We start from the raw sequence: 57,671 nt of genomic DNA, 5'->3' as shown, positions 1-57,671 counted from the left end.
ATTACGGGATATTTCCATTTCGATGATGTCACATTACACAAAGACAGATTGGGAAGTTGTAGAGAAGTTATTTGCAAGTGAGACAGGCTATCAAACACCTAAAGTTGATATAAGAGCAGTCGTTTTTCAAAATGAAAAACTATTATTTGTGAAAGAAAAAAGTGATAGGAAATGGGCATTGCCAGGTGGATGGGCTGACATTGGTTATACGCCAACAGAAGTCGCGGCGAAAGAAGTATTAGAAGAGACAGGTTATAAAGTAGATTATTTTAGGCTATTAGCAATATTCGATAAAGAAAAACATCAACCATCCCCATCAGCAACCCATACATATAAGATTTTTATAGGTTGCGAGATTGTTGGCGGAGAAAAGAAGCTAAGTATTGAAACAGAAGATATAGATTTTTTTAGTGAACATGAAATACCTGATTTATCAATCGCTAGAAATACCGAGTGGCAGATTAAAGAAATGTTTGGGTTTATGAAAGATCGAAATAAGGAGAGGATACTTGATTAATTAAATGAATCAAATATCCTTTTAGGGTATATTGATGAAAGGTTGTACATATTCTTTTCACAAAAAAGAACATTGTGTAGTTATCCTTAATGTCTATAAGTTAGGTGAAGAAGTTCACATGATTATATTGGCAGATGCCAATTTTTATGTGATAATGGGATGGTATGTGAAGAAAAAAGGAGATAGAAAAGAAAATGTTAGCAAACATAATAGATCAGTTATTGCAATTCTTTGCAAGTCTAGGATACTTTGGAGTAGCGCTAGGTTTAATGATTGAAATTATCCCAAGTGAAATTGTTCTTTCATATGCAGGATTTTTAGTTGCAGAAGGAAAAATTAGTTTTGTCGGAGCTGTTATCGCTGGAACAATTGGTGGTACTTTAGCGCAAATCTTTTTATACTGGCTTGGATACTACGGAGGGCGTCCGGTTGTTGAAAAATACGGGAAATATTTACTTATTAATAAGCATCATCTAGATATTGCAGAAAATTGGTTTAAACGATACGGGGCAGGTGTAATATTCTCTGCACGCTTTATTCCAGTTGTACGCCATGCTATCTCTATTCCAGCAGGATTAGCTAAGATGCCGTTAAAGCTCTTTACACTGTATACAGTAGTAGCGATTATTCCATGGTCAATTCTTTTTATATACTTAGGAGAAAAGCTTGGTGGAAATTGGAGACATATTAAAGAATATGCATCTGATTACACACATTACATAATTATAGGTGCGGTTTTCTTTATTGCTCTTTACTTCGGTTTAAAGCTTTTGAAAAAGAGAAAAACAACTCATTAAAGTCAATGATTTTTCATTGGCTTTTTTTATTGTTTCAGTTCTAAAAAAAAGGAGTTGTCCATAATGTGTAATAATAAAGCGTAGCGGGGGAATGTGATGAAAGGATCACCGTTTTTACGTGGAACGATATTTTTAACGATGGCAACGATGATATCTAAAATGTTAGGGTTCATATATGTTATACCATTTACAGCAATGGTAGGTACGAGTGGGTACGTATTATATACGTATGCATACCGTCCTTATACAATTATGCTTAGTATTGCAACGATGGGATTGCCACTTGCCGTTTCAAAAATGGTATCAAAATATGATCAATTGAATGATTATCATACGGTTAAAAGAGTATTAAAGAGTGGTATTGTCTTTATGTTTATAATGGGAGTTATTTCATGTTTTACACTATATATATTAGCTCCACATTTAGCTAAACTTGTAATCGATGGAAATGATCAAAGTGGGAATAGTATAACGGCGGTCACTAATAACATTCAAATTGTAAGTTTTGCGCTAATACTTGTACCAGTAATGAGTTTATTAAGGGGCTTCTTTCAAGGGTTTCAATCGATGGGACCTTCTGCACTAAGTGTAGTTGTTGAGCAATTTTTTCGGGTCTTAACCATTTTAATAGGAAGTTTTGTCGTTTTATATGTTTTAAAAGAGTCTATTTCGCTAGCGGTCGGTATTTCAACGTTTGGTGCATTCATGGGAGCTATAGGTGGATTAACGGTTTTAAGTGCCTATTATGTAAAAAGGAGAAGGCACTTAAAGAAAAAAGAGATGGCAAGTATACAACAAACAACGAAATCTTTTTTCGCGTTATATAGGGAGCTCTTTACATATTCAATACCGTTTGTTGTGGTTGGTTTAGCAATTCCGTTGTATCAGACAATTGATACATTTACAATTAATAAACTACTGATACAAATAGGATATATGCAAGGAGAAGCTGAAAAGATTAATGCAATAATTGGTCTTGTTCAGATGGTTGTACTCATTCCAGTTTCTGTTGCGACCGCTTTTAGTATGTCTCTTGTACCGGAGATGACGAAAGCTTATACAGCAGGAAATACAAAATTGCTGTACAAACATTTCACGAGGACGAATGTATTAGTAGTAGGGATTACGGTACCAGCGGCAATTGGGATGATGGTATTAGCTAAGCCAGTATATACTCTTTTATTTGGTGCCGGAAATGATCCGGAGATGGGGAGAATCATTTTACAGTACTATGCTCCTGCTTGTATACTATTTTCACTCTTCACAGTAACGGCTGCAATGCTACAAGGAATCAATCAACAGCAGAAAACAGTGCTAGGATTAGTAATCGGAATAATTGTAAAGATAGTTTTAAATATTGTATTGCTACCGTACTTTGATTATGTGAGTTTTATCATTTCAACATACGCTGGCTATACGATTTCAGTCGGCTTTAACTTGTGGATGCTTTCTAAATATGTTATAAAGGCAACATAAGCTTTTTTAAAGGCAGAGAACACTCTGTCTTTTTCTATGTTTACAAGATTTTTCTTAAAAAAACGTTTTCAAAATAATTTTTCTATTGAAATTTAATCGTTTGTTCCATATGCTGAAAATAGCGGTTCAAAAACTGTTGTTTAAGTGAGGTAGATTCCTACATGTAAAAAGAATCGGGGTGATAGTATGTTAAATATTTATTTAACAGACCGAAACGGAAAACTACAAGAGATTGAGGAAATGCAAAAGGGTTGCTGGATTAATGTACTTCATCCAACAGAAGAAGAAATTCAGTATCTAGTACAAACTTTAAATGTAGACTTAGATTTCATTAAAGACCCTTTGGATGATGAAGAACGCTCTCGTATTGAAAAGGAAGACAATAATACTTTAATTATCGTGGATATTCCGACAGTCAGACATGATGAAGAAGGAAATTCAATTTATGACACGATTCCAATAGGTATGATTGTAATGCCGGATTGTTTTGTTACTATTTGCTTAGAAGAAAATCCAATTTTTGAACGATTTATTAATCAACGTATTAAAGAATTTTATACGTTTAAAAAGACACGCTTTGCACTGCAGCTCTTATATACAATTTCTACTTATTATTTAAGATACTTAAAGCAAATAAATCGAAAAACAATCGATTTAGAGCACCAATTAAATAAATCAATGAAAAACAAAGAAATTTTCACATTGCTCGGTCTTGAAAAAAGTTTAGTCTACTTTACAACATCATTAAAGGCTAATAAAATTGTAATTCAAAAATTAATGCGAAACAGTACATTTTTAAAAATGTATGAAGACGATCAAGATTTATTAGAAGATGTATTAATTGAAAATAAACAGGCAATTGAAATGGCGGAAATATATAGTCACATTTTAAGTGGAATGATGAATACATTTAGTTCCGTTATATCAAATAATTTAAATAGTGTTATGAAACTGTTAACGTCTATTACAATTATTTTATCTTTACCAACAATGGTTTCTAGTTTCTTTGGAATGAACGTAAAGGTTCCATTTGAAGGTGAAGCCCATGGTTTTGTAATTGTACTCATAATATGTGTAACACTATCTTTCACATTAGCTTTTGTTTTCTGGAAGAAACGTTACTTTTAACGATAAGAAAGCTGCTTTAGCATAGTTATAAAACTGTGCTAGAGCAGCTTTTTTGCTATGAAATCTCAATTTTGGAATAGAATATAAGTTATAAAATGTAATGTGTATAAGGGGTATGAATTCTTTATAAGTCTTGTCCAAATAATAAAATGGAGTTAAAATTACATATTGTTAATGAAAAGTTGGAGGAAATACATCATGGAATTGTTTCAATTACCGAAAGCATTCCTGCAAATGAATACAATCTTTATCTCAATATTGATCGAGGCACTTCCGTTTGTGCTAATTGGTGTATTTATTTCAGGATTCATTCAAATGTTTGTGACAGAAGATATGGTGGCAAAATGGATGCCAAAGAACCGATTTCTGTCTGTTTTATTAGCTACTTTTTTAGGTATGATGTTTCCAGGATGTGAATGTGGAATTGTTCCGATTGTAAGACGATTAATCGGAAAAGGTGTTCCACCATACGCAGGGATTGCATTTATGTTAACTGGACCGATTATTAATCCAGTTGTACTATTTGCTACATATGTTGCTTTTGGAAGTAGTATGCACATGGTATGGTATCGTTCTATTGTAGCGATTGTCGTAGCAATTATTGTTGGAATTATATTATCATTTATGTTTAAAGAGCATCAATTAAGAGATGATCACTTCCCAGAAGTGAATCATAAGCGTCCATTACGTACAAAAATGTGGGATGTATGTACACATGCTGTTGAGGAATTTTTCTCAATGGGAAAATACTTAGTGTTAGGAGCATTAATTGCTGCTGCAGTTCAAACGTTTGTACAAACTTCAACATTGCTTGCTATTGGACAAGGTCCGTTTTCTTCATCAGCTGTAATGATGGGACTTGCTTTTATTTTATCACTTTGTTCAGAGGCAGATGCATTTATTGCTTCTTCGTTCCAAAGTACATTTTCAACAGCGTCACTTGTCGCGTTCCTTGTGTATGGACCGATGGTGGATATTAAAAATATGTTTATGATGCTTGCAACATTTAAAACAAAATTTGTAATTGTCGTGACGGTTACAGTTACACTTGTTGTATATGCAAGCTCACTACTCATTTATGCGATGGGGTGGTAGGTTATGTTTCGAGCATATATATTATTAGGTTTTACAATATTAATTGGACAGCTCCATATTTCCGGTAACATTACGAAGTATATAAATATGAAGTACGCCTATTTATCAAAAACTGCAGCTATTATTTTAGGTTTCTTAACGATTGTACAAATTATTATCGTTTTCCAGAAAGAGCATCAAAAGGAAAAAGAGAAACAAGATTGTAGTTGTGATCATAGCCATTGTGGGCATGATCATTCAAAAGATGAAAATAAATGGTGGAAAAAAGCATTTTCGTACACATTGTTCTGTTTCCCAATTATTTCAGGATTATTTTTCCCAATTGCAACTTTAGATTCGGACATTGTTAAAGCGAAGGGATTCCATTTTCCTGTTGCACAAGCGGAAAGTAAAGATCCGTTTATGACAAGACAATTCTTAAGACCAGATACGAGTATTTATTACGGAAAAGAAGGGTATCGTGGTGTAATGGAAAAAGGGAAGAAAGAGTTTGTTACGAAAGACAATATTGCATTAAAAGATGAAGATTTCCTAAAGGGTATGGAGACAATTTACAATTATCCTGGTGAATTTACTGGTAAAACTTTATCATTTAAAGGCTTTGTTTTCCGCGATGATTCTTCTAAAAAGGAACAATATTTCTTATTCCGTTTCGGCATTATACATTGCGTAGCGGATTCGGGTGTATATGGTATGTTAGTCAAAAAACCAGAAGGTGTAGAGTGGAAAAATGATGATTGGATTCAGGTGGAAGGAGAAATTTCAACTGAATTTTATCAGCCGTTTCATGCGAATATTCCAGTGTTAGAAGTAACGAAATGGAATAAAGTTGAACAGCCGAAAGAACAATATGTATTTAGAGGAGCCGATTGATAAAATCGGTTCTTTTTTGTGGACTAAAAGTTCTAAAAATTGTTAATATTAAACGTGTAGTTCATGAAATGGAGTGTATATCGGAATATTAGGGGTATATAATTAAAGGGGTGATAACAATGACTGAAGTAAAGGGTAAAACAGCTAATGAATCAAGAGTGTTTAAAACGAGTCGAGTATTTCCAACAGATTTAAATGATCATAACACGCTATTTGGTGGAAAAATATTGGCGGAGATGGATATGGTTGCTTCAATTTCAGCAACGAGACACTCGAGAATGGAATGTGTCACAGCGTCTATGGATTGGGTAGATTTCTTACATCCAGTTCGTTCTTCAGATTGTGTTAGCTATGAATCTTTCGTAATTTGGACGGGAAGAACTTCTATGGAGATATTTGTGAAAGTAGTAGCGGAAGATTTAATTTCAGGGGAAAAACGTGTAGCGGCAACCTCATTCGTTACTTTTGTTGCGCTTAGTAAGGAGAATAATCCAGTTCCTGTACCGCGTGTTATCCCTGAGACAGAAGAGGAGAAAGAATTACATCGAATTGCTGTGTTACGTGCAGAACAACGCCATATTCGTAAGGCAGAGAGTAAGAAAGTAGCTAAACTGCTAACTTTTTGATGATAAATACTTTTTCTTTTCGTTTAATATTTCAGCAATAGGCGAAAAAAGTTTTAAAATGAAAAAGCGGACACCTAAAAATAGGTGTCCGCTTTTATAGTTTTTTCATCCCCATATCGTATTACAATAACTGCTTAGCAGAAGCAAGCAGCACCGACGATAATTAAGAGGATAAATAATACAACTAGTAGCGCAAATCCATTACCATGTGCGAAGCCCATTGTTATTTCCTCCTTTTATTTTAAGATACAACATACAATATGCAAATGAGCTCTTGTTTGATATGGACGTATATCATGTAGTGACATATTTTTTGTATGATAATGTTTTAAAAAAGGAAAGATATAGGAATAACAGTACGTGGAGAAAGGAACTTATCCATGAAGCACTTTTTTATTATAATACTTTGCTTGATAGGTGTATTCATATGGATGAACATCGATGTGGAAATGGGGAAAAAAATGGTTAGCGGTTATGAATTAGAAAAAATTCGATTAGGGGATGTTCAACTATATACGAACGGTGATGAGTTATATAGGAATTTATTTGATGATATAAATCGCGCGGAAAAGTACATATATATTCATTTTTATATTGTAGGTAAAGATGAAGTAAGTCGAGAGTTCTTACGGTTATTAGAGAAAAAAGCATCTAGTGGTGTAGATGTGAAATTGTCAGTAGACCGGATAGGTGGATATAAGCTTAAGAAAAAGGTAATTAGTCAACTAAAAGAAAAAGGCGTGAATTTTACATTCAGTAAAAAACCTAAATTTAAAAATTTATTTTTTTCTTTGCATCAACGTAATCACAGACGCATTGTTACTATAGATGGGAAAGTATCGTACATCGGTGGTTTTAATATCGGCAAGGAGTATCTTGGACAGGATCCTAAATTTGGTCCGTGGCGTGATTATCATGTACGCATCGAAGGGGATGGAGCTGCTGATATGGAACGGAAATTTGCGGAAGATTGGCAGGAAGATACGGGAGAAAAGTTCCCTATACATCATGGTTTACCTGTACAAGGAAATGTAAAATATCAATACATATTTTCGAATGGAAAAGGTTTATGGCAGGAATATGGGGGACTATTAAAGAAGGCAAAACATTCCTTAGTAATCGCTACACCATATTTTGTACCGAGTAAAGAAATGATGCAGGGGTTAAAAGATGTATTAAATCGAGGTGTTCGTGTGAAAATTCTCGTCCCGTTTAAGAGTGACGCTGTAATGCTGAAACAAGCAGCTTATCCACATTTAAAAGAAATGCTTATGGCAGGGGCAGAAATCTATCAATATCGAAATGGATTTTTTCACGGGAAAGTAACAATTATAGATGATGAAATTGTTGACGTCGGTACAGCAAACTTTGATAATAGAAGTTTTTATTTAAACACTGAATCTAACTGCTTTATTTATGATAAGAAAGTAGTAGCAGAAGTATGGAGCCGACTAGAGGAGGACTTTCATAAATCTAAACGGTTTTCTGAAGCTGACTTTGAAAAAATTAGTAGCTGGGATTGGTTTCTAGCAAGAATAGCGAATGTCATAGCATCATATTTATAGTATAGAGATGAAAATAGGAAGGGAGGCTTTTTAATGGATTGTATGAAAGAATTGATGACATATAGTTACACGCTTATATATAAAGTTGGAGAGTATACGGGCATGGTTCGAGATGAAGAATTAAAGGATATATTACAGCATCATTTGCCGTATATGTTACAAGCATATAATGAACAAGTGAATTTTCAAGAAGGAGAAAATGTACAACATATAACTTGTAAACAGATGTGGCCGGAATTTACTGAAATGGATAGGGAAACAGATAATGAATATACAGGGGATATTGGGATTGCTATTTGTTATATTACACATTTGAAACGATTAGCATTGAAATTTGCTCAAGTGGCAGTAGAAGTTGCGAACCCGGAGTTTCGTTCTTTTCTGGAAAATTGTTTTGTGAAAATGAACCGTTATGCATATAATGTTTGGCAATATGTTGCGAAGAAGGAATATAAGATTAAACATGTATATGAAAATGAAAAATTCGCGTGAAAAGCTAAGGCGGTATGAAAGGCGCCTTAGTTTTTTTTGTCCAATTAGAGGGTGAAGATTAAAGAGTGGGTTTGTTATCAGTAAATTTACATAAATTTACTGTATCTTTACTATTTTTAAATCTTTCCTTTAAAAATAAAGAGTAATATAGGGTTGTACATATTCTATCAAAGGGAGGAAACGCAAATGAACAAATGGGTTAAGTCATTAACTGCTATGGCACTTGCAAGTTCTTTATTAATGGTAGGTTGTAGTAAAGGTGAGGATAAAAAGAAAGAGGATGACACAACTTCGCAGCAAGATGAAAAAAAAGATAAAGAAACAAGTAAAACAGAAAAGTCTTCTGATTCAAAAGAAAAGAAATAAAGTGAAACTTTAATCAGTGAGGGGTTGTCCATCCCCCACTGATTATTAGCCCACACCAATAGAGCTTTTACGGGCAGTTGATCTCCCCCCACCTAACTCTCTCGCATTCGCCGAGTTTTGAGGTGGGAGTCTTACTGCCCGCAAATAGCGGGATAAATGGATAATAGAGCTTCCTCACATATATGTGGAAGCTTTTTTGTTGTATATTTGTAAGTTTTGCGGAAAAATAGAGAGAAAGAATGGAAGAGGGGGATAGTGTATGAAAGTATGTATATTAGGAGCGACAGGTAGAGTAGGTTCACATATTTTGAAGTTAGCATTACATGATTCATATGAAGTGACAGTATTAGTTCGTGATTTGAGTAAAGTGGAAATAGAGCATGGAAGGTTACATATTATAGAGGGAAATGTATTGAATGAAAATGATATAAAGGAAGCGGTGAAAGGGTGCGATATTGTAATTAGTACTCTTGGAACAGATGGGAATGGAACGTTAGCAAAGAGTTTCCCAATTATTATAAAATGTATGGAAAAAGAGGGCATAAAGAAGATAGTTACAATAGGAACTGCTGGCATTTTACAAGCACGAACAAATCCAAGTATATATCGTTTCCGATCAAATGAATCGAAAAGAAAACAACAACAGCAGCGGAAGATCATTTAGCTGCCTATGTAGCGCTGGAAAATAGTAAACTTTTCTGGACTGTTGTTTGTCCAACGCATTTAATAAATGGCGATGAAACTGGTTTATATCGAACGGAAAAAGATATGTTGCCAGCAGATGGATCCAAAATCACTGTTGGTGACACAGCTCATTTTGCATGGAGATTACGTCATAAAAGCAAATATGAGAAAAGTCGAGTAGGTATTTCATATTAAAAAACCACCCCAAAATAGGGATGGCTAAAAAATGATATAGCATACAAAGAAAATAATCATAATGATTTGAAGAATTGCTTTTGCAACTGTACTACTTAAAAAGCCAACTACAGTTGCAATTCCGACTAAAAAGGCGTCTTTTGGCGCTTTTTTATGCATTAATTCTGTTATAAATACCGATAAAAACGGTATGATAATAAGACCAAATGGCGGGAAGAAGAACGAGCCGACAATGATAGAAATCATGCCGACACGTTCACCCCACTTAGAACTCCCGTATTTTTTTAAGAAATATCCATTTGCAATAAAATCAGCACCGAAAATGAAAAGTGTAAAAATGACTTGAATAATCCAAAAAGATGTCGTTAATTCTCCGCCATTTATACCAAAATGATAAATGAAATAGCCAGCCCATACTGCAAGAATGCCAGGAATAATGGGGTATATAAAGGCAAGAAATGAAACAATGAAAAAAGCAATGATACTAATTGTTAATAATACAGTCACTTTATACCTCCTTTATAGAATCTAATTTATGTACAGCAATCTTTTTAATTTGATGTCCGTCTAGTTCCAATGCCTTAAATTGAAAACCATCATATTCAACTGAATAGCCAGCATCAATATTTAAGTCAATAGCTTGGGAGAGAAGCCAGCCCCCAATTGTATCTAAATCACTATCATCAATATGTAAACCAAACATATCATTTACTTCAGAAATAAGTACTTTTCCATCTAATACAGTAAGTTTAGGTGTGCGTTTTTCAATCATTGGTGATTCATCTGCATCAAATTCGTCTTGAATTTCACCAATAATTTCTTCAAGAATATCCTCCATCGTTAAAAGTCCAGCGGTGCCACCATATTCGTCCATTATAATCGCCATTTGAACACGGTTTTTTTGAAGATGTATTAACGTTTTACGAATAGGAACTGTTTCAAAAACAGTTAAAACTGGGTGTATGTACGATTCAAGTGGTTTATAAATTCTTTTTGTTTGATCGTGAAATATTTCTTTCGTATTTATCATCCCAATTATGTCGTCTTTATCTTTTTCAATAATAGGATAACGTGTATACTTTTCAGTTGCGACGATATCCATATTTTCTTCTAACGTATTTTCAGTAGATAAGCAAATCATCTCGGTACGAGGAACCATGATTTCTTTCGCAACACGATCATCAAATTCAAAAATGTTATTTACATATTTATATTCGGTTTGATTAATTTCGCCGCTTTTATAACTTTCACCTAAAATGAGCCGTAGTTCTTCTTCAGAATGGGCAAGTTCGTTTTCTTTTGCAGGTTCTAAACCGAATAATTTTGTGAAAAACACAGCTGAACTATTAAGCACCCAAATGAATGGATACATAATTTTATCAAACAAAATCAGCGGTTTTGCAAATTTTAATGTGATTGCTTCTGCTTTTTGAATTGCGAAAGACTTCGGAACTAATTCTCCTAATACAACATGGAAAAAAGTAATAACACTAAATGCAATAATAAAGGATAACGTGTTAGCTATTGCTCCAGTAATGTTGATCTTTTCAAATAGTGGTCGTAGTAAATGTTCTACAGTTGGTTCACCAAGCCAACCAAGTCCTAGAGAAGTGATAGTAATCCCAAGCTGACAAGCGGATAAATAAACATCTAAGTTAGATACAACGCTTCTTGCAGCTAACGCCTGCTTATTACCTTCATTGGCAAGTTGATCAATTCGACTTTTTCGTACTTTTACAACAGCGAATTCTGATGCAACGAAAAAGCCAGAAATAAGGATAAGTATAAAGATGAGAAAAATATTTAATATGTCCAAGTGTGTTCTCTATTCCAAAGTTTGGAATAAAGATGTCACCTCCTGCAATTATGTTATACTTTTATAATAAATCCAAATGAAAAGATTAGTCAAAGAAAATGGGTAAATAATGGTAGGGTTTAATAGTATTTTTTAAATTTGCTGTTATTTTGTCCTCTATATAATAGGAATAACCGTCTACATTTAATTTAAGTAGACGGTTATTCTATGTTATGGTTTCGAAATACTTCTAGTTAAAGTATACGTTTTCTGTTTAGAGTAGTTTGTTGTCCATAAAGTTTGGAGAAAAGACAAGACGCTATACGGAATATAAAGTAGTAATAAACCAATTGTAACAACTATAGGTGCATTTCCCCCAAATTGAACGATAAATTGTAATAGTCCATTTGCATGAAAAACACATTCCATAAAAACGAATGAAAGAATAATGGAACTTAAAATAGATTTATGATTGGAAGTAAGCGCCATAAATAACGTATCAACAAGGAAAGCTGAATTTTTTATTTCATATTCATTTGTGTTATTTAAGAAAGGAAGCCATTTTTTAATTGCTTGCATAACAATAATCATAGAAGTGCTACACACGATGATAAAAGATGAGTAGAAAGGAAACTTTATGAATTTCCCGGTGTAGAGAAGTAGTAATAAGACTGAACATTGTAATATTACAGTGCTAATAGAATACGGTATCCAGCGCAATAAAGAAGTACACTTTCTTACTGGATTGGGTGCTTTTAAAAATAGATGTCCGATTCCTAAACTTAAAAAGAAACCGATTGCAAGAGTGAATGTGAAACGAACAATCGATAAAAAATATATTTCCCATATGTAGGGGAATAGTGGTGAAGAATGGCTTGAAGTATGTATCATATTTTGTGCATGAATAATCTGATTTGCCGAGAAAAGGATAGGTTCATGCATCCAATCAATTCTTGGAATTGAAATGGAAGAAAGTTGTGCGAAGTTATGAAAAATGCTTATAAAACTAGTTAAGTAAGAGTTACTATGTGTAAGAAATAATGCTGGAATAGGACTTATAACAAGAATAATAAGAACACCAATGATAAATTTACATATATGTGAGCGCAATAAGGACATACAATCACCTGCTCTTAGAATATTCAGAAAATTCTTATTCTTATTTTATCTTTTTTCGGAGTAAGTTACAATATATTTTTCTTGCAGTAATTCAGAGAGAATGTTTGATACTGAAGATCATACAAGTGAATGATTCATGAATAAATTATGACAAGAAAATGAATAATTTTCAGAAAAATAAAATAAATCATTTATTTTTTTCTGAAAATATAATATAGTTATGGCACAGAAAGTATTTTAACATAAGGAGGCTATTTATGAGGATTAAAGGGAATTATGTGCCGAAAAGGGAAGTTTTATTTTGCTCTGGCTCAATTACAGTAGGGGAAGCGCTAGAGCACTTAAATAAAACAGGGTATCGTTGTGTACCAGTTTTAGATGAAAAAAAAGAGAAATTTTTAGGGAATGTATACAAAGTAGATATTTTAGAATATAAAGGTTCACTTGAAGATAATGTATTACAATTATTGAACGATAAAGATGGGTACGTGAGAGAAGACTCTTCCTTCTTTAAAGTATTTTTTACAATTAAAAAGCTACCTTATTTATCAGTAGTTAATGAAAAAGGGATCTTCCTTGGTATTTTAACTCATAAAAAAGTTTTTGAACTATTGGAAGATGCATGGGGAGTCCATTCTAGTAAATATTCTGTCATGATTGGAACACAAGATTATAATGGGGCCATTCAAAAATTATCGACAGTGCTAAAGAAATACACTGGTATTCAAAGTTTAATGACTTTTGATAATGATGCTTTATTAGTACGCAGAATTATGTTTACATTAGGAGAAGAGTTTGAAGATAGTGAATTAGAAACATTGCTAAAGGATTTAGAAGATCATGGATTTAGAGTTGTGTATGTTGAAGAGATGAATAATCCACGTGAAGTTGAAACGATAGACTAACAAGTAAAGCCATCTTATTTTTGATGGCTTTTACTTTCTTTCATGCAAAGATATCTAAATATAATAAAATATATGAATATTAAATTTAAAAAAATATTTGTGTAATAGAATAAATAAAGGGAGTATATGTGGATAATTTTGATTTTCTAAAAATTCTATTTAAAAATATGTTTTTATTTTTCAACTAAATATGTTACTATATGTGTGATAAAAGCAAAGAGGTCTGACAACTAAACTCCGCGTTATAACACTCTAATGACTTAAATATTCAAAAAAATCAAAATTTATTATTTAGAGTAATTAAAAGGGGAATGGAGAAATTATGGAGAAAGACATTGCTTTGTAAGGGGCATCTTTTATGATCATGAACAGAGAGGAGGATGCATAGCATATTGTGAGAATAGAGAAAAACAATGAAAAAGTGCTATGCAATTTAAAGAAATGAAGGGACGATTAAGGCCAGGTGATACGCTAGCAATTGGTTTAATGTTATTTGCATTATTTTTAGGAGCAGGAAATTTAATTTTCCCACCAGTTTTAGGTCAACAAGCAGGAGAAAATGTTTGGATTGCTACAATTGGATTCCTTGTAACGGGAGTCGGTTTACCCCTATTAGCTGTCACAGCTGTCGCGTTTGTAGAGGGGGACTTGAAAGCGTTATCTTCTAGAGTTCACCCTATATTTGCGTTTGTTTTCCCATTAATTAGTTATTTAGCGATTGGACCATTTTTCGCGATTCCGCGTACGGGAGCCGTTTCATTTGAAATGGGTATGAAGCCATTTTTATCAGAAGCAATGGTTTCAGAATGGTACATGCTATTTCTTTTTACTATAGTTTTCTTCGGAATAACGTGGTATTTATCATTAAATCCATCTAAATTAGTGGATTGGTTCGGGAAATTTCTTACACCATTGTTAGTATTGATTGTTGCTGTTATTGTCGGAAAGGCAATTATTGATCCGATTGGAGAACCAGCTGCGCCGCTAGCGGCATACAAAGAAAATGCTTTCTTTGGTGGATTTATTCAAGGATATTTAACGATGGATGCAATTAGTGCGCTTGTATTTGGAATTGTCGTTGTGCAAGTTATCCGCTCTAAGGGAATCAAAGAGAGTAGTCAAATTGCAAAAACAACAGTTGTATCAGGTATTATTGCTGTACTTGGTTTAACGTTAATCTATTTATCACTTGCTTATCTTGGTTCAACAAGTACATCACTTGGTGTGTCAGAAAACGGTGGTCTTATTTTAACGAATGTTGTAAATGAGTTATATGGAACAAGTGGTAAAATTTTATTAGGTCTTGTTATTATACTCGCTTGTTTAACAACTTCTGTTGGATTAACATCTGCCTGTGCGGGCTTCTTTACAAACTTATTCCCAAAACTTTCGCATAGAACGATTGTAACGATGGTATGTGTGTTTAGTTTAATTGTATCTAACCTAGGATTAACACAATTAATCGCAGTAACTTTACCAGTGTTAATGATCATTTATCCAGTTGCAATTGTATTAATTGTACTTTCGTATTTCCATAAATGGATTGGAAAGCGTAATACAATTTATATTGGAGCAATATTAGGTGCCTTGTCAATTAGCTTATTTAATGGTTTAGAAAGTGCGAATATCAAAATTGACGCAATTTCAAATGTACTACAAATGCTACCATTATATAAAGAAGGAATAGGATGGTTAATCCCAGCATGTATTGGCGGGGTTCTCGGTTTCTTCTTCTATAAATCAAATGAATCAAGTGAGTTACAAAAGAAAGGTGCCTAGGCACCTTTCTTTTTTGAAGGGGATTTTTATATTTTGTCTAAGTAGTAATTGGGAGGTTTGATAAAATGGCTAGTTTTGAAGATTTTTTAAATTTGGATTTGCGTATTGGGACTGTAAGGAAGGCGGAGGAATTTAAAGAAGCAAGGGTTCCTGCAATTAAGTTAGAAATTGATTTTGGAGAGCTAGGGGTTAAGCAGTCCAGTGCTCAAATTACGAAAAGATATAGCCCAGAAGATTTAATCGGTCAACAAGTGGTTGCTGTTGTGAATTTCCCACCAAAGCGTGTGGCAGGATTTAAATCAGAAGTGCTTGTATTGGGGGGGGTTCCTGAAGCTGGCGATGTTATTTTACTTCAGCCTAATATGGAACTACCGAATGGAACGAAAATTAGTTAGTGTGAAAGTGGGTGTTAATTTGGATATCGGACAAGAATATTTAAAATGTGCAATTTCGAATTTTAAAGCAACACAAAATCAAGGAGAACGAGTACTTTCTCAATTAACTTATGAACAGATAATGTGGTCTCTTCATGAGGAGACAAATAGTATTGCAATTATTATTAAGCATTTACATGGTAATATGCGTTCAAGATAGACGGAATTTTTAATGTCTGATGGCGAAAAAACAGACCGTAATCGAGATGGTGAATTTGAAGGTGGCTACAATTCAAAACAAGAAGCTCTTGCTGCGTGGCAAGAAGGGTGGGAATATGTTTTTGAAGCTTTGGATAATTTAACGCCAGAGCAGATTTTGCAGAAAGTATACATTCGCGGAGAAGAGCACACTGTCATGCAAGCGATCGAAAGGCAAATTTCTCATTATGCTTTACATATTGGACAAATCATTTACATTGGTAAAATGTTAAAAGAAAATGATTGGGAATGTTTAAGTATTCCTAGAGGTCAGTCTACCCGTTATTTAGAGAAAAAACGTTCAACATAATAATATGAAAAAAAACGATATAAAATAGGAAGCAAAAAAATAAGCCAAATGATAGAGGGATCTGTGAACATTAGAATGCTGCCAGCGATAAGCCCGTATGTAATAAGAAAAAAACCAAAGAGTGTATTTATAGGAATAAAACGTGAGACAAATAATTGCTGATTTTTGAAACAAGTGTTGTGAAATAAATAAAAGTGGAAATACCGTATAGAGGTAATAAGATCTTTCTTTCTCGTTATTCTTTTTTTACATTTATGACAGATGAATGGTGGATGCATTTAGTTACACTCCATTTTGGGAATTCATTAGTTTCATAATAATTTGAGACAAAATTAAGTACAACGTGTATATACCTATATATGCTCCTGAGAGTAGAAAAAATGGATTTAGTAAAATTCCATGAATGCTTGTCATGAAAACTAGATTTTGTATTAAAACATCATATATAGTAATAGAAATTATAGTCCCAAGTACATACAATGCTAGGTACGCAGAAATATGGAGCACAATACGAATTTTAGGATGTAAAGCAAGTAAATAAAAAGTAATTGATAGAGCGATTGGTAATGCACCTATTAATAGCTTCAATTCATTTCACCTCATTAACAATATAGCCGAAATTTAAACGGTCTATTCTCTAGAGCTTGTACATAACTTGAAATAGAGAGGGTGATAGTATGAATCGAGGCTTTTTTTACGTGAAATTAACAAGTGTACGCAAATTAATTTTATTTGTTATTACTACGGTATTAGCGACTTTTTTTCTTATTAGTGTAATGGTAACTTCCATGAAAGAGACGAAGTCAACGTATTTATATAATTGGTTGAATGAGTTATCAATGAATGGTTACATGTACGTTATTGGGAAAGAGAATCATTATTTTACACAGGAGTACCGGAATTTGAATCAAGACTTTTCTATTTCTTCATTCCTCTTTTCGATGGCTACGAATATTCGTTTTGATGATGTACGTAGTTTTGTCGGGAAAGAACTTCCGGGATTTGGGAAATATGATACGGAAATCGTTATAGCAGGTGAAGGAACAAATTATTCCAACTTACCGATAGAATCGAGTGTTCCTCTTGAAGAAGTAGTGAAGGAACGGACTGGAGAAGCTGGACAAGTTCCTAAGCCTGATCCGAATAAAGAAAAGAAACAGCCAGCTCAAACAACGGGGAAAAGACAAGTTGCATTCATTTATCATACACATAGTTGGGAATCTTATTTGCCGTTACTGAACTTAACGAATGACCCAGATCCGAATAAAGCAACGAGTTCTGTAACGAATATCTCAATAGTTGGAGATCGTTTTCGGGAACAACTGGAAAGTGAAGGTATAGGTGCTAATAACGATAAGACTGATGTCGGCCAAAAGTTAATAAGTAAAGGATTAAACAGTAATAGTTCTTATAAACTGTCACGAGAAATTGTACAAGAAGCGATGGCCGGTAATAAAGAACTCCAATATTTTTTCGATTTGCACCGTGATAGTGCACGGAAAAATGTCACGACAAAAACAATTGGAGATAAATCATATGCAAAGCTTGCTTTTGTAATAGGGAAAGGTAACAAAAACTATGAAAAAAACTTACAATTAGCAACGGCTTTACATGAGACGATTAATAAGAAATATCCAGGAGTGAGCCGTGGTGTAATTCAAAAAGGATTCCAAACAGGAAATGGAGTCTATAATCAAGACTTATCAGGACAAGCCATATTAATTGAAGTTGGTGGCGTAGACAATACAGAGGACGAATTAAATAGATCGATAGATGCTCTTGCTAAAGCATTTGGAGAATATTTTTGGCAAGCTGAAAAAGTAAATGGATAAAGTGAAAATTTAATTGGTGAGTGCTCATCCTACTGATTAGTAGCCCTTACCAATCAGGATACCTGTTAATGCGGGATAAACGTAAGCAAGAAGCTTACGTTTATTTGTTTGTTCATAATCTATAGGTAGAAAGAAATGTCACATAATAGACATAATTAACTATTATTATAGTAATATCGAAATTTGTCTATTTATAGTAAGGAATTTAGAAAGGGTTTTTTCAGAATAGTAGAGAAAATCTTTTTATAAGGAAAATTTTTAACTAATGGAATGGGTAGGGTGATTAAGGTGATTCGGGAGATTAGAGTAGAAGATGCAGCATTATTTTTACAATTAAGTAAGCAATTAGACGAAGAAACGAAATTTATGTTATACGAACCAGGAGAACGAAAAACTACAGTAGAGCAACAAGAAAAGATGGTCCACCGTTTTATAGAAAATGAATATGCAACAATATTTGTAGCAGTTGAAGAAGAGAGAATAGTAGGATTTATTTTAGTTAATGGAAATAATATTCAAAGAAAGAGACATGTGGCAGGCATTGTAATTGGTATTTTGCAAGAGTATAGTGGCCGAGGTATTGGAACGAGTTTGTTTAAAGAAGTAGAGAAGTGGGCAAGATTACATGATGTATGGCGTTTAGAATTAACGGTAATGGCCCACAATACAAGAGCTCAGGCACTATATAGCAAAATTGGATTTGAACAAGAAGGTGTCAAAAAATCTGCTCTTATCATCGATGGAAAAGGTGTCGATGAGTATGAAATGGCCAAATTATTAAAATAAGAGGTCGTTATATGAAAAAAAGATGGGCACTACTTGGTATCGTAGCAATGATACTAATTGTTGGAGTAGCAGGAATAAATTATAAGATGTACAAGGATCAAGAGGCGCGGGAAGTAAATGTAAATAATATATTTCCAAAAGCAAAAGAAACGATTGCTAATATGGATGGAGATATCGCGGTCATTAGTAATCCAAATTCGATGCTTGTACTTGTGAATAAAAATAGGCGGTTACCAGATGGGTATAGACCGCCAGATTTAGTTATCCCGAAAGTACGTTACTCTAGTGAAGGTGATCAAGAGAAGAAAAAGATGAGGAAAGAGGCAGCGTTGGCACTTGAAGAAATGTTTCAGCAAGCTAATAATGAGCGGATTTTCCTTTTTGCAGTCTCTGGATTTAGATCTTTTGATCGACAAAAAGCATTAAATACGATGTATAAAAGGCAAGATGGGGAAGCAAAGACAGCGATGTCTAGTGCAGTCCCTGGTACGAGTGAACATCAAACAGGATTAGCTATGGATATTACATCTCAATCAGCTAAGTTTCAGTTAGAAACTGTTTTTGGGGAGACGAAAGAAGGAAAGTGGCTTTCTGAAAATGCCCATAAGTTTGGTTTTGTTATTCGATATACGAAAGAGAAAGAAGGGATTACTGGTTATCGTTATGAACCGTGGCATGTACGGTATGTTGGGAATCCGCAAGCTACATATTTATATGAAAACCAACTGACGCTTGAAGAAGTAACACAGTAATGAATTGAGGGGAGAGGGCTAAGATGACGATGTTATATAAGAAAAAGGTACATGCATATATTACGAGAGAAAAAGAAGGGGTTATGCAACTACTCGTTTTTAAACATCGTGATATACGAGAGGCTGGTATCCAAGTGCCAGGTGGGACAGTAGATGAAGGGGAAACGTTAGAGGCAGCAATTTTACGTGAAGTACAAGAAGAGTCAGGACTACGCCATTTTTGTATCGAGCGCTTTCTTTCCGATTACATTATTTTTGTGAAAGAAAAAAAGGAATATCAAAAACGTCATTTTTTCCATATTTCATTATTAACAGATGTGAAAGATACGTGGGAGCATATAGTGAGTGTTGGTGAGGAAGACAAAGGTTTAGTATTTTGTTATGAGTGGATTGATATTAACAAATGCCCTGAATTAGCGGGTAAACAAGGAGAGTTTTTACATTTGTTAGAAGAGGTATACGTAAAATAATAAAAAGAGTCTGGGGCGACAATGTGTTCGTTTCAGACTCTTTTTATTTCTCTGGAAATTAAAGGTTTTTTAACTGGTAAGTTGAAGTTCTTTAAAGGGATTGTAGTTATTTATGCGAGGAGCGGAGAAAATGAAAAAATAATAGATACGCGTCATCAATAAAAGGGCTTATAAAAGGAGAACGAATATGGAAATCCAGTTTAATACATTATTGCAAAAAGAATTAACAATTCATGATATTCAAAAGGAAATGGAAGATGGGCAGTTAACTTCAAAAGAACTAGTCATGTATTATCTTTATAGAATCGCAAAGTATGACCAAGATGGACCGAAAATTAATTCAATTTTAGAAATTAATCCAGATGCTATCTTTATTGCAGAAGCATTAGATCATGAAAGAAAGACAAAAGGTGTAAGGGGTCTATTACATGGTATACCGGTTTTACTTAAGGATAATATTGAAACGAATGACTCAATGCATACAAGTGCAGGTACAATTGCCTTAGAACAAAATATAAGTAGTGAAGATGCATTTCTCGTAAAAAAACTGCGAGAAGCAGGAGCAGTGATAATAGGAAAAGCAAATATGACAGAGTTAGCAAATGGAATGTCTTTTGAAATGTGGGCTGGATATAGCGCTAGGGGTGGTCAAACAATTAATCCTTACGGTACAGGAGAGGATGATATGTTCGTTGGTGGCTCAAGTACAGGGTCTGCTATAGCAGTTGCCGCTAACTTTACTGTATTATCCGTTGGAACAGAGACAGATGCTTCTATTTTGAGCCCGGCTGTTCAAAACTCAGTTGTAGGTATTAAGCCGACTGTTGGGTTAATTAGTCGTAGTGGAATTATTCCTTTCACTTATTCACAAGATACAGCTGGGCCATTTGCTAGAACAGTAACAGATGCTGCTATTTTGCTAGGGAGTCTAACTGGGGTGGATGAGAAGGATGTAGCTACTCATAAAAGTGAAGGAATGGTATATCAAGATTATACAACTTACCTCGATGCTGACGGTTTAAAAGGGGCGAAGATTGGTGTATTTAGCAATGCGCCAAAAGATTATTATGAATCTGGAGAGTACGATGAAAAATTGTTTAAGGAAACGATTCAAGTTTTACGTAGTAAGGGAGCGATAATAGTAGAAGATATTGATATTCCATCTTTTCATAGAGAATGGAGCTGGGGAGTTCCGCTTTATGAACTGAAGCATAGCTTAGATAACTATCTTTCTAAATTACCTTCTACCACTCCAGTACATTCTATGTTGGAATTAATAGAGTTTAATGAAAATATAGCAGAAAGGGCTTTGAAATATGGACAAACTAAGTTAGAGAGAAGAATAGATTTTCCTAACACGTTAAGAAATCCTGAATATTTAAACGCAAGATTAGAAGATATATATTTTTCTCAAGGACAAGGTATTGATTTTGCTTTGGAAAAATATAAACTCGATGCGATTCTGTTCCCATCCTATATAGGATCCACTATATGTGCAAAAGCAGGTTATCCATCTATAGCAATGCCTGCGGGATATATGGAAAGCGGGAGACCTTTTGGAATTACTCTTGCAAGTGCTGCTTTTAGTGAAGGAATATTAATTAAACTAGCATACGCTTTTGAACAGGCGACAAAACACAGAAAGATTCCGAATTTATCGTAAATAGAACATATAAAAGGACAGGGAATCCCTGTCCTTTTTGTTATATAGATTAAAAAGAAATATCTTTCTTTTGCGTTTTTTGATACTTTAATAAGCTAAAAGACAAACAAGCAGAACATAAAATAAGAAAAGAAGCGATGATATAAATAGTACGAACACCGAAAATGTCAGTAATTATGCCAACACTTAGCATAGAAAGACCAGAAGCGGTTGAGAGAAGTGCACCGTGAGCCGTATACATTTTGGACAATAAAGAAGGAGCGACACTTGATTGTAAAACCGTCGTTTGAGAAATATCTCTAATTTGATAACAAGGTCCCATTAGAACACAAAGGAATAAGGCAATAATTCCGCTGCTCGTAACACCGTATAAAAATGTAAGAATACTAAACATAAGAGATCCTATCGCCATAGAGCGTATTAAATTATTTTGAATATATGTACTCATTCTCCATGCCAATATTCCGCCAATTAATGTTCCGACATAATAACTTGTATTAATATATCCCCACCATTCTTCGCCTTTATGTAAAGCAGTAGTTACATATGCCATCGTAATAGCACCGATCCATATCGTTCCTGCAAAAGTTTCAATTAAGTCCATAAGTGTAACTGTGCGTAGAGACGGGTGTTGAAATAACAGTTTCCATCCCTCTAATAATGCAGTAGTTTTCGAAGAAGTGGGTTCTGCTACTCGTTCAGCTTGTACAGATTGTAATGAAAGGTGTAATATAATACATCCGAAAATCATTAATAGATTATTAATCATAAGTGTCGAAGTAACGCCAATGAGAAGAACAATTATACTTGTAAATGAGTAAGCAGCGGCTTGTATAATTTGTGTTGAAAAGGAAAAGACACTATTTACTTTTACTAATTTTTCTTGTGGTGTTAAGCGTGGGATAACGGCGTATAGTAAAGGCGCACTCCAGCCACTACATAATGAAATGAAAATAACAAAAGTTAAAAGAGCAGAAATGTTTGTTGATAGAATAGGAAATAATATCATTAACAATATTAAAAGAGCTGTTTTAATCCATTGTAGAGTATATAGCAATGCATAAGATGGAAAACGATTCATTATAAGTGGTGCAGATGTGTTCGCGATAAGATTTGTGATTACTTGTAATAATGGAAAAAGAGCGGTAATTGTAGCTGATTTAGTTGTAATATAGATGTGAGTTGTAATAATCATTATGTATACAATGTCAGCAAGGGTAATACACATTTTGGAGCCTAAATAGAAAGCTAGTGAGCGTTTCGGCAATAAGAATACCACCTTCCAAAAAATAATGGTTTTTCAGTTAGAATAATTATAATTTTAAAAATATAATTTTGAAAGAATTAAATTTTTTGTCATTTTTTGAAAGGGATTTTCATGTATAATGAAGAATATATTAATATAGTATTTTATTAATGCTTGTTGTAACAGCGAATATATATAATAGCTTGTAGCAAACGCCCCTCTACGAGAAAGGGCGGATAAACCATTCTTTTCTTCATATACATATAGAAAATGAGAAAGAAAGTGAGGGTTGCATATGGCCGGATGGGTGATTTGGTTCATAATAGCAGGTATTTTATTTATCGCAGAAATGTTGTCGATTACGTTTTACATGCTTTGGCTTGGGATTGGGGCTGTTGTCGGAGGTCTTATTGCTTTGTTTGCTCCTGATGCACTATTTTTACAAGTTGTTGCTGGTGCGATTGTCAGTTTAACATTGACCTTCTTTACGAAAAGAATTTCAAAAAACTTTCGAGAAGCAAAAGGTTTTACTGATACAGTAGATAAACTTGTTGGTAAAAAGGGAATTGTTATGCAAGCGATTACAAGTGAAGTGAACGGTATTGTGAAAGTGGATGGAGATACTTGGACAGCTATTTCGGATACTCCTATTGATGCTGGAGAAAAAGTCGTTGTTATAAAGAGGCATAGTACTATTTTACAAGTAAAAAAGGAGAGTGAATAAATATGGTAGTAGCATTAACGTTAACGATTATTTTCGCATTGATTGTCGTTGTATTTGTTGCATTGACGATTAAAATTATCCCACAGCAAAAAGTTGGGGTTATTGAAAGGTTTGGTAAATTTCAACGCATTATGCACCCAGGATTAAATATTTTAATCCCGATTGTAGATCGCGTTCGTGTATATCATGATTTACGTATTCAACAAACGAATGTACCACCGCAAAAGGTAATAACGAAAGATAATGTACAAGTAGAAATTGATACAATTATTTTCTATCAAATTGTTGAACCAGAACTTGCGACATACGGTATTTCTAATTATGAATATGGTGTTCGCAATATTACTTCTGCAACTATGCGTCAAATTATTGGTAAAATGGAACTTGATGAAACATTATCAGGTCGTGAGAAAATTTCAACAGAAATTCGCTTAGCGCTTGACGAAGCAACAGAAAAATGGGGCGTTCGTATTGAACGTGTTGAAGTAGTAGATATTAACCCGCCAAAAGATGTGCAAGCATCGATGGAAAAACAAATGAAAGCAGAACGTAATAAACGTGCGATCATTTTAGAAGCGGAAGCTGCAAAACAAGATAAAGTTCTTCGTGCTGAAGGTGAAAAACAAAGTAAAATCTTGATGGCTGAAGGGGATAAAGAAGCACGTATTCGTGAAGCAGAAGGTATTAAAGAAGCAAAAGAATTAGAAGCACAAGGGGAAGCACGAGCGATTGAAGAAATCGCAAAAGCAGAACAAAACCGAATTGAATTACTTCGCGCAGCAGATTTAGATGAGCGCGTACTTGCTTATAAATCATTTGAATCATTGATTGAGGTTGCGAAAGGGCCAGCAAATAAAGTCTTTATTCCATCTAATGCAATTGAAACACTTGGTACACTTGGGGCAATCGGAGAAATCTTTAAAGAAAAACAAGCGAAGAAACTACCTTCAAATGATACAGGTAAAGAACAATAAGAGTGAGAAAGAGAAATGGGATGCCATTTCTCTTTTTTTTGTGCGTATATTACATAAAGCTTGTACATATTCATGTATAAAGAAGGTGATACAGTGAAAAAGTATGCAACTCGTATACATGGAAAGAAACTAATTTCATTACTCTTTTTATATGCACTAGTAGTAATTATTATTGCGTCGATTGTGACGTCACTTTTACATACAATGAAATCTTATTATGCGAATCAGTGGTTTGGAAAAGTATCGATGCAAGGGTTTGTTCAAATGATAGAAAGTGAGAATCATTACTATGGATATGATTATTTTAAAAAATATAAACGAGACTCAGTTGGAAGTTTACTATTCTCTATCGCGACGGATTTAAAAATTAAAGATTTAAGAACGTTTGTTGGTAAAGAAGTACCCGGTATGTCAAAATATTATTCTAACATTATCGTAGCTGGTGAAGGGACGAACTATACGAATATTCCTAATGAATCTAGTGTACCAATTGAAGAAGTAACGAAAGAACGAGAAGTAGCAAAAGACAAAGTTACAGAAGCGGAAAAGAAGAATCCAGTGCAAAAAAAGAACGGGACAAAAAAGGGAGAAAGCGCGGTATATATTTACCATACACATAGCTGGGAATCCTTCTTTCCGTTATTACCAGGGGCTACCGATCCATCGAGTCCAGATGTAAATGTGTCCTTATTAGGGAACCGTTTTAAGGAGCAACTTGAAGGACAAGGAATTCCAGTAATTCATGATAAAACGAATATGGGTGATTTACTAGCAAGTAAAAAATGGGTATGGTATCAGTCGTATAAAGCATCTCATGGATATGTAAAAGAAGCATTAGCACAAAATAGTAAAATTGCGTTTCCGATTGATATACATCGTGATGATCAGCGAAAGAAGGTAACAACAAAAGTCATTAACGGGAAATCGTATGCAAGATTATATTTTATTATTGGGATGGAAAACGAAGGGCGTGCTGAAAATGAAAAAATCGCAAGGGCGATCAATAGCTATTTAGATGAAAACTATTACGGATTAAGTAGAGGGATTTTTCCGAAGTATAAAAAAGATGGAAATGGGGTTTATAACCAAGATTTATCTAAAAATGCGATGTTAATTGAAGTTGGTGGTGTTGATAATACGTTAGATGAATTATATAACACTATTGATGTGTTAACGGAAGCGTTTAGTAAGTATTATTGGAATGATGCAGAGAAAGTGAATGGGTGAGGGACGGGAAACCGTTCCTTTTTCATGTTTTCTAAAAAAATAATAAGATTTCATAATGTGAAATTAAGGGGAACTTGAACAAATTAAAATTGATATAATAATTGAAAATTCAGTCATCTAATGGAGTTTTTAAACTTTTTAGTATATTATTATGGGAAATTGGAGGGGAAAGAATGGCAATTAGAACAGGGGAACAGTATATTGAAGGATTGCGAAAAAGAAATCCTGAAATTTGGATTGGTGGAAGAAAAGTAACGGATGTAGTAAATGAAGATGTCTTTCGCGAACCTATTTTACAAATTGCTAACTTATATGATATGCAGCACAATCCAGAATATCAAGATAAGATTACTCATATATGCGAAGAGACAGGCGAAAGGGTCTCAAATGCCTTTTTAGTGCCAAAAAATTATGAGGATTTAAAAGCACGTCGTGAATTATTTGAAGTATGGGCAAAAGCTACCTTCGGTTTAATGGGAAGAACACCAGATTTTTTAAATGTAACAGTGACTTCAATGGCAAGTAATTCTTGGTTTTTTGAGAAGTTCAATCCAGAATGGGGAACGAATATAAAGAATTATTATAAACATATACGGGATAATGATTTATTTTTAACACATGCGATTATTAATCCGCAAAATGATCGTAGTAAGGCTTCTCATCAACAAGAAGATGAAACGATGCATTTAGGTGTAGTAAGTGAAACAGCAGAAGGGATGTATGTTAGTGGTGCTAAAATGTTAGCGACACTTGCTCCAATTACAGACGAGGTAATTATATATTCCTATCCAAGTTTTAAGCCAGGTGATGAACGTCATGCAATCTCTTTTGCAGTACCAATTGATGCACCAGGACTAAGAATTCTTTGTCGTGAGCCAATGCAAGATGGAAAACGTTCTTTATTTGATCATCCTCTTGCATCAAGGTTTGAGGAAATGGATGCATTACTAGTATTTCATAATGTGTTTATCCCATGGGATAAAGTATTTATTTATCAAAATATAGAAGCTGGGAATCAATTGTATCCTAAAACGGGAATTGGTCATCAACCAGCGCATCAATCTGGAGTAAGAGGATTAGTAAAGCTTTCTTTCGCTGCTGAAGTAGCTATGAAATTAGCAGATTCGATAGGAGTAGATGGATTTTTGAATGTACAAAACCAGTTAGCAGAGCTTATGCAAGATGTAGAAACGATACGTGCGCTCTTACAAGTAGCTGAGTATGAATATGAAACGAATCCATATGGAGAAGTTATTCCTGCAAGGTTGCCACTTGATACGATACGCAGTTTATTACCTAAAATGTATCCACGTGCAATTGAAATTATTCAAACTATTGGTGCTGGTGGATTATTAATGTCACCGACAGGTGCAGATTTTATGAATCCAGAAATTCAAGACGATATGGAAAAATACTATATCGGGCGTGAAGGAGTATCTTCTGAGGAACGAGTTCGTTTATTTAAATTAGCATGGGATTTATGTGGAGAAGCTTTTGGACAACGGTTATTACAATATGAGCGTTATTATTCTGGAGATCCGGTGCGTAAAATGGGAATGTTTTATAATGCGTACAAAAAACAACAAACGTTTTCCCTAGTAAACAATGCTTTGCAATCAAGTTCATCTGAAGGTGCTTTAAGTTAAATAAAAATGTTTGCGCTTACATTTTTTGTTTGGAAAAGGAAGGAGCAACAGATGATAACAAGAATTTTACTGTTAGGATGTAAATCTTCTTATATTTTTAACAACATCTAAAACTAGAGAACTGTAACTGGAATAGGGGAGGTAAATGATTTGATCGCTTCTATCAGTAAAATTTGTAAAATTCTAAATTGTTTTACGAGTGATGAGCCTGTACTAGGTAATTCTGAAATAGCGGAAAAACTAAATATGAATGCAAGTACGGTTCATCACCTTGTTCGTACGTTGTGTGCAGAAGGAATGCTCATTCAAGATGAGCAAAGAAAATATAGATTAGGCTGGAAATTGTTAGAGTGGGGAAACCAGGTTATGTTTCAGCAAGAGATTTATAGCGGAGCAATTCCACTTGTAGAAGAGCTGGTTAGAAATTTTAATGGGACTGTGCATATTGGTATGTATGATCGTGGTGATGTCGTATTTATTTTGAAAGTGTCATCAAGAGAATCAGTTCAAATTTCAACACATGTTGGATCAAGAGAGCCTGCATATTGTACAAGTACAGGGAAAGTGTTGCTTTCGTTTCATTCATCTTCATTAGAATGTACGTCAGAAAAAGAACTTTTACGACGAGCCCCTAATACAATTACTTGCGTGAAACAATTCCAAGTGGAGTTACAGAAGATTCGTAAACAAGGATATTCAATTAGTGATAATGAAAATGAACATGGACTATATGGAATTGCTGCTCCAATTCGATCTTATACTGGCAGAACTATTGCGGCGCTTAATATTGTTGGTCCCATATCATATATGCAGGGAAGTAAACGTGAAATCATAATTCAAAGTGTGATGAATACAGCAAATTTGATTTCAAAGGAATTTGGTTATTTAGAAATCTAACTCTAGAAGAAGAGAGATGAGAATCATTTATATACATGAGCAGTGTATACCTGAATTAACGAAATCAATTGTTTCAATTGGTGCTTTTGATGGTGTACATAAAGGCCATCAAACTGTTATTAAAAATGCTGTCGAGAAGGCAAAGGAATTAAAGATAACAAATGTTGTGTATACATTTGATCCACCACCACGTTCTTATTTTCAAGGGGCGCAAATATTAACAGCCATTGAAGAGAAGGTGAAACGTCTTCAAAATCTCGGTGTTGAACATGTGATTGTAATTCGGTTTGATGAGTCATATATAACAAAAAGTGCGAGCTGTTTTGTTCAAGATTTAAAAAGGCTAAATCCTGTAGACATTTATATTGGTCAAGATTTTAGGTTCGGAAAAAATCGAGAAGGTAATATAGAGCTGCTAAGAGAACACTTCAATATTTCTATAGTGAAAGATGTTTGCTGTGAAGAAGGTGAGCGAATATCTTCAACAAGAATTAGAAATTATGTATGTCATGGAGAGTTGCAAAAGTCTAGCTCTTTACTTGGTTAGTCTTTTAAAACGATATAAATAGAAGGAATAAAGAGGAGGAAATAATATGTCTAAAACATTGCAATCTTTTAATTTACTAAAATGGATTGATGAGAATAAGGAGTTATTGAAGCCGCCAGTAAATAATAAAGTTATTTGGCAAGATTCGGAATTTATCGCCATGATATTAGGTGGTCCAAATAGAAGACGTGATTTCCACGTAGATCCTTCAGATGAATTTTTCTATCAAATTAAAGGTGAATGTTATGTGGAGTGTATTACAGAGGAAGGTAAGCGGGAAGTCGTCACAGTAAAAGAAGGGGATGTATTTATGCTGCCAGCAATGGTACCACATTCACCACATCGTGTTGCTAATACATTTGGGCTAGTAATTGAAAGAAAACGTAGCCAAGGAGAACTTGAGGATTTCGTTTGGTTCTGTGACGAGTGTAATCATGAAATGCATCGTGTACGTGTTCAATTAAATGATATCGAAAAACAAGTAAAAGAAGCAATTCATAGTTTTAATTCAAATAAGGAAATTCGAGCGTGTAAGAACTGCGGTCACATTATGCCAGAAGAAGTGGAGGAATGGAAGTGCGAATAGATTTTCATACACATATTATTCCTGAAACTTTTCCGGATTTTGAAGAGAAGTTTGGTGGCGGTCGTTGGCCGATATTAAATCGGACTTGTACATGTGGTGCAAGTATTATGGTTGGAGGTAAAAACTTTCGTGACGTTACAGACCAAGTCTGGTGCCCTAAGAAAAGAATTGAAGATATGGACCGTGAAGGTGTAGATATTCAAGTTTTATCGCCAATCCCTGTCACATTTTCGTATTGGGCAAAACCAGAGGAAGCCGAAAGTATGGCACGTATTCAAAATGATTTTATTGCAGAAACAGTTTCAGCACATCCAGATCGTTTTGTAGGGTTAGGAACAGTTCCGATGCAAGATGGAGAAACTGCAATTCGTGAAATGGAGCGTTGTATAACGGAATTAAATTTACATGGTATTGAAATTGGCACAAACGTAAATGGTAAAAATTTAGATGATCCATCGTTTATTGAATTCTTTCGAATGGCTGAAAAATGGCAAGTTCCGATTTTTATTCATCCATGGGAAACATTGGGGCGCGATAGAATGCCACATCATAATTTTATGTATACAGTTGGGATGCCAAGTGAAACAGCACTTGCGGCAGCTACACTAATATGTAGTGGGATAATGGAGAAATTTCCACGGTTAAAGGTTTGTTTTGCACATGGGGGAGGATCTTTCCCATATATTTTGCCAAGATTAGATCAAGGATGGAAAGTATGGCCACATTTAAGGTTGACTACATACCCTCCTAGTTATTATGCAAAGAAATTTTATTTTGATTCTTTAAATTATGATCCTATTAATTTGAAATATATGATTGAAAGATTTGGACATGAAAAGATTTTCATGGGTTCAGATTATCCATTTTTATTGCGAGAAGTTGATCCGGGAAAAGTGATTGATGAAACAGTCGGTTTATCGGAGGAACAAAAAGCAGCGATGCTTGGGGGGAATGCTGCGGGATTTTTAAATATTGATATAAAGAAACGAGGTGTAGCATATGCAGAGATTACAAACACCTGAGAGCAAATTAAGTGAGTTAGGAATCACACTACCAGCTATCCGCCCAGCAGTTGGAAATTATGTGAGTTGTGTAAAAGTAGGTAACTTATTGTTTACTGCTGGACAAGGGGTAGATGAGTATCATGGGAAATTAGGAAAGGATATTTCAATTGATGAAGGATATAAAGCAGCAAGACAATCAATGTTGAATTTATTGAGTGTTGTGAGAAACGAACTAGGTGATTTAAATAAGGTGAAACGAGTTGTAAAGCTGCTTGGTTTTGTAAATAGTACGGAAGATTTTATTAATCAGCCAAAAGTAATGAACGGGGCATCTGATGTATTAGTAGATATTTTTGGGGAAAAGGGAAAACACGCCCGATCTGCAGTCGGTATGGCTCAATTACCCAATAACACAACAATTGAAATTGAGATGGTTTTAGAAATTGAGGAGTAGGAGGTAAGGAAGGTGAACAAAGAATTATTAGCTGAAAAAATGAAAATAAAAGATGCGAAATTGTTTATTGATGGACAATATGTGGATTCCATATCTGGCGAAACATTTGATACGTTCAATCCAGCGACGAATAGAAAGCTTGCTTCTATTGCAAAGGCAAATGAAGAGGATACAAAAAGAGCAATTGATGTGGCAGAACGTACATTTAAAAGCGGCATTTGGAGTAAAATGCCTGTGGAAGAGCGGTCGAATATTTTATGTAGAATGTCAGATTTGATTATGGAAAGAGTGGATGAACTAGCGTATATAGAAACTCTTGATGTTGGGAAACCGATTAAAGAAAGTAAAGGATTCGATATACCACGTTCGGCTCATAATTTTCGCTTCTTTGCTGAAATGGCTAAATATATGGTGCATGAGCATTATGACAAACATAACTTTATGTCATATGCAAAGTATGCTCCCGCGGGAGTGACCAGTTTAATCATTCCTTGGAATTTGCCATTTATGCAAATGACGTGGAAAGCATCAGCTGCACTTGCTTCTGGTAATACTGTTGTTGTCAAACCAGCCTCCTATACTCCATTAAGTGCAGTTATGCTCGGTGAAATTGCAAATGATGCAGGACTACCTCCAGGTGTACTTAATATTATTACAGGTCCAGGGAATACTGTCGGGACAAAAATGACAACACATCCAGCTGTAAGAAGAATTTCATTTGTTGGAGAAAGTAATACAGGAAAAACAATTATGCGTAATGCATCAGAAAACTTAATACCTGTTTCATTAGAATTAGGGGGTAAATCAGCAAATATCGTATTTGAAGATGCAGATTTAGATGAAGCGGTACAAGGATCGATTGAAGCTATTTATCGGAACCAAGGAGAAATTTGTTTAGCTGGTTCAAGATTACTTGTGCAAGAAAGTGTATATGAACAGTTTTTAGAGAAATTTGTAGCGGCTGTAAAAAGAATAAAAGTGGGAGATCCTCTTTCTGAAGATACAGATATGGGAGCGCTTGTATCAAAATCTCATTTAGAAACAGTTGATCGTTATGTAGAAATAGGAATTTCAGAAGGGGCAAAATTAGCCTATGGTGGAAAAAGAGTGGAGAGTCTAGTAGAAGGAAACTTTTATGAACCTACTATTCTATATGATGTCGATAATAGTATGCGTGTAGCGCAAGAAGAGATATTTGGCCCAGTTCTAGTTGTTATTCCATTTAAAACGGAAGAGGATGCAATTCGCATTGCGAATGATTCCATTTATGGACTAGCTGGAGTTGTTTGGACAAATAATCTTAGACGAGCGCAACGAGTGGTTTCACAAATCGATTCAGGCTTACTTTGGATTAATTGTTGGTATGTTCGAGATTTACGTACTCCATTTGGCGGTTCGAAGGCAAGTGGGATTGGTAGAGAAGGTGGACGTCATAGTTTCGAATTTTATACGGAAGCTAAGACGGTTACGATGAAATTATAAAGGTGATGTTTTAACTTAAAGTTCAAAGCTCCCATCTGACATTTATGGAAATAAAATAGTTAGGTGGGGGCTAGTTATCATGTCATTGATTGGGGATATATAAATTTAAAAAATGAGGTGAAAGCAATTGTTAATTAAAGAATTAGCTGATGAACTATTACAAGCTGAAAATTCACGAGTAGGGATACCTCCTTTTACTGAGAGATATGCTAATTTATCTGTTAAGGATGCTTATAATATTCAGCTTGAAGTAGTAGAAAGAAAGTTGGAGAATGGGCGTTGTGTAATTGGAAAGAAAGTTGGACTTACGAGTGTTGCGATGCAGCAGATGCTTGGGGTAAATGAACCAGATTATGGACATTTACTAGATGATATGAAGATAGAAAATGGTAGTGAAATTTCAATAAATTCCTTTGTATCTCCCAAAATAGAGGCAGAAATAGGGTTTGTTTTAGCAGAAGACTTAAATGGGCCTAATATTACATATGTTGACGTACTAATGGCGACGAAATATGTAGTGCCTACACTTGAAATTATTGATAGTCGAATTGCTGATTGGAAAATTCGGCTTGCTGATACAGTGGCGGATAATGGATCGTCGGCAAAAGTTGTAATTGGTGATACATTCTCTAGCGTTGATAAAGTAGATTTACGTACAACGGGAATGACACTTTATAAAAATAATAGTTTAATTGCAACGGGTGCTGGTGCGGCTGCATTAGGGCATCCTGCGCAAGCTGTTGCTTGGCTAGCTAATAAACTTCATGAGTTTAATATTGGATTAAAAGCAGGGGAGTTAATTTTACCAGGTGCGTTATCTGGTGCAGTCTCAGTAAATAGTAAAGATAGTATTCAAGCTGATTTCGGTTCACTCGGATCGGTTTCTGTTACCTTCATATAGATTAAAGGATTGAAAAAGGAGGGATAGATGTGGAGAAAGTAAAGGTAGCTATTATTGGATCAGGTAATATTGGCACGGATTTAATGTATAAATTAAGAAAAAGTGAAGTCATAGAGCTGAATGCCATGATCGGAATAGATTCGGAATCGGATGGTTTAAAGCGAGCAAAAGAAGCGGGATACGAGGTTTTTGATAATGGAATACAAGCAATTATTGATAATCCAAGTTTAGCTGATATTGTATTTGATGCAACTTCAGCTAAAGCACATAGTTATCATGCAAAAGTATTAGGAGAACTTGGAAAAATAGTAATTGACTTAACACCAGCTGCATGTGGACCGTTCGTTTGCCCTGCTATACAAAATAATAATTTTGTAGATAAGCAAAACGTTAATATGATTACGTGCGGGGGACAAGCAACGATTCCGATTGTTTATGCTATTAATGAGGTAGCAAATGTTACATATGCAGAGATAGTTGCTACAATTTCAAGTTTAAGTGCTGGTCCAGGTACACGGGCAAATATTGATGAGTTTACAATTACCACAAAGCGTGGAATTGAAGAAGTTGGTGGAGCAGACAGCGGGAAAGCACTTATTATATTAAATCCTGCAGACCCGCCTATTTTAATGAGAGATACAGTATATTGTGAAGTTGAAAATATGGATGAATTTTCTATCCAAGAAGCTATTTATAAGATGGTTGAAGTAGTGAATCGATATGTTCCGGGTTATTCTTTAAAACAAGAGCCGATGTTTGATGGGAATCGAGTAACTGTATTTTTAGAGGTTGAAGGAGCTGGAGATTATTTTCCCCCTTATGCCGGTAATTTAGATATTATGACAGCGGCGGCATTAAAAGTAGGTGAAGAATTTGCCGTGCAAATCATTTCGGAGAAGAAAAGAGGTGTAATGAATGAGGCGAAATAGTGAAATGCCAGTGAAGATAACGGAAGTTTGTTTACGTGATGGAAGCCATGTAATGAAACATCAATTTACAGAAGAACAAGTTCGATCTGTTACAAGGGCATTAGATGAGGCTGGTATGCATTATATCGAAGTGAGTCATGGGGATGGCTTAGGAGGATCCACATTACAATATGGAAAGTCGTTAGTTAATGAAATGAAGCTGATTGAAGCAGCAGTAGATGAGTGTAAACAAGCTAAAGTAGCTGTTTTATTAATTCCCGGCATTGGAACGATCCATGAATTAAAGCAAGCTGCAAGTATTGGTGCGAAAATTGTTCGTGTAGCAACGCATGTAACAGAAGCTGATGTTTCAGCTCAGCATATTCAATTTGCGCGTGAGTTAGGAATGGAAGTATGCGGTTTTTTAATGATGGCACATTCTGCACCGGTTGAAAAGTTAGTAGAACAAGCAAAGCTTATGGAAGGTTATGGTGCAGAAGCAGTTTATGTAACAGATTCAGCGGGGGCTTTATTGCCTCATGAAGTACGTGAACGTATCCGTGCTTTGCGTCAATCTTTAAATATTGAAATTGGTTTCCATGGTCATAATAACCTTTCTGTTGCAGTAGCGAATACAGTGGCGGCAATTGAAGAAGGTGCGACACGTATTGACGGAAGCGTGCGGTGTCTTGGAGCTGGAGCTGGAAATGCCCAAACAGAAGTATTGCTCGCTGTTTTAGATCGTATGGGATATAAGCTAGATATAGATTTATATAAGATGATGGACTTGGCTGAGGATGTTGTTGCGCCTTTATTGCCAGCACCACAAGAAATTCAAAAAGGTAGTCTTGTAATGGGATATGCTGGTGTATACTCTAGCTTTTTATTACATGCTGAAAGAGCGGCAAAACGATTTAATGTAGATGCCCGTGATATTTTAATAGAACTGGGGAAAAGAAAAGTAGTTGGAGGACAAGAGGATATGATTTTAGATGTAGCGGCAGAATTAGCAAAGATAAAAATGGGGGTGTAACATATGGCTTTAGTGAAAGGGGCAGATTTAGAAATTATTGACTATTTACTTCAAGCTGAAAAGGAAAGGAAAGAAGTAGTAAAAGTAACGGATAAGCACCCAGATTTAACAGTAGAGGATGCTTATAAATTACAAAAATGTTTAATTGAACAGAAAATGAACGAAGGTTCTAAAAGAGTTGGTGTGAAACTTGGGTTAACGAGTAAAGCAAAACAACAAATGATGGGTATTGATGAAGCGATATACGGATATTTATTGGAAGATATGTTAGCGTTCGAATGGGAGCCATTGCAATACGAAACATTGATTCATCCAAAAGTAGAACCAGAGATTGCTTTTTTAATAGGTGAGGATTTACAGGGAACGAATGTGACAGCAGATGATGTATTAAAGGCAACAAAATATGTTGCGCCAGCTTTAGAGATTATTGATAGCAGGTATTTAAATTTTAAATTTACATTACCTGATGTAATAGCAGATAATTGTTCATCTTCAAAGTTTTTATTAGGAAGTAGATGGATGAATGCTAAAGAAATAGACTTAGCTAGTGTAGGGATGGTTATGTCGAAAAATGGTAAGATTGCCACAACTGGAACGGGGGCAGCAGTACTGGGACATCCAGCAGAGGCAATTGCTTGGGCGGTAAATAAACTTGGTTTACAAAATGAAGGATTTAAAAAAGGTGATATTGTATTAAGTGGAGCATTATCTGAAGCGATTGCATTTAAAGCAGGAGATTCCATAATTGCACAATTTGATGATTTAGGAAGTGTAGCGATGTTTTGTGAATAAATAGTAAAGCGAGAGATAAAAATGCCCATTATACAAATTCAAATAATAGAAGGTAGAAAGCAGGAGCAAATTCAAAATCTAATATTTGATGTTACAGAGGCAGTTGCGAAAAACTTAGATGTAGATGTTGGACGAGTGCGTGTTTTAGTGAATGAAATCCCGAGTTCACATTGGGGAGTAGGAGGAAGGTCTAAAGCTAGTTTAGATGAAAAATAGGTGTTAACAAAAGCAATTTTCATTCATTTTAGAATGGGGATTGCTTTTGTTGTTTTGAAAATTTTTAATAATATGTTAAAATCTAATCTTGGTTTTAAGTTGATAAGGGGGAATAAGCATGCAAATACTACTAATACGCCACGGAGAATCAGAAGCCGACATTTTAAATGTACATGAAGGACGAGCTGACTTTGAATTAACAGAAAAGGGAAGACAGCAAGTACAAAGACTTGTACAGAAAGTGAAAGCGGATTTTCCGCCAGATTTCATTTGGGCAAGCACATTAAAACGTGCTCGAGAAACGGCTGAAACATTAGCTGAAGCGATTCAGTGCCCAATTCAACTAGAAGAAGAGTTAATGGAGTTTAATAATGGGGTACAGGCAGGGTTATCATTTGAAGAAGCGAAAAAATATCCAGAGCCAAAATTTCTTCATGATCGTTTTGAAAATGGGGAATCATTTATTGAATTTAGAATGAGAATAGAAGGAATCTTTTCTAAAATCGTGACAGAGAATACATATGACCGAATTGCAATTGTTGCACACGGTGGTGTAATAAATAGTATTTTACGAGCGTTTTTCCAAATGCCAATTAGCATGGACTATTATTTTAAAATGGGAGATACGGGAATTAGTTTGATTGAACTTACGGATAAACAGAAAACTATTCATTTTATAAATGATATAAATCATTTAGATGGAATGTAAGAGGATATGTACAAAGTCGTATTTTTTGATGTTGACGGTACTCTTTTAAGCGAGATTGATAGAAGTATGCATGAAAGCACAAAAGAAGCGATACAAAGGTTAATAGATAAAGGAATTCACGTAGTTGTTACAACAGGGAGACCATATAGTTTATGCTCACAATTTAAAGAGCTGGGCATAAATACGTTTATTTCTGCAAATGGTGCACATATAAAATGTGCTGATGAAGTTGTACATAAATCGGTACTTTCAAGTGAAATTCTTCATGATATTTCAAGTTTTGCTGAATTACATGGTCATAGTGTTTCTTATTTTACAGAAGAATTTGTAATGAATGGTATTGCCTCAAAAGACGAACGTGTAATACGAGCATTAAATGAAACGTTAAATTTAGAGCATTATCCTGACAAAGTTAGAAACTTATCAGAAGAGATTTATTGTGTATGTCTGTATGCTGATGAAACAGAAGCTCAAAAATTCTTTGAAAGATATCCAGCACTTACGTTTGAACGTTTTCATGGTTACGTTATGAATGTGTTGGAAGATAATAAAGTATCGAAGCTAACTGCAATTCAAAAGCTATTGGAACATCTAAACATTTGTAAATCAGAAGCAATTGCTTTTGGAGATGGTGGGAATGATATTGAGATGTTACAGTATGTAGGATTAGGAATTGCGATGGGGAATGGCGGAGAAGAGTTAAAAACAAGAGCAGATTTCGTTACAAAGAAGGCGAGTGAAGGTGGTATTTTATTTGCCTTAGAGAAGTTTCATGTCGTCTAACATACCTTTATTGAAATAAAGGTATGTTAGGATCTTTAATGTGCTCGCACAATAAAATATGAATTTGACCGCGATGATGATAAAAATGTGCAACAATTTCAAGCAACCACTCGAATCGAGAGTAAGAAATACCCCAATAAGCAGTCATAATTTCCGCTAATTCTTCATTGGAATAGGATAAAAAAGTTTTAGAAAGTAAATCGTACCCCTGTATCATCGTTTGTTGCATTTGAGTAATTGTTTTTGGTGTTTGTTCTATATAAAAGGTATGTAACTCTTTTTCCGAAATACCATTTAATACGAGTAAATCCGCATGGGAAATAAGGGGAAGATGTGTATACATTTCAAATAATGAACGCTTTGATGCAATCGGTTTTATTATTAAATCACTTTCAGTATATTGGTTCAGTATTTGAATAGAAGTATCGACAGCAACTTTAAGTTGGTGCAACGCAGATTGTACAAACATTGTAATTCTCCTCATCTCCGTATATAATAGTTTCTTAAGGGTATTATATCATACTCAAAATTCCGAAAATTCTAGTAGTTTGACTAGCATATTGAAAAGTATTATATTGTAAAAGGTCATATGAAACGTGAAATAGAATGGAATGTAATTATTGAGTTAGGAGTTAGACCAATGAGCTTGAAATATGGAAGAGATACAATTGTTGAAGTTGACTTAAATGCTGTAAAACATAATGTAAAAGAATTTAAAAAACGTGTGAATGATGAAAATATTACAATGATGGCTGCTGTAAAAGCGAATGGGTATGGCCACGGAGCAGTTGAAGTTGCCAAATCTGCTATCGAAGCAGGAATAAACCAACTTGCAGTTGCATTTGTAGATGAAGCAATAGAATTAAGAGAAGCTGGAATCACTGTCCCGATTTTAATTTTAGGCTATACATCAGTAGCAGCTGTGGAAGATGCAATTCAATATGACGTTATGATGACTGTTTATAGAATTGAAGATTTACAAAGTATAAATGAAATTGCAAACCGTCTTCAAAAGAAAGTACAAATTCAAGTGAAAATTGATACAGGAATGAGTCGTATCGGTTTACAAGAAGAAGAAGTGAAACCATTTTTAGAAGAATTAAACCGTATGGAGTATCTGGAAGTGGTAGGAATGTTTACACATTACTCTACCGCTGATGAAACTGATAAAGCATATACGAATATGCAAACAGGTTTATTCGAAAAAGCTGTAAATACAGCAAAAGAATTGGGAATTCATTTTCCATATATTCATAGTTCAAACAGTGCAGGATCAATGGAACTTAGCAACACATTTCAAAATATGGTTCGTGTCGGTATTGGAATCTATGGAATGTATCCTTCAAAAGAAGTTGATCATACTGTTGTAGCTTTAAAACCAGCGTTGTCTTTAAAATCAAAAATAGCTCATGTTAAACATGCGAAGAAAAAACGTGGTGTTAGTTATGGAAATACGTATGTAACAACGGGTGAAGAATGGATTGCAACTGTACCGATTGGTTATGCGGATGGTTATAATCGTCAGTTGTCTAATAAAGGACATGCACTAATAAACGGAGTACGAGTACCTGTTATTGGCCGTGTTTGTATGGATCAGCTTATGCTTGATGTTACGAAAGCAATGCCAGTACAAGTTGGAGATGAAGTTGTATTCTATGGTAAACAAGGCGAAGAAGAAATTGCGGTAGAAGAAATAGCAGATATGTTAGGGACAATTAACTATGAAGTTACATGTATGTTAGACAGAAGAATTCCACGTGTTTATAAAGAAAATAATGAAATGACTGCTGTTGTAAATATATTAAGAAAAACTGAATCGTTATGATTCAGTTTTTTTATTTTTGACAAATGAAAAATGTTCTATTTGTACCATGTAGTTGAATGTTTTTAAATCCTACAGATTCCAACGAAGAAATTATTTCTTCATTGGAGTAACAAGCTTCCTCAAAAGAAAAGTCACTTCTTTTCCAATTATCATTTATGTCATGTTTAAATAGAATGAAATTCATCTCTGCTCTGTGAATTTCGTTATCATAAGTGGAATCGATGGTACAAACATATTCGCGTTCTGAAATATGAAAGGACGCACTCCAACTTTCAAGAAAACCTTTCTCCATATTCATATCAAATGCAAATGTACCTCCATCATATAATGCTAAATAAACATGATGAAAAGTGTTTTTTAGCTCATCTAATTTCATTATATGATTTAAGCTATCACCGGCTGAAATGACATAGTGGAATTTCTCATTTACTTTGAAAGAGCGTGCATCATCGACGATGAAGGATGCATCTGGCGCGTTTTGACGTGCGTGTTCAATCATTTGAGCAGAACCATCTATACCAGTTACTATAAAATTATTATCAATTAGTTTCCTAGTAAGATATCCAGTCCCGCAGCAAAGGTCTAATATACGGGAGTGGGAAGCTGCATCTTGTAAAACGAATTTATGATAGGCTGGATAAGAGTGTTCTGCAAAATGTCCCCAATGTTTATTATAGATGTCTGCAAAAACATCATAATCAGAATAAATTAGTTTTTTAGACATATGTATTCTCCTCAAAATTCATTAAATTATAATAGTCATGCTTCGTTTTAATTTCAAAACCACATTGTGTATATAGTTTTAAAGCATTGTTATTTTTCGTTTCGACGTCTAATTCAATTGTTGAAACTCCTTCTGTAATAAGGGTATGTACCATATAACTAAGAATATCTTTACCATATCCTTTACCTTGATAAGAAGGATGAACTGCGAATCCTGATAGTGTAGTAGATTGCTCTTGCTCAGTAACGGTAATCGTTCCTATCACTTTTTCATCGATAAGGGCACTGTAAACTTGATGGGAAGGTGAATTCATCATTTTCTGTAACCATGTAGCGGTATTTTCTACAGAATCTCCAAAGGCTTTACTGGAAATTTCAATAAGATTAAGAAGTGATTCTGAAGATGCAAGAGTGAGCTGTATAGTATTCTTTGTTGTTTTTTGCACTTCTTTTGCTTTGAACTCCATACTATATTCACTATATAAATAAGGTAACTTCATTTGTTTTGCAAATTCTTTCCCAGAAGCAGAATCCCCATTCATAATAAGAAGAGCTTCATCTGCCTCCCTTATTCGTATTTCTTTCATTGCGGTTTGTAAAAGAGTAGTGCCTATATGTTGTTTCCTATAGTTCGGATGGACAAACCCTATTAACTCCAGTTTTGTCGGTCTTTCAAAGTCATACATACTTAATGCACTGATTAATTGTGTATCATCATAAAATAGAAAATCATTTATCTCTTCTTTATTACGAGCAGTTAAAAAGTTTATATGTAAATCTGACGAGTAATCAATTTGATCGTGTTGTCCGCAAATATGAGATAAATCTTTCATTTGCTGAATTTCGTTTGCTGTTAAAGATTTCTTTTTTTCAATATTCATTTCACAATTCCTCACAATCGTTTTAAAAATAGGATGGGTGACATAACCACTTTTCTAATTCCACACTACCTTGAACAGATAATAAGCGATATAAATATCGGTAGGGTTGTCTACATTCTTCAAGACAAGGAATAGGCATAATGGTTTCATAACCTTGTTTAAAAGCATGAGCCTCTTTTTCTGTAAGTACATATTCTAATCCGATAAAATCGAACTCTCGTGGAGCAATTGCATAAGCTTCTGTATCTACTAAACCAGTAATAGATTCTCCATCTGATAAAAACTGAGTAGGATCCATATCAATTAAAACGAGTGTAGATTCCTTCGGTGACGGCAAGGAAGAGAGCTGTGATTCAAACGTATGAAATGCGTTATGTATACTCATATTATCGGAATAAAATATATTCACAAGGTTCTTGCTTACTTTTAAAATATGAGATTTAAATTCTTCAAGTGGAACTTGGAAAGTACCAGAAGGGTTTCCTGCGAAATTAGCTTTAAATGAATGAATCTCTGCTAGTCCTTTTCCAAGGCTGAATAAAATAGAATCAGGTTGTCCAATAAATGATTGAAGCGTATTTCCTGCTAGTTTTTCGGCGATAACATACTCTCGTCCATCTAAAACATGTTTTTGTAAAATAGTCGGGATGGGTATGGTAGTGTGTTTTTTCAATAATGTGTGAACCGTTTCTAAATGATGTACATTTCTTGGATCAATTCCAAATAGGTTTTGGCATCCCAACCAAAAATCATTGTTTGGCTCTTCAGTCATTTTTGAAGAGCGAACGATAACTTCTTCAGCCGCTGTTTTTACGAGAAACACGTCGCTTGCATGGTCTTCATAGCTTGGATGTAGTGCTTGGGCGGATAGGATTGGAGAAGTGAATAATTGTTGTAACATGTAGATTCTCCTTTTATTCTGTAAATTCGATAAATTAATTATATAACATAATGTAAGTATGAGGGGGAATTTAGGGTTGTAATTATTTCTGTATGAAAGCTAGCAATGCTACATAAGAATTACCAAAAAGGTGAAAAATGTGTGTATATAAAGCAATTTCTTTGTATTCGCGAAAAAATTTAGTTATGATAATACTAAGAAAATATATAAGTTTTGGGGGTAATGAATGAAAAAATTATTTGAATACGTATTATTAACAATTGGCTCCATTATTGTAGCGGGTTCACTAGAGCTTATTTTAGCGCCTAATGGCTTAGTAGACGGTGGGGTAACCGCGATTGCTATTATGGCAAATAAAGTTGCTGGATTACCGCTTTACGGAGTGTTTTTAGGACTTAATATCCCGATTTTACTATTTACTGCAAAAGTAATGGGAAAGAAGTTTTTCATCCGCACATCCTATGCAAATGTTGTTACAACACTCGGATTGATTTATTTAAAACCATTTCCAGCAATTACGACTTCGGAATTATTAATTGTACTTTATGGAGGAGTTCTATTTGGTGTTGGTGTTGGGATTGTTGTAAAAATGGGCGGAGCAATTGATGGATCAGAAATGTTAGCTGTTTGGATGAACAAGCATTTTAAAGTACCAATTAGTACATTTTTACTTGCTGTAAATGCAGTTATCTTTGTATTTGTTGCTATTTTATTTTCAATTGAGCAAGCGATGTTCTCATTAGCAATTTTCTATATTGTTACGAAGATGATAGATTTCATATTAGACGGTATTAATCAAGGAAAGAGCGTCATGATTATTTCGAATAAAAATAAAGAAATTGGCGAACTGCTTATGAAAGAATTACAACTGTCTGTTACGTATCTACATGGAGAAGGTGGTTTTTTAGGAGAGCACCAGAGAATTATTTATTGTATTACAAACCGTTTCATTTATCCAAAAATGAAAGATCTCGTTCTCTCTGTAGATCCAAGTGCTATAATTGAAGCTTCTTATTCAACAGAAACAACTGGTGTAAAGCGTCCAGGAAGGACAGCAAAATCAGGGCAAGTATCAGAAAAATAGTGAATGAAAATAACTCCACGTAAGTATAACTTACGTGGAGTTATTTTTCAGAGTGTTGGGAAACCCTTTAGGGTTCCCAACACTCTGAAATCTTTTTGATTTTAGCAAATGAAAACAACATAAAATAATAGAATTTAGAAAAATAGCCCTCCACCAGACCCTTTTTGGTCAGATGGAGGGCTATTTTTTTCATATTTTGACAAGCTGAGGTGAGATAAGCCTGCATTTGGACAGACTTCAGCCCCCGAAACCGAGCATATCGATAGCCATGGAGTTCTTTGGCGTCCGCAAAGCTTCGCTCTATAGTTGAACAGCGTACTTTATACAACTTTTTCCCTGTAACTGTTAGCTTGTTTTTTCTAGCGATATCTTTATATTTCTCCCATACATGATGAGTGATAACTTTTTGTTTCTGTTTCTTTGAAAAGCACACCTCACGTAGCGGACAAACAGCGCAGTCTTCTGGATTCGATTTATATTGACGATATCCTTCGCGATCCGTTGTCGCATACTCTAAAATACATCCCATCGGACAAGCAAATGCATTCATTTCTTCTACATATTTAAATTGGCTTTTCGGTACTTCTTTATTTCGCTTTCCAAATCGGCGATACCCCATCACCATAAATATATTTCTTTCTGATAATTTCTTACAGATATAACCTGTAAAATAGCCTGCATCAAGAGCTACAGCTTCCACCTTAAATCCGAATTTATTAATTTGAGCTTGTAGACGTGCTAAATACGGCTCGGAATCTGCCATATTTCCAGCCGTTATATAGGTATCTGTAATGATATTGTACTTCGCATCAGTTGTACGATGATCTAAGAAATGAAAACCGTTCGGTTTTCCATCTCTCATTAAAAATCCACTATCTGGATCCGTAGTGCTTATACGAGTTTTTTTAGTAGGGGTATCACTTTCCTTTCTAGGTTTTAATTCTTTTTTCCGTGTACCTCACGATCTTCGATTACCGCAGCTTCTAGTTCATCTATATAAAACTTTGCCTTTTCTTTTTTATATTTATGTACAAATTTATTTTTATTAGCATTGGCCTTAATATGTGTAGAATCTGTCATCAGTGCACGTCCTCCCACCATCCGGTTCTCCGTCGCTTGCCTCACAATCTCATCAAAAATTTCTTCGAAAATATTTGTATGAATAAAACGGGTACGGCGATTCCAACTGATTGTAGAATGATCTGGAATAGTATCTGATAGAGAAAACCCTAAAAACCAACGGTAGGCGATATTCGTTTTAATCTCCTTTTCCAATTGACGCTCAGAACGAATACCATAAAAATATCCAATAAACATCATTTTGAATAAAACGATAGGATGGATTGACGGACGTCCATTGTTTTCACAGTAATAAGGGCGTAACTTCTCCTCAATAAAATCAAAACGAATTGTCGCTTCAATCGCACGAAGGAAATGATCTTGTGGAACTAACTCTTCTACAGAAACAGATACACGTTCATCGCGATGATTTTTTAAAGCACCCATCATAAGAAATCTCTCCTTTTCCTCTTTTTTATCAGTGTTGACACATAAAAAGAGGTTCAGACACAAAAACAGGCTGTGGAGAAGACTTTCTCCACAGCCTGGAAAATAACTCCACGTAAGTATAACTTACGTGGAGTTATTTTTAGTTAGGGAACCAGCCTTTTTTCAGTAATTTGACAACCGTTTCGATACTATCTTCGGGAATACTGCCGAAACCGAGTAATACATATGACGCCTCTCTTAAATTATGTACAGTATCATATGTAGAGAGTGGGTACAATTTGATTCGCTGTTTTGCAGCAGCATGAATAAGTTCTTGTTCGTTCATCCCATTATGAACATGAAGTACGATATGAAGCCCTGATTGTTCACCGAGTATATGAACGTTATTGCCCATTTCGTTTGTAATAGATTTAACTAAAGAAATATGTTTTCTTTTATATAACGTACGACTTCGATTAATATGGCGTTCCCAATCCCCATTTTGAATAAAGGTTGCAAAGGCAAGTTGCTGCAGGGTAGAAACAGTTTGTTTAAACATGCCTCCAAGCGCTTTATAGATTTTTAAAAGATGAGGTGGTAAGACGATATATCCCATTCGTAAAGAAGGTAAAAAGGATTTCGAGAAAGTCCCCATATAAATAACACGTTCATTTGAATCTAGTCCCTGTAAAGAGGGGATAGGTTTTCCTACATAACGAAATTCCCCGTCATAATCATCTTCAATAATATATCCTTCGCAATCATTGGCCCATCTTAATAATTCGAGCCTTCTAGATAATGGCATAATCATTCCAAGAGGAAATTGGTGAGATGGAGTGACGTATGCTACATTAGCACTTGATTCACGTAAAGCTGAAATATGAATCCCTTTATCATCTAGAGGTATAGGGTGAACAGGAAGAGCAGAACTTTGAATCATAGCAGTTATACGGTGAAATCCAGGGTTTTCGATTCCATATTCTTTTTTTGAACCAAGCAGTTGGAGTAGTAGCCAAAGAAGAGGTTGCGTACCGGCTCCGATAATAATTTGATCAGGTGTAGAATGTACCCCGCGAGCATGATATAAATATTTTGAAATATGTTCTCGTAGAATGAACTCACCTTGAGGATCTTCTCCAGCAAATAAATCATTTTCATACTGGAATAAAGTTTCTTGTAATGCTCTTTTCCAGTTTGTAATTGGAAAAGCTTTTTGATCAATAAGGCCTTGGCTACAATCATAGTCATATTGTTCATTTTTAATATTGTTAGCGCTGTTTGACGCAACGTGTTGTTTATTTTGAATGACATCAATATCAACTTCCACAACAAAAATCCCACGTTTCGGTTTACTTTCTACATAACCTTCAGCCAGTAATTGTTGATAAGCAGATTCAACAGTAATACGACTAACATTAAGTTGTATCGCTAAATTTCTGTGAGAAGGAAGGCGTGTACCGGCAGGTAGTAATCCCTGAGAAATTTCTCGTTTCATATATTCGTAAATTTGTAAGTAAATTGGTGTTTTACTTTCTAATTGTAATGGGATAGTAAGATCCATTTTAAGAATTCTCCTTTAAAAACTGACCATATAAAAAATAATCGAACTGTCACTTAAGTTAAGGGCAGTTACTTTTTATAATGATAATATAACATTTAGAAAATTTAATAAATAGCAAGGAGAGAATCATAATGAATATTAGAGAAGTGGTAACAGAAGCTGATTTACATGATGTATTCCCTGTATTACAGCAATTACGAACAAAAATTTCAAGAGAAGAAGCAAGTTCTTTATTTCAAAAAATGAAAAAAGAAAATTATAAACTACTCTCGTTACAGAATGAAGATGACGAAGTTGTTAGTCTAGCTGGTGTAGCGATTTGTACGAATTTTTATAATGAAAAACATGTTTTCGTATATGATCTTGTAACTGCAGAAGCTCACAGATCAAAAGGTTATGGTAAGGTTCTGCTGTCATATGTAGAAAAATGGGGGGAAGAAAAAGGGTGCAGTTCTATCGTTCTTACATCAGCGTTTCCAAGAGTTGATGCACATCGTTTTTATGAAAGAGAAGGCTATGATAAGGTAAGCTATTCTTTTTATAAAGAATTATAATATTAAGGGGGTTCTATGTGTGAGAACATATGGAACCTCTTTTAATTTAGAGTTGAAGAATGAGGAGGGTTAATTACTTATTTTGTCGAATAGTCTCTTTATAATTGAGACGATAATATTGAATTAAAAGAAAGTTAGGGGAGTTTATACTTGGAAAAAATTCAGAAACTATTAATCCCAAAAGGTGTAAGAGTTATCGTAATATCTGATATTCATGGCGAATTAAATCTTTTAAAGGAATTATTACATAAAGTTAATTTTAAAGATGATGATTATTTAATTATAAATGGCGACCTTTGTGAGAAGGGGAACGATAGCATTGGCGTCGTAAACTATGTGATGGATTTAGTAGTTAGCAAGCCGAATGTTTATGTAGTTGAAGGAAATTGTGAAGTTGTAGTTGAAGCGCTTGTAAATGAAAATCCTGCGCTAATAAATTATTTATGTACGCGAAAAAATACAATTTTTAATGAATGGATAGGGCAATTGAACATTACAGTTAATGAAGAAAGTGATATTCGTGAAGTGAAAAACATATTGATGAGCCATTTTTCACAAGAAATAAAGTGGCTAACAGAATTACCAACTGCTATTGAAACTGAGGAGTATATCTTTGTACATGCTGGCCTTGAAGATAGAGAGGATTGGAAACGAACAGACAGGAAAAATGCAATTGCAATGCCAGAGTTTTTTTATAGGTCACACAGAGCGGATAAGTACGTAATTGTTGGACATTGGCCTGTTGTGAACTATTCCGATGAGGCGCCGTCTAACAATCCAGTTATTGATAAAGAGAAAAAAATTATTGCGATTGATGGTGGTAATGCGATTAAAGAAGCAGGGCAATTAAATGCATTTATTATTCAGAGGACAACTTCAGGTGATACGTTTTCTTATACGTATGTAGATCATTTTCCACAGTATGAAGTATTGGCCGATTTTAATGCGAATTCAGTAATGCAGGGCGGGGTTACATATCCGCATTATTACATAGAACCAGTGGAGAGAAGGAAAGGTTTTACAGTATGTAAACAACTAGGAACAAATGAATTACTTCATGTGAAAAACGAGTATATAAAGCAACTTGAATCAGGTGAGTATACAGTGAAAACGGATATTTCTTGTTCTCAAATAAGTGTAAAAAAAGGTGATGTAGTAACCCTTATTGATGATAGCTGTATAGGATATGATTTAGTCAAAAAAGATGGTGTGGAAGGATGGATTGAGAAAGGGATAATACTTAAGATAAATAAGAATGAAAGTAAAATGTTTTATAGCTAAAATAGGAGGGATGTAACCTCCTATTTTTTATTAACTGTTTTACGATTTCATTTTCTAATTAACTTTTTAAATTAGTAGACTGCTTACTGTCTTTAATAAGTAAATAAATCGTACTCGGTAGAATGACAAGTGTCATTCCTAAAATAATTACCAGTATCCCATAACCCCTATACGGGGCAGGAACTATAAACGGAAGAAAAGCTAAAAAAATACCAGCTATCATCATAGAAATACTACAAATATTTGAAGCTCTTTTTTCAAGATGCTTATGATTCCATTCCAATGAAACTGTTGATTTAGTCGTATCAATTTTGGAACTGAAATAGCCTATTAATATAAATAATAAACTTAATGCTAAAAATATTAGATGATCAAGTGGAAGTGAGAAGCCAAGGGCAATGAGGGCAATGACAATATCGACAAAAAATAAGAATAGTAAAATCGTATTACCGATCCACAGAAGAAATTTCTGGTTACTCATTGCTTTAGATAATGCTAAAAATAAAAAGAATATAAAAGAACATATAATTATATTTACGATAACAAAAGTGATTTTATCCATTGTTGATGTTGGATTTCCATTGAAGTCCCATTTCGTTACAATGCTTGATGGTAAGAAGAAATAGAGAATAATATTAGTCGTAATAATAGTAATAAAAAGACCGATGCTTAATCGATTATTCAACGTATCACCTGCTTTCTACATAAATAATTCGTATCTTATAACAAAATTATACAATATAGAGTAGAGTTTTGTTTTGATTTTTCTGAAAAAATATTATAATTGTATATGAAATAAAGAGGAATGTAGGAGGAAATTATGCAAAACGTTATATTAAAAGGGAACAAAGTGACAATTCGTACAATAGAAGAATCAGATATAAAAGCATTATGGAGCTTCATATATAAAGAAGAAAATCCAGAGTGGAAAAAATGGGATGCACCGTACTTTCCGTTCTCAATGCAAGAATACTCGTCCTATAAAGAAAAGATGCAAACTCGTTTAAAAGAAGAACCGTTATCAAATCTTATTGTGGAAAATAATGGTCAAATTATTGGGGCAGTAAGTTTTTATTGGGAACATAAACCGACGCGTTGGTTAGAAATGGGAATCGTAATTTATGACCCAGCATACTGGAATGGTGGCTACGGTACAGAAGCATTAACATTATATAGGGACTTACTATTTGAAAATATGGAGATTGGTAGAGTAGGGCTTACAACTTGGTCTGGCAATGAAAGAATGATGAAAGTAGCAGAGAAAATAGGAATGAGCTTAGAAGGAAGAATGCGAAAATGCCGATATTATAACGGAATATACTATGATTCTATTCGAATGGGAATGATTCGTGAAGAGTGGGAAGTGCTATGTGCAACGAAGGGGTGAGGAAGCGTGTACGCTATTATTGCTACATTTGATTGTGTGTTTACTAATAAAGTTAGAGAATTGCAAAATGAATTAACGAATATAATTGAAACAAATGAACTAGCCGGAGTAGAACCACATATAACATTGGCTGATTATAAAGAGTTAGATGTTAATTTATATACGAAGAGATTAGAGGAGTTTGTAGCTTTTCAAGAGAATGTTGTTGCAGTAAATTTTCCTTCTGTTGGAACTTTTCCTACTAACGGAACTATCTTTCTAGCACCGACTATTACCGATGAATTATTAAGACTTCACCATTTTTATCATGATCATTTCAAAACTTTTCATGATAATCAAAAGTCCTATTACGTACCAGGGAGGTGGGTCCCACATTGCACAATTGCAAATCAGTTAAATGTAAATCAGTTTTTAGGTGCAATAGAGTATTTATATGAAAAGTTTGAAATAACAAGAGCTTCAATTGAAAAGTTAAAATTAATTAAGGTGAATTATGAAAATGGTTCTGCCATTTCTTCTAGTATATTAGCAGAATATAATTTAAAGAGAATGGAGACATCAAGATGACATATGTAATTAGAGAAATGAAGCAAGAAGATATTCATGCTGTACAAAACGTAGCAAAAATAGCTTGGCATGATACTTACGAAGGAATTATTCCGAGAGAGATTCAAGATAGTTTTTTAGATGAAGCCTATTCTGATGAAAAAATGAAATATCGTCTTAAAAATACACATTTGTTCGTTGCAGAAGAAGAGGGAGAAGTAATTGGATTTGCGAATTTTTCACCTGTTAGACTGCAAAATGAAGCAGAATTAGGTGCGATTTATTTGTTACCAGATCAGCAAGGAAAAGGGATAGGAAGTGCTTTGTTAAAAAGAGGGATTAAGGGACTAAAAGGGATTCGGAAACTGTACATACATGTAGAAGCAGCAAATGAAAAAGGAAAGCGTTTTTATGAAGCGAAAGGTTTTGCGGAATTAGAGCAATTTGAAGAGGATTTTGAAGGACATATGATGCAGACAGTAAGGATGGTTTTATACATATAGGGAGGAGTCGGAATGAAAATATTTGATTTCAGTGCAGAAGTTGGGAAGCACATATCAGCATTTCAATCTAATTTCATAATGGCAAAAATATTAAATCATCAAGGGAATATACATATCGGTGCCATGCATTTACAAGAGAATGGAATTATCGGATATCATGAAGCAGTTGTATCTCAACTGCTTCTTATTGTGGACGGAACAGGATATGTATGTGGGATAGATAAAGAAAAAGTGAAGGTAGAAGCTGGACAAGCTGTGTTTTGGGAGAAGGGTGAGTTTCATGAGACAAGTACGGAAAAGGGATTGATGGCAATTGTTATGGAGTCGGAGAATCTTGAACAAGCGATATTAATGCCTATTAGTGATGAGGAGTTGTGAAAAATGATAGTAAAGGCGAATCGAGAAGATACAAAAGATATATTACATTATGCAGCTCAAGCGCTTTTTGAAGGGACGAGAGGGAATTGTCAGTTAAGTAAAGAGAAAGCGATTGAAATTACAAAGCCAATAATAGAAAAAGGGGCATATTATTTAGTCATTAAAGAAGAAAATAAAGTAATGGGATGGATATTAATAGGGGAAAATGCAGACTATTTTTCTCGTGAAAAACTTGGATTTATATATGAGTTGTACGTATTCCCAGAATATCGCGGGAGAGGATTATCGCGAGAATTGATGGAGGCTGGCATTAAGGAATTGAAAGAGAAGTATTCCGAAATTCGTTTGAATGTATTTGCTGGGAATTTTGCAAAAGAGATGTACGAAGAATTAGGGTTTGTTGAAAGACAAGTAATTATGACTTTGAAGTAAGTACAATAGCCTGAACGGGAGAAGAGAAAGAATGAGAAAAGAAAAAGAGTATGTTGCGTATTTACAAAGGATGTATCCTCGATTACAAATAAAATCGGTTTATGTAAATGAAATAGGTCAAAATAATGATGTATTAATTGTAAATGATAATATAGTATTTCGTTTTCCGAAATGACAAACATTTTATATAGTGCAACAAAGCGGAATATTTCAGGGGTTATAGATTTTGGTGGTGCGAGCATGGGAGATCCTGCTTACGACTTTGCGGGGATATTAGCTAGTTATGGAGAGGAGTTTTTACAACTCTTTTCGGTTCATTATCCTAATTTAGAAGCAGTAAAGGAACGAATGTATTTTTACAAAAGTACATTTGCTCTTCAAGAAGCATTATTTGGTGTCCTGGATAATGATAAAAAAGCCTTCCAAGCTGGAATGGCAGAATATGTATAAAAGCCGATTTCAAATCGGCTTTTTATTATCGATACATCGTCCACATCCCAATATCTTTAAATCCTAATCGTTTATAAATTCGTCCAGCAGCTGGGTTGTTACGTTTTTAGAAAACGATAAGATGGGAGAAGAGTTGTGGATAACGGTAGAGTGGGCGTATAAAAACAAGCGTATTAGGGGGATGAAAACAATACTAAATTGTTCAATATACGGTTGTGGATAACGACTTTCTTAACGATGAAATCTAATCGTTAGGGAGGTCTTTTATTTTGTCGTTAAAAAAGAGAAAAAGGATTACGAAGATATCTAATGACGGAAAAAAATACCCTAAGCTAACAATTCAACAAGCGCTCGATCTTGCTATCTCAGGTAAGCGTGCAGAAGGGTGTAGGGAAAGGACTGTAAAGGATTATATCAAAATGTGGCGGTATTTCACCGATTGGTTATACGCGAATTATGAAGTAGAGTATATCGATGAATTAACAGCGGAAGTCTTTCGAGAATATATAAATTATATGAAACACGATAAAAAGCGCTACGATACCCATAAAGTGATACACACAGACAACCGAAAAGTTGGTTTAGCTGATACGACGATCAATATTAATCTTAGGACGTTACGCTCAATTTTTAATCATCTACAACGGGAAGAAATTATTCAAGTGAACCCGATGGAAAGAGTTAAATTATTGAGGCAAGATATCGATTTAACGAATTGTTTAGAAGACGAAGAAGTCAAAGCGATATTGCAGCAACCCAAATTAAGAGATTTCGTAGGGTTTCGGGACTTCGTAGCGATTAATCTGTTACTTGATTCGGGATTAAGGATTCGAGAGCTTGTTAGTTTACGTATTGCAGACATCGACTTTCAATCACGATTTATAACAATTTCATCAGATAGAAGCAAAAATAGAAAGCCACGCTTAGTGCCAATTTCTACACACGTTACTAAATTAGTTCTACAACTCGTTAATGAAAACAAAGCAAATTTTAAAAGTGATTTGATATTTTTAACAAGTTACGGTGATCCATTGACTAGCATTCATTTTAATAAGCGATTGAAGCATTATGCAGACAAAGCGGGAGTTAAAGGGAAGAAAGTATCCGCACATGTTTATCGTCATACATGGGCAAAAAACATGATATTAAATGGGTGCGATGTTTTTACTTTACAAAAAATCGGCGGATGGGCTGACATACGTACTATGAGACGATATATACAAATGGATGTTAAAGAAATGAGAAAGAGCCATGATGAATATTCACCGCTAAACAAACTAAAAAGAACGAGATAAAAGAAAAAGTCCCCAGCGCCAACTGGAGACTCAAAACTATACACATCTAAACTGAATACAGGACAAGCCGTATCAGTCCGATCATCTACTTTGCATTCTATCGAAAAAATTCGAAGATTGCAAGGCGTCTTTAGTAATGTCTTTTTTAGGTACTGATGCGGTAAGTCGAAAAAGCGGAAGCCGTGCCGCTATAAAAACGTAAAAGGGGAGCTAGACCGCCGCAAACACTAGCGCTATACAATTAACGTAATTCCGTTCCTTTGCGTGTATAGGTCTAGTGGGTAGCGCACATAATCGGCTAGGGTGGTGTTTGTTGCGATTACGGTCGCAGGAATCAACGAAAGATATCGCATACAGGGGCAAACTTGTATGTAGAAAGTCGTTGAGTACGAAAGTACACGGACAGGAACGGCTAGTACTAGAAACCTCATGACGCTAGTTTGATTCCGCTTCTCTATTCGCTTTTACTGCGAGTAGGGAACGAATTGCGCGCCTATTTCCTGTTATCGCTCCATTCTGCTAGTAAGTGCGTCACCGATTGTCAATGGCATAAATTCGATATTTAGCGTCACTAGCGGGAGTTAGTTGGATATCGGGGGATAACACAGGGCGCTATAAGAGGTGGAAGACTTACGTATCATGAAAAGACGACTAAATATACGACAGTATGCCGATAGGGGCGAAAATATAAATGCAACATTAAATAGAATAGCGATACTATCTAAAAAAGAAGTGGAAGATTATTACACTGGAATATGCGATAATAAGTATGTAGAGAAAATTGAAGCGCATTACATACCGTTAATATAACGATTAGCCAACGATAACTGGCATGATATAAACAACGAAGTACACTTTATTGACGATTGTTTCCGTAGAATAAGATATGCGATCAGAACGTTTGATATAGATCGAGGGAACTTTGACAGTCGAGTTAAATGGTTATTGTATCAGAGTGTACGACAGTATTGCGGAAGTAGAGGAAAGAAGCGAGATGCGTTAACGTCGATCGGAGGTACTAGCGTATTGGAAACGTTAGGAGATTGCATAGATAATACAGAAGAAAAAGCAATAATGTAAGTACATACGAGGAGATTTACGTAAAGCTAGGCGAGAAAGAAGCACATATTTTGGTATTGGATACAATGATCTATGCGGTAGAGAATTACGATAAAGTTTCAGAGAGATCGGTTTCCCGATTGTTATCTGAAAGGACTGGAAGATCGTTTGATTCTGCTAGAGGTGCGGTGAGAGGATTTAGGCAGAGAATACGCAAAAGGAATATTAGAAAGGAGGATGTAACGTGAAGGGAAAGTGGAAGGAGAAAAATGCAAGGAAAATCCTGTTAACAGTAGCGTTTGTATTGCTGTTAATCACGAAGATTATTGGAAATGGCACTATAGGAGGATTGGCGGTATTGTTTGCATTTGCTGCAAGCGCATCGGTTATTACTGCTAGGATTGGCGACTTTATGCGCAAGAGGAAAGAAGAGGACATATAAAGGTTCGATTTAAGACAGAAGGCGGAGGAACTATACTATGAAAAAAGACAGAAAAGTAACGGCACTAATCGTATTCGCATTCCTCTTTATGACCGCAGCGAAGGCATTCGGTAATCTATACGTAGCAGCTTTCGGCGTTGCGTTTGGTCTTTCCGTAGGTCTAGCGTGCTTAACCGATATCATAATGAGAAAAAGGGGCAAAGATACTCGCAATTGATCGCGTTAAGGTTTGATTTAATAAAGAAGGCGGGGAAGCCTGTTATTCGATGAACAATACATAAATGGGGTACATTCAAAATAATCGTGCGTGAGAAGTTGACGCACTGGAAATAGCGAAGGGGATATCAAATAATGAATACATACAAATCAATTAAAAAAGTAATGCTAGTAGGAATCACGGCAACGGCGCTATTAAGCGGTTGCGGAAACGATACGAAGGAAGAAGCAAAGAAAGATACGAAGCAAGAGGCACCACAAGCTGCTAAGGCGAGGGAAGAGGCTAGAGCGAAAGAGGAAGCCAAGAAAGAAGAAGTGAAGGGACAATCAAACGAACAATCTGCGAAAGGGGATGTGAATGAAATCGGCACAGATTTACCTCACTCGACTATTGTAAACCTATTAGCGATGGATGATGGGAGCCAAACAAAAGCGGTATATAGTGATGAAGGCAAACGTATTAAGGTCGGAATGGATTACGATACTGTTACGGATATATTAGGAACAGTTCCGAATATAACCGAAGGTGAAGGGCGGGGCGCAGTAGCAATATACAAGGGATATTATAGTAATCTCTTATTAGTAACATTCGGTGAAGATGGAAAGGTTATAAGTGTCGAAGATGAAGGGATACAATCTAAAGAAGAGGTAGAAGCCGAAAAAATTAATGATAAGAAATATGAGAAACAACGAGAAGAAGAAGCTGAAAAACTACAAGAATCATATAAGAAATCCGAACAGGAACAAGTAAAAAACGACCGCATGCCGTGGTATAAAGATGTAAATAATGACTCCGCAAGTGTAGATTATTCGCATTATGAAAAAATTAAGGTCGGCATGTCTGCGAATCAAGTAAAAGAAGCCATCGGAAAACCTCGTATGATTGAGAAATATAAATCGTATTCTGTGTACGGATATGTAGGAGATAGAGAGGAAGGAACATTGCGTGTAATCTTTGACCCGAACGGAACTGTTACGAGGGTTGAGCAAGACAACCTACCGAAGTACGAGCGAATGCACGGTAATTATGATGATACTCTACCAAATGGCGGTAGGGACATAGATTAAGTGAATAGGATACGAATGTGGGGTGCTATAATAAGCGTCTCTTTGTGTTTCTGTAGAAGGCGAAAATATAATAAAAACGGAAAGACAAACGCTAAGTTGAGCGCATCCTTCCGTTTCACAAAAAAACCGTCCTATTGAGAGAGTACTTTAAATAGGGTGTGTGAGCGCACACTCTATTTTGAATGATATTATAACACTTCCTATCATAGTTATACAATTGGAGTGATAAATACTAGTGATGGTTTGCAATACTAACTCTTCGTTAATATCCGCCGTTTTAACGTCTGTCTTCGACTTCTTATCGATATTTAACAGTTGTGTAAGAACTTATTTGCTATCACGTGAAAACATGCGTACCCGTGGCGTTGCTCATTTGGGATATGATCGTCGATTTTATACGCAAGAGAAAAGAAGAGGGGACGCGTGAAGATTTTACGCGAAGAAAATAAAATTAGGGGATATACAGACGACGCTTAATACGTATAGTCATGTGCTTCCGAATATGCAGCGAGAGGTGGCGGATAAGTTGGATGAGATGTTTGGAGAGTAGAAGAGTATGGAAGGGGAATTAATAATCTAGACGAAAAAAGCACCCGTTTTGGGTGCTTTAACTATATAGAATTCTTTATCACTTCTGATTATATTAGATGGTCACCTGGCTTTCTTTTAACGTTACCAACTTTAGAAATTTCAAACCCGCTTTGCTAGTTTGAACACGCTGATATGTAACCCCTGCTACCTTTACTTTTTCAACCAGACCGAATTGCATAAGTACAGGGGCAACCCTATAGTATAGAAATAGTTCACTTTTATCATTTCCATTTTGATTAGTTACACCTGATGCAAATGAAGTGCTTGTTCCTATAAATAATTCATAAACAGTAAATTCTTTACCTTTAAAGTGTTCACCAGGTATTCCATATTCATCAGGACGAAGCATTTGTTGTTCCAAGCAGGATTTAACTTCCTCAAATGACATACCATCTATGTCAGTCTCTTTATCCATCTTAATTTGCATCTGTTGCAATTGCTTTTGTAACTTTGCATTCTCTTTTAATAAATCATAGTTATCTTTCATAAGATTACTAACATCCTTAATTTCTGAACCAGAAACCCAACCAGTTAGCTTTTCATCTTTTTCACACTCTTTTAAAGATTCAAGTACGGCAATCTTTATGTCCTTCAAATCAGAGTAAAATTTTGAAATTTTATCAAGTACAGCATCTCTAAATTCTTGGTACTGTATAGGATTTTCTCTTTCGGTAACATCAAAACCTAACTTCATTACTTTTTGTTCCAATGCTTTTTCATGGATAACGATTGCAAAACGCGGTTTACCTAATTCCTTAGCATAATCATACTCCCAATGAGTATAACTCTTTCCTGTTTCTTTATCTATACTTCCATATCTGCCGCCTAGAATAAGCATGTAAACATCTGATTCCTCTATCCATCTTTTAATCGTTTCTTTTTGAGACGTATCTGCAGCCTTAAATAACTCCATACCCGCTGGAATATGTCCCGCATTCAGCACCGCTTGTACCGCAGTTTGCCTTTCTGCTTCTAAGTCAGTAAACGTTGATGATATAAAAACCTGTAACTTTTTCTGCA

At 34.9% G+C, this 57,671-nt stretch carries 64 protein-coding genes and 6 pseudogenes (2 of these 70 cut by a window edge); 54 read left to right on the top strand and 16 right to left on the bottom strand.

Annotated features, from left to right (window positions below; all coding sequences use genetic code 11):
• The 7 genes from CDB3_RS14215 to CDB3_RS14185 all read left to right on the top strand — a co-directional run.
• A protein-coding gene (locus CDB3_RS14215) for an NUDIX hydrolase (RefSeq protein ID WP_128854929.1) crosses the window boundary here: on the top strand, positions 1–517 show its 3' portion. The gene continues 101 nt to the left of window position 1, outside the view; only the last 517 of its 618 coding nucleotides appear in the window; its start codon lies off the left edge, out of view; the stop codon is at positions 515–517.
• Between the two features lie 194 nt (positions 518–711).
• Positions 712–1,314: an undecaprenyl phosphate transporter UptA gene (gene uptA, locus CDB3_RS14210; protein WP_000880692.1), complete on the top strand. Its 603-nt coding sequence runs from the start codon at positions 712–714 to the stop codon at positions 1,312–1,314.
• Between the two features lie 96 nt (positions 1,315–1,410).
• On the top strand, positions 1,411–2,790 hold the full coding sequence (locus CDB3_RS14205) for a putative polysaccharide biosynthesis protein (RefSeq protein WP_128854928.1): 1,380 nt from the start codon (positions 1,411–1,413) through the stop codon (positions 2,788–2,790).
• A gap of 186 nt (positions 2,791–2,976) precedes the next feature.
• Positions 2,977–3,918 (top strand): magnesium transporter CorA family protein, encoded by a 942-nt coding sequence (locus CDB3_RS14200; RefSeq protein ID WP_000932386.1) that lies wholly within the window; start codon positions 2,977–2,979, stop codon positions 3,916–3,918.
• A gap of 198 nt (positions 3,919–4,116) precedes the next feature.
• Positions 4,117–5,013, top strand: coding sequence for a permease (locus tag CDB3_RS14195; RefSeq protein WP_128854927.1), 897 nt, complete (start codon positions 4,117–4,119; stop codon positions 5,011–5,013).
• Between the two features lie 3 nt (positions 5,014–5,016).
• The gene (locus CDB3_RS14190) at positions 5,017–5,886 is read left to right on the top strand and encodes a TIGR03943 family putative permease subunit (RefSeq protein ID WP_097829727.1); all 870 of its coding nucleotides are present in this window, start codon (positions 5,017–5,019) and stop codon (positions 5,884–5,886) included.
• Positions 5,887–6,005: 119 nt separating this feature from the next.
• Positions 6,006–6,512 carry an acyl-CoA thioesterase gene (locus tag CDB3_RS14185; protein ID WP_128854926.1) on the top strand — a complete coding sequence of 169 codons (507 nt, stop codon included), beginning with the start codon at positions 6,006–6,008 and terminating at the stop codon, positions 6,510–6,512.
• A 134-nt stretch (positions 6,513–6,646) separates the two neighbouring features.
• Here the strand turns inward: CDB3_RS14185 and CDB3_RS14180 are convergent, their stop codons facing one another.
• The gene (locus tag CDB3_RS14180) at positions 6,647–6,733 is read right to left on the bottom strand and encodes a YjcZ family sporulation protein (protein ID WP_000505094.1); all 87 of its coding nucleotides are present in this window, start codon (positions 6,731–6,733) and stop codon (positions 6,647–6,649) included.
• 159 nt (positions 6,734–6,892) lie between these two features.
• On the opposite strand from CDB3_RS14180, the gene cls reads away from it, so the two are divergent.
• The 4 genes and pseudogenes from cls to CDB3_RS14155 all read left to right on the top strand — a co-directional run bounded on the left by cls (position 6,893) and on the right by CDB3_RS14155 (position 9,814).
• Complete coding sequence (cls, locus tag CDB3_RS14175) at positions 6,893–8,077, top strand: cardiolipin synthase (protein ID WP_128854925.1); 1,185 nt, start codon at positions 6,893–6,895, stop codon at positions 8,075–8,077.
• A gap of 33 nt (positions 8,078–8,110) precedes the next feature.
• Complete coding sequence (locus tag CDB3_RS14170) at positions 8,111–8,569, top strand: spore coat protein (RefSeq protein ID WP_128854924.1); 459 nt, start codon at positions 8,111–8,113, stop codon at positions 8,567–8,569.
• A gap of 186 nt (positions 8,570–8,755) precedes the next feature.
• Positions 8,756–8,935 carry a hypothetical protein gene (locus tag CDB3_RS14165; RefSeq protein WP_128854923.1) on the top strand — a complete coding sequence of 60 codons (180 nt, stop codon included), beginning with the start codon at positions 8,756–8,758 and terminating at the stop codon, positions 8,933–8,935.
• Positions 8,936–9,194: 259 nt separating this feature from the next.
• A pseudogene (locus CDB3_RS14155) lies at positions 9,195–9,814 on the top strand (NAD(P)-dependent oxidoreductase).
• Positions 9,815–9,838: 24 nt separating this feature from the next.
• Here the strand turns inward: CDB3_RS14155 and CDB3_RS14150 are convergent.
• The 3 genes from CDB3_RS14150 to CDB3_RS14140 form a co-directional block, all read right to left on the bottom strand.
• The gene (locus CDB3_RS14150; RefSeq protein ID WP_128854922.1) at positions 9,839–10,321 is read right to left on the bottom strand and encodes a DUF456 domain-containing protein; all 483 of its coding nucleotides are present in this window, start codon (positions 10,319–10,321) and stop codon (positions 9,839–9,841) included.
• 1 nt (position 10,322) lies between these two features.
• Entirely contained in the window at positions 10,323–11,630 is a 1,308-nt protein-coding gene (locus CDB3_RS14145; RefSeq protein ID WP_070142053.1) for a hemolysin family protein, read from the bottom strand.
• Positions 11,631–11,840: 210 nt separating this feature from the next.
• Positions 11,841–12,728, bottom strand: a complete 888-nt coding sequence (locus CDB3_RS14140) for a hypothetical protein (RefSeq protein ID WP_128854921.1) — start codon at positions 12,726–12,728, stop codon at positions 11,841–11,843.
• A 257-nt stretch (positions 12,729–12,985) separates the two neighbouring features.
• Between CDB3_RS14140 and cbpA the strand changes: the two genes are divergently transcribed.
• The 4 genes and pseudogenes from cbpA (at position 12,986) to CDB3_RS14120 (ending at position 16,354) form a co-directional block, all read left to right on the top strand.
• Entirely contained in the window at positions 12,986–13,633 is a 648-nt protein-coding gene (gene cbpA, locus CDB3_RS14135; protein ID WP_098361930.1) for a cyclic di-AMP binding protein CbpA, read from the top strand.
• A gap of 441 nt (positions 13,634–14,074) precedes the next feature.
• Positions 14,075–15,412, top strand: coding sequence for a branched-chain amino acid transport system II carrier protein BrnQ4 (gene brnQ4, locus CDB3_RS14130; RefSeq protein WP_097829805.1), 1,338 nt, complete (start codon positions 14,075–14,077; stop codon positions 15,410–15,412).
• A gap of 65 nt (positions 15,413–15,477) precedes the next feature.
• Complete coding sequence (gene csaA / locus CDB3_RS14125) at positions 15,478–15,807, top strand: chaperone CsaA (protein ID WP_097829717.1); 330 nt, start codon at positions 15,478–15,480, stop codon at positions 15,805–15,807.
• Positions 15,788–16,354: pseudogene (locus CDB3_RS14120) on the top strand (DUF1572 domain-containing protein). The gene csaA and the pseudogene CDB3_RS14120 overlap by 20 nt, the downstream one beginning before the upstream one ends.
• On the opposite strand, the gene CDB3_RS32395 reads toward CDB3_RS14120, so the two are convergent.
• Positions 16,327–16,632, bottom strand: coding sequence for a permease (locus CDB3_RS32395; RefSeq protein WP_128854919.1), 306 nt, complete (start codon positions 16,630–16,632; stop codon positions 16,327–16,329). The pseudogene CDB3_RS14120 and the gene CDB3_RS32395 overlap by 28 nt on opposite strands.
• Before the next feature lie 4 nt (positions 16,633–16,636).
• A complete protein-coding gene (locus CDB3_RS14110; protein WP_128854918.1) occupies positions 16,637–16,942 on the bottom strand; it encodes a hypothetical protein in 306 nt (101 codons plus the stop codon).
• Positions 16,943–17,031: 89 nt separating this feature from the next.
• Between CDB3_RS14110 and spoIIP (CDB3_RS14105) the strand changes: the two genes are divergently transcribed.
• The 5 genes from spoIIP (CDB3_RS14105) (at position 17,032) to CDB3_RS14075 (ending at position 21,857) form a co-directional block, all read left to right on the top strand.
• Complete coding sequence (gene spoIIP, locus CDB3_RS14105) at positions 17,032–18,186, top strand: stage II sporulation protein SpoIIP (RefSeq protein ID WP_128854917.1); 1,155 nt, start codon at positions 17,032–17,034, stop codon at positions 18,184–18,186.
• A gap of 288 nt (positions 18,187–18,474) precedes the next feature.
• Positions 18,475–18,972, top strand: coding sequence for a GNAT family N-acetyltransferase (locus tag CDB3_RS14095; RefSeq protein ID WP_098890108.1), 498 nt, complete (start codon positions 18,475–18,477; stop codon positions 18,970–18,972).
• An 11-nt stretch (positions 18,973–18,983) separates the two neighbouring features.
• Positions 18,984–19,724, top strand: a complete 741-nt coding sequence (locus CDB3_RS14090) for a M15 family metallopeptidase (protein WP_128854916.1) — start codon at positions 18,984–18,986, stop codon at positions 19,722–19,724.
• 23 nt (positions 19,725–19,747) lie between these two features.
• The gene (locus tag CDB3_RS14085; RefSeq protein ID WP_128854915.1) at positions 19,748–20,194 is read left to right on the top strand and encodes an NUDIX hydrolase; all 447 of its coding nucleotides are present in this window, start codon (positions 19,748–19,750) and stop codon (positions 20,192–20,194) included.
• A gap of 187 nt (positions 20,195–20,381) precedes the next feature.
• Entirely contained in the window at positions 20,382–21,857 is a 1,476-nt protein-coding gene (locus CDB3_RS14075; protein WP_128854914.1) for an amidase family protein, read from the top strand.
• Positions 21,858–21,906: 49 nt separating this feature from the next.
• On the opposite strand, the gene CDB3_RS14070 is transcribed toward CDB3_RS14075, so the two are convergent.
• A complete protein-coding gene (locus tag CDB3_RS14070; RefSeq protein ID WP_128854913.1) occupies positions 21,907–23,124 on the bottom strand; it encodes an MFS transporter in 1,218 nt (405 codons plus the stop codon).
• Between the two features lie 274 nt (positions 23,125–23,398).
• Here CDB3_RS14070 and CDB3_RS14065 point away from each other — a divergent pair, with 274 nt between their 5' ends.
• From CDB3_RS14065 to CDB3_RS13985, 17 genes are all read left to right on the top strand, one after another.
• Positions 23,399–23,827 (top strand): NfeD family protein, encoded by a 429-nt coding sequence (locus tag CDB3_RS14065; protein WP_000929496.1) that lies wholly within the window; start codon positions 23,399–23,401, stop codon positions 23,825–23,827.
• Between the two features lie 2 nt (positions 23,828–23,829).
• Positions 23,830–24,801 (top strand): SPFH domain-containing protein, encoded by a 972-nt coding sequence (locus CDB3_RS14060; RefSeq protein ID WP_128854912.1) that lies wholly within the window; start codon positions 23,830–23,832, stop codon positions 24,799–24,801.
• Positions 24,802–24,894: 93 nt separating this feature from the next.
• On the top strand, positions 24,895–26,028 hold the full coding sequence (spoIIP, locus tag CDB3_RS14055; protein WP_372708543.1) for a stage II sporulation protein P: 1,134 nt from the start codon (positions 24,895–24,897) through the stop codon (positions 26,026–26,028).
• 173 nt (positions 26,029–26,201) lie between these two features.
• A complete protein-coding gene (locus tag CDB3_RS14050) occupies positions 26,202–27,674 on the top strand; it encodes a 4-hydroxyphenylacetate 3-hydroxylase family protein (RefSeq protein WP_098890040.1) in 1,473 nt (490 codons plus the stop codon).
• A 150-nt stretch (positions 27,675–27,824) separates the two neighbouring features.
• Positions 27,825–28,571 (top strand): IclR family transcriptional regulator, encoded by a 747-nt coding sequence (locus CDB3_RS14045; RefSeq protein WP_128854910.1) that lies wholly within the window; start codon positions 27,825–27,827, stop codon positions 28,569–28,571.
• Between the two features lie 16 nt (positions 28,572–28,587).
• A complete protein-coding gene (locus CDB3_RS14040) occupies positions 28,588–29,118 on the top strand; it encodes an FAD synthetase family protein (protein WP_098890041.1) in 531 nt (176 codons plus the stop codon).
• A 46-nt stretch (positions 29,119–29,164) separates the two neighbouring features.
• Positions 29,165–29,704, top strand: coding sequence for a 3-hydroxyanthranilate 3,4-dioxygenase (gene nbaC / locus CDB3_RS14035; protein ID WP_088058417.1), 540 nt, complete (start codon positions 29,165–29,167; stop codon positions 29,702–29,704).
• A complete protein-coding gene (locus tag CDB3_RS14030) occupies positions 29,689–30,726 on the top strand; it encodes an amidohydrolase family protein (protein ID WP_097829706.1) in 1,038 nt (345 codons plus the stop codon). Before nbaC ends, CDB3_RS14030 begins: the two co-directional genes overlap by 16 nt.
• On the top strand, positions 30,704–31,162 hold the full coding sequence (locus CDB3_RS14025; protein ID WP_001189373.1) for a RidA family protein: 459 nt from the start codon (positions 30,704–30,706) through the stop codon (positions 31,160–31,162). The genes CDB3_RS14030 and CDB3_RS14025 overlap by 23 nt, the downstream gene beginning before the upstream one ends.
• A 12-nt stretch (positions 31,163–31,174) precedes the next feature.
• Positions 31,175–32,644: an aldehyde dehydrogenase gene (locus CDB3_RS14020; protein WP_128854909.1), complete on the top strand. Its 1,470-nt coding sequence runs from the start codon at positions 31,175–31,177 to the stop codon at positions 32,642–32,644.
• Positions 32,645–32,771: 127 nt separating this feature from the next.
• Positions 32,772–33,545 (top strand): 2-keto-4-pentenoate hydratase, encoded by a 774-nt coding sequence (locus CDB3_RS14015; protein ID WP_128854908.1) that lies wholly within the window; start codon positions 32,772–32,774, stop codon positions 33,543–33,545.
• 29 nt (positions 33,546–33,574) lie between these two features.
• Entirely contained in the window at positions 33,575–34,474 is a 900-nt protein-coding gene (locus CDB3_RS14010; protein ID WP_128854907.1) for an acetaldehyde dehydrogenase (acetylating), read from the top strand.
• Positions 34,461–35,486, top strand: coding sequence for a 4-hydroxy-2-oxovalerate aldolase (dmpG, locus tag CDB3_RS14005; protein ID WP_128854906.1), 1,026 nt, complete (start codon positions 34,461–34,463; stop codon positions 35,484–35,486). Before CDB3_RS14010 ends, dmpG begins: the two co-directional genes overlap by 14 nt.
• Positions 35,487–35,489: 3 nt before the next feature.
• Positions 35,490–36,278, top strand: coding sequence for a 2-keto-4-pentenoate hydratase (locus CDB3_RS14000; RefSeq protein ID WP_128854905.1), 789 nt, complete (start codon positions 35,490–35,492; stop codon positions 36,276–36,278).
• Positions 36,279–36,293: 15 nt separating this feature from the next.
• The gene (locus CDB3_RS13995; protein ID WP_256869815.1) at positions 36,294–36,494 is read left to right on the top strand and encodes a 4-oxalocrotonate tautomerase; all 201 of its coding nucleotides are present in this window, start codon (positions 36,294–36,296) and stop codon (positions 36,492–36,494) included.
• Positions 36,495–36,612: 118 nt separating this feature from the next.
• Entirely contained in the window at positions 36,613–37,203 is a 591-nt protein-coding gene (locus CDB3_RS13990; protein WP_128854904.1) for a histidine phosphatase family protein, read from the top strand.
• A 6-nt stretch (positions 37,204–37,209) separates the two neighbouring features.
• Positions 37,210–37,986, top strand: coding sequence for a Cof-type HAD-IIB family hydrolase (locus tag CDB3_RS13985; protein ID WP_128854903.1), 777 nt, complete (start codon positions 37,210–37,212; stop codon positions 37,984–37,986).
• A gap of 7 nt (positions 37,987–37,993) precedes the next feature.
• Here the strand turns inward: CDB3_RS13985 and CDB3_RS13980 are convergent, their stop codons facing one another.
• Positions 37,994–38,455 carry a DinB family protein gene (locus CDB3_RS13980; RefSeq protein ID WP_128854902.1) on the bottom strand — a complete coding sequence of 154 codons (462 nt, stop codon included), beginning with the start codon at positions 38,453–38,455 and terminating at the stop codon, positions 37,994–37,996.
• A gap of 171 nt (positions 38,456–38,626) precedes the next feature.
• Here CDB3_RS13980 and alr point away from each other — a divergent pair, with 171 nt between their 5' ends.
• Positions 38,627–39,811, top strand: a complete 1,185-nt coding sequence (alr, locus tag CDB3_RS13975; protein WP_128854901.1) for an alanine racemase — start codon at positions 38,627–38,629, stop codon at positions 39,809–39,811.
• Positions 39,812–39,821: 10 nt separating this feature from the next.
• Here alr and CDB3_RS13970 read toward each other — a convergent pair whose 3' ends face one another.
• The 3 genes from CDB3_RS13970 to CDB3_RS13960 are packed head-to-tail and all read right to left on the bottom strand — an operon-like array spanning position 39,822 to position 42,316.
• Entirely contained in the window at positions 39,822–40,535 is a 714-nt protein-coding gene (locus tag CDB3_RS13970) for a class I SAM-dependent methyltransferase (RefSeq protein WP_128854900.1), read from the bottom strand.
• Positions 40,528–41,415, bottom strand: coding sequence for a GNAT family N-acetyltransferase (locus tag CDB3_RS13965; RefSeq protein ID WP_128854899.1), 888 nt, complete (start codon positions 41,413–41,415; stop codon positions 40,528–40,530). The genes CDB3_RS13970 and CDB3_RS13965 overlap by 8 nt, the downstream gene beginning before the upstream one ends.
• A gap of 22 nt (positions 41,416–41,437) precedes the next feature.
• Positions 41,438–42,316 (bottom strand): protein kinase family protein, encoded by an 879-nt coding sequence (locus CDB3_RS13960; RefSeq protein ID WP_128854898.1) that lies wholly within the window; start codon positions 42,314–42,316, stop codon positions 41,438–41,440.
• Positions 42,317–42,542: 226 nt separating this feature from the next.
• Between CDB3_RS13960 and CDB3_RS13955 the strand changes: the two genes are divergently transcribed.
• Positions 42,543–43,400 carry a YitT family protein gene (locus CDB3_RS13955; protein WP_070139185.1) on the top strand — a complete coding sequence of 286 codons (858 nt, stop codon included), beginning with the start codon at positions 42,543–42,545 and terminating at the stop codon, positions 43,398–43,400.
• A 67-nt stretch (positions 43,401–43,467) separates the two neighbouring features.
• On the opposite strand, the gene CDB3_RS13950 is transcribed toward CDB3_RS13955, so the two are convergent.
• Positions 43,468–44,909, bottom strand: a protein-coding gene (locus tag CDB3_RS13950) for an IS1182 family transposase (RefSeq protein ID WP_372708522.1) whose coding sequence is annotated in 2 segments (ribosomal slippage) — positions 43,468–44,348 and positions 44,348–44,909 — 1,443 coding nt in all. Because the reading frame shifts where the segments join, the coding sequence is not laid out codon by codon here.
• A gap of 139 nt (positions 44,910–45,048) precedes the next feature.
• Entirely contained in the window at positions 45,049–46,449 is a 1,401-nt protein-coding gene (gene pdxR, locus CDB3_RS13945) for a MocR-like pyridoxine biosynthesis transcription factor PdxR (protein WP_128854897.1), read from the bottom strand.
• A 131-nt stretch (positions 46,450–46,580) separates the two neighbouring features.
• Between pdxR and CDB3_RS13940 the strand changes: the two genes are divergently transcribed.
• Positions 46,581–47,003 (top strand): GNAT family N-acetyltransferase, encoded by a 423-nt coding sequence (locus CDB3_RS13940; RefSeq protein WP_002127030.1) that lies wholly within the window; start codon positions 46,581–46,583, stop codon positions 47,001–47,003.
• Between the two features lie 150 nt (positions 47,004–47,153).
• Complete coding sequence (locus CDB3_RS13935) at positions 47,154–48,284, top strand: metallophosphoesterase (protein ID WP_128854896.1); 1,131 nt, start codon at positions 47,154–47,156, stop codon at positions 48,282–48,284.
• A 58-nt stretch (positions 48,285–48,342) separates the two neighbouring features.
• Here CDB3_RS13935 and CDB3_RS13930 read toward each other — a convergent pair whose 3' ends face one another.
• The gene (locus CDB3_RS13930) at positions 48,343–48,969 is read right to left on the bottom strand and encodes a DUF1648 domain-containing protein (RefSeq protein WP_128854895.1); all 627 of its coding nucleotides are present in this window, start codon (positions 48,967–48,969) and stop codon (positions 48,343–48,345) included.
• 135 nt (positions 48,970–49,104) lie between these two features.
• Between CDB3_RS13930 and CDB3_RS13925 the strand changes: the two genes are divergently transcribed.
• From CDB3_RS13925 to CDB3_RS13900, 7 genes are read left to right on the top strand one after another with little or no spacing between them, the layout of a single operon-like run.
• Positions 49,105–49,671 carry a GNAT family N-acetyltransferase gene (locus tag CDB3_RS13925; protein WP_128854894.1) on the top strand — a complete coding sequence of 189 codons (567 nt, stop codon included), beginning with the start codon at positions 49,105–49,107 and terminating at the stop codon, positions 49,669–49,671.
• A 6-nt stretch (positions 49,672–49,677) separates the two neighbouring features.
• Positions 49,678–50,238, top strand: coding sequence for a 2'-5' RNA ligase family protein (locus tag CDB3_RS13920; protein WP_128854893.1), 561 nt, complete (start codon positions 49,678–49,680; stop codon positions 50,236–50,238).
• Positions 50,235–50,720, top strand: a complete 486-nt coding sequence (locus CDB3_RS13915) for a GNAT family N-acetyltransferase (RefSeq protein WP_128854892.1) — start codon at positions 50,235–50,237, stop codon at positions 50,718–50,720. The genes CDB3_RS13920 and CDB3_RS13915 overlap by 4 nt, the downstream gene beginning before the upstream one ends.
• Positions 50,721–50,732: 12 nt before the next feature.
• Positions 50,733–51,098, top strand: coding sequence for a cupin domain-containing protein (locus CDB3_RS13910; RefSeq protein ID WP_128854891.1), 366 nt, complete (start codon positions 50,733–50,735; stop codon positions 51,096–51,098).
• Between the two features lie 3 nt (positions 51,099–51,101).
• Complete coding sequence (locus CDB3_RS13905; protein ID WP_128854890.1) at positions 51,102–51,530, top strand: GNAT family N-acetyltransferase; 429 nt, start codon at positions 51,102–51,104, stop codon at positions 51,528–51,530.
• A gap of 31 nt (positions 51,531–51,561) precedes the next feature.
• Entirely contained in the window at positions 51,562–51,705 is a 144-nt protein-coding gene (locus CDB3_RS33115; protein WP_372708542.1) for a kanamycin kinase, read from the top strand.
• Positions 51,702–51,980, top strand: a complete 279-nt coding sequence (locus CDB3_RS13900; protein WP_372708541.1) for a phosphotransferase family protein — start codon at positions 51,702–51,704, stop codon at positions 51,978–51,980. Before CDB3_RS33115 ends, CDB3_RS13900 begins: the two co-directional genes overlap by 4 nt.
• A 25-nt stretch (positions 51,981–52,005) precedes the next feature.
• Here CDB3_RS13900 and CDB3_RS33110 read toward each other — a convergent pair.
• Positions 52,006–52,080 (bottom strand): annotated as a pseudogene (locus CDB3_RS33110) (GNAT family N-acetyltransferase); the annotation flags it as partial.
• A 169-nt stretch (positions 52,081–52,249) separates the two neighbouring features.
• Between CDB3_RS33110 and CDB3_RS13890 the strand changes: the two are divergent.
• The 6 genes and pseudogenes from CDB3_RS13890 to CDB3_RS33105 all read left to right on the top strand — a co-directional run.
• Positions 52,250–53,275, top strand: coding sequence for a tyrosine-type recombinase/integrase (locus CDB3_RS13890; RefSeq protein WP_128854889.1), 1,026 nt, complete (start codon positions 52,250–52,252; stop codon positions 53,273–53,275).
• Positions 53,276–53,914: 639 nt separating this feature from the next.
• Positions 53,915–54,582: pseudogene (locus CDB3_RS13885) on the top strand (hypothetical protein).
• Complete coding sequence (locus tag CDB3_RS13880; protein WP_128854888.1) at positions 54,579–54,776, top strand: hypothetical protein; 198 nt, start codon at positions 54,579–54,581, stop codon at positions 54,774–54,776. Before CDB3_RS13885 ends, CDB3_RS13880 begins: the two are co-directional and overlap by 4 nt.
• A gap of 37 nt (positions 54,777–54,813) precedes the next feature.
• The gene (locus CDB3_RS13875; RefSeq protein WP_128854887.1) at positions 54,814–54,993 is read left to right on the top strand and encodes a hypothetical protein; all 180 of its coding nucleotides are present in this window, start codon (positions 54,814–54,816) and stop codon (positions 54,991–54,993) included.
• A gap of 134 nt (positions 54,994–55,127) precedes the next feature.
• Positions 55,128–55,997, top strand: a pseudogene (gene bamE, locus CDB3_RS13870) (outer membrane protein assembly factor BamE domain-containing protein); the annotation flags it as partial.
• Positions 55,998–56,517: 520 nt separating this feature from the next.
• Positions 56,518–56,610, top strand: a pseudogene (locus tag CDB3_RS33105) (tyrosine-type recombinase/integrase); the annotation flags it as partial.
• Between the two features lie 93 nt (positions 56,611–56,703).
• On the opposite strand, the gene CDB3_RS13860 reads toward CDB3_RS33105, so the two are convergent.
• Positions 56,704–57,671: the 3' portion of a DUF4062 domain-containing protein gene (locus tag CDB3_RS13860; protein ID WP_128854885.1), read on the bottom strand. The gene runs 1 nt beyond the window's last position; 968 of the gene's 969 nt are visible here — the last part of the coding sequence; its start codon straddles the right edge of the window (only 2 of its three bases are visible, at positions 57,670–57,671); its stop codon occupies positions 56,704–56,706.

The sequence above is a fragment of the Bacillus sp. CDB3 genome, assembly GCF_002081505.1.
GTDB classification, from domain to species: Bacteria; Bacillota; Bacilli; order Bacillales; family Bacillaceae_G; genus Bacillus_A; species Bacillus_A cereus_AT.
The sequence above is the reverse complement of the archived record's forward strand: the minus strand, read 5'-3'. Positions and strand labels throughout refer to the sequence as shown.

Bases quoted from the DNA above. Each gene is read 5' to 3' on its own strand.
- CDB3_RS13905 (WP_128854890.1), top strand. From the start codon at position 51,102: ATGATAGTAAAGGCGAATCGAGAAGATACAAAAGATATATTACATTAT.
- brnQ4 (WP_097829805.1), top strand. From the start codon at position 14,075: ATGAAGGGACGATTAAGGCCAGGTGATACGCTAGCAATTGGTTTAATG.
- CDB3_RS13985 (WP_128854903.1), top strand. From the start codon at position 37,210: ATGTACAAAGTCGTATTTTTTGATGTTGACGGTACTCTTTTAAGCGAG.
- CDB3_RS13900 (WP_372708541.1), top strand. From the start codon at position 51,702: ATGACAAACATTTTATATAGTGCAACAAAGCGGAATATTTCAGGGGTT.
- CDB3_RS13960 (WP_128854898.1), bottom strand. From the start codon at position 42,316: ATGTTACAACAATTATTCACTTCTCCAATCCTATCCGCCCAAGCACTA.
- CDB3_RS14090 (WP_128854916.1), top strand. From the start codon at position 18,984: ATGAAAAAAAGATGGGCACTACTTGGTATCGTAGCAATGATACTAATT.
- CDB3_RS14180 (WP_000505094.1), bottom strand. From the start codon at position 6,733: ATGGGCTTCGCACATGGTAATGGATTTGCGCTACTAGTTGTATTATTT.
- CDB3_RS13915 (WP_128854892.1), top strand. From the start codon at position 50,235: ATGACATATGTAATTAGAGAAATGAAGCAAGAAGATATTCATGCTGTA.
- CDB3_RS13940 (WP_002127030.1), top strand. From the start codon at position 46,581: ATGAATATTAGAGAAGTGGTAACAGAAGCTGATTTACATGATGTATTC.
- uptA (WP_000880692.1), top strand. From the start codon at position 712: ATGTTAGCAAACATAATAGATCAGTTATTGCAATTCTTTGCAAGTCTA.
- CDB3_RS13955 (WP_070139185.1), top strand. From the start codon at position 42,543: ATGAAAAAATTATTTGAATACGTATTATTAACAATTGGCTCCATTATT.
- CDB3_RS14185 (WP_128854926.1), top strand. From the start codon at position 6,006: ATGACTGAAGTAAAGGGTAAAACAGCTAATGAATCAAGAGTGTTTAAA.
- pdxR (WP_128854897.1), bottom strand. From the start codon at position 46,449: ATGGATCTTACTATCCCATTACAATTAGAAAGTAAAACACCAATTTAC.
- CDB3_RS13875 (WP_128854887.1), top strand. From the start codon at position 54,814: ATGAAAAAAGACAGAAAAGTAACGGCACTAATCGTATTCGCATTCCTC.
- csaA (WP_097829717.1), top strand. From the start codon at position 15,478: ATGGCTAGTTTTGAAGATTTTTTAAATTTGGATTTGCGTATTGGGACT.
- CDB3_RS13970 (WP_128854900.1), bottom strand. From the start codon at position 40,535: ATGTCTAAAAAACTAATTTATTCTGATTATGATGTTTTTGCAGACATC.
- CDB3_RS33115 (WP_372708542.1), top strand. From the start codon at position 51,562: ATGAGAAAAGAAAAAGAGTATGTTGCGTATTTACAAAGGATGTATCCT.
- CDB3_RS14085 (WP_128854915.1), top strand. From the start codon at position 19,748: ATGACGATGTTATATAAGAAAAAGGTACATGCATATATTACGAGAGAA.
- CDB3_RS14200 (WP_000932386.1), top strand. From the start codon at position 2,977: ATGTTAAATATTTATTTAACAGACCGAAACGGAAAACTACAAGAGATT.
- cls (WP_128854925.1), top strand. From the start codon at position 6,893: ATGAAGCACTTTTTTATTATAATACTTTGCTTGATAGGTGTATTCATA.
- CDB3_RS14195 (WP_128854927.1), top strand. From the start codon at position 4,117: ATGGAATTGTTTCAATTACCGAAAGCATTCCTGCAAATGAATACAATC.
- CDB3_RS14000 (WP_128854905.1), top strand. From the start codon at position 35,490: ATGGCTTTAGTGAAAGGGGCAGATTTAGAAATTATTGACTATTTACTT.
- nbaC (WP_088058417.1), top strand. From the start codon at position 29,165: ATGTCTAAAACATTGCAATCTTTTAATTTACTAAAATGGATTGATGAG.
- CDB3_RS13965 (WP_128854899.1), bottom strand. From the start codon at position 41,415: ATGAATATTGAAAAAAAGAAATCTTTAACAGCAAACGAAATTCAGCAA.
- CDB3_RS13925 (WP_128854894.1), top strand. From the start codon at position 49,105: ATGCAAAACGTTATATTAAAAGGGAACAAAGTGACAATTCGTACAATA.
- CDB3_RS14205 (WP_128854928.1), top strand. From the start codon at position 1,411: ATGAAAGGATCACCGTTTTTACGTGGAACGATATTTTTAACGATGGCA.
- CDB3_RS13910 (WP_128854891.1), top strand. From the start codon at position 50,733: ATGAAAATATTTGATTTCAGTGCAGAAGTTGGGAAGCACATATCAGCA.
- CDB3_RS14040 (WP_098890041.1), top strand. From the start codon at position 28,588: ATGAGAATCATTTATATACATGAGCAGTGTATACCTGAATTAACGAAA.
- CDB3_RS14140 (WP_128854921.1), bottom strand. From the start codon at position 12,728: ATGTCCTTATTGCGCTCACATATATGTAAATTTATCATTGGTGTTCTT.
- CDB3_RS14060 (WP_128854912.1), top strand. From the start codon at position 23,830: ATGGTAGTAGCATTAACGTTAACGATTATTTTCGCATTGATTGTCGTT.
- CDB3_RS14030 (WP_097829706.1), top strand. From the start codon at position 29,689: ATGGAAGTGCGAATAGATTTTCATACACATATTATTCCTGAAACTTTT.
- CDB3_RS14165 (WP_128854923.1), top strand. From the start codon at position 8,756: ATGAACAAATGGGTTAAGTCATTAACTGCTATGGCACTTGCAAGTTCT.
- spoIIP (WP_128854917.1), top strand. From the start codon at position 17,032: ATGAATCGAGGCTTTTTTTACGTGAAATTAACAAGTGTACGCAAATTA.
- dmpG (WP_128854906.1), top strand. From the start codon at position 34,461: ATGAGGCGAAATAGTGAAATGCCAGTGAAGATAACGGAAGTTTGTTTA.
- CDB3_RS14065 (WP_000929496.1), top strand. From the start codon at position 23,399: ATGGCCGGATGGGTGATTTGGTTCATAATAGCAGGTATTTTATTTATC.
- CDB3_RS14075 (WP_128854914.1), top strand. From the start codon at position 20,382: ATGGAAATCCAGTTTAATACATTATTGCAAAAAGAATTAACAATTCAT.
- CDB3_RS32395 (WP_128854919.1), bottom strand. From the start codon at position 16,632: ATGCATCCACCATTCATCTGTCATAAATGTAAAAAAAGAATAACGAGA.
- CDB3_RS13990 (WP_128854904.1), top strand. From the start codon at position 36,613: ATGCAAATACTACTAATACGCCACGGAGAATCAGAAGCCGACATTTTA.
- alr (WP_128854901.1), top strand. From the start codon at position 38,627: ATGAGCTTGAAATATGGAAGAGATACAATTGTTGAAGTTGACTTAAAT.
- CDB3_RS14025 (WP_001189373.1), top strand. From the start codon at position 30,704: ATGCAGAGATTACAAACACCTGAGAGCAAATTAAGTGAGTTAGGAATC.
- CDB3_RS13980 (WP_128854902.1), bottom strand. From the start codon at position 38,455: ATGTTTGTACAATCTGCGTTGCACCAACTTAAAGTTGCTGTCGATACT.
- cbpA (WP_098361930.1), top strand. From the start codon at position 12,986: ATGAGGATTAAAGGGAATTATGTGCCGAAAAGGGAAGTTTTATTTTGC.
- CDB3_RS14190 (WP_097829727.1), top strand. From the start codon at position 5,017: ATGTTTCGAGCATATATATTATTAGGTTTTACAATATTAATTGGACAG.
- CDB3_RS14050 (WP_098890040.1), top strand. From the start codon at position 26,202: ATGGCAATTAGAACAGGGGAACAGTATATTGAAGGATTGCGAAAAAGA.
- CDB3_RS14170 (WP_128854924.1), top strand. From the start codon at position 8,111: ATGGATTGTATGAAAGAATTGATGACATATAGTTACACGCTTATATAT.